The sequence below is a fragment of the Yoonia sp. SWMV100 genome (assembly GCF_056108365.1).
Map to the genome: position 1 here is coordinate 114,704 of NZ_JBWBAQ010000003.1, position 53,687 is coordinate 168,390.

The window sequence follows — 53,687 nt, forward strand, 5'->3', positions numbered from 1 at the left end:
CCATGTGGCACAGACTACGCGTGAATGCAGCGGATGTGCAGAGGCTTGTGCAAAATCTGCGCGCACGACGAACAGTAATTGATACTGTGCCAGCCGGATTTTGACGGTGACAGGGATCAATTGGCTTTTGACCGATGGATCGGCCGCGCCAAAACAGATGAAATTTTGCGATGGGTTAGCGTATTCAACCCGGTTTCAAACCAAAGGTGCTGCCGCCCCAAGGGCGGCAGCGGTTTTGTTTAATCGAACAGTGGAATATCGACTTCGGCTGTCTGGAACAGATAATCCCGCGACGCGATGATCTTGTCGCGCAACGCTGGGATGTCCTGCCCGATCAACGCGCCTTTCCACTTTTTGATTTGCCCCGCCACCAGGACCGATTCCACGTTGGAACGGTCCATCAGCGTCACCACGGCACCGGCCGCGTTGTTCAAAGGGGCCACGTTCAGCGCATTCGCATCCAGAAGGATGATGTCGGCTTCCTTGCCGGGTGTCAGCGATCCGACTTTGTGGTCCAGCTTCAGGCCTTTGGCGCCGTTGATGGTCGCGTATTTGATGACCTCGTGCGCATCAAGCAATGCCGGTGCTTCGGTCGGGCCCTGCTCCAATGCAATCTCGTTCGCCAGTGCCCGCTGCAGCGTGATCGCGCCGCGCATCTGGGTGAAAAAGTCTGCCGTCATCGTACATTCCACATCAACCGACAGGGATGGATCCATCCCCATATCGATCGCTTTCTGGATCGGCGGCATACCGTGACGCATTTGCATCTCGATCGGGACCGACAGTGAAACATGCGCCCCGACTTCTTTTGCACGGTCCCACGCCTGATCGGACATTCCGGTCATGTGGATGAACAGGTGTTTATCCGTGTAATGCGGGATCAGACGATCCATCGTTTCCTGCATCCCCAAAGAGCCGACAACGTGCAGACCAACCATCAGGTCCAACTCTTTTGCCAGATTCCACAGTTGCAACGGATCGACGTTCGGCAGGTAGACCTCGCCGCCCATCAACATGCTAAGCAGTTGGTCGTCAGTGCCAAAGTATTCGTCACGAATGCGACGTGCGTCTTGCGGATAGGCAAGATCAGGGCCGTAGCCTTCAAAATAACCGAAAACACCGCGCCGCCCGACGGCCTGCATCCCTTCGATCACGGCATCGGAATGCGCAGGCGAATGGTGGATCTGCGAAACGTCGAGCACTGTGGTCACACCCGCATCAAGCTGGCTCAGACCGCCAAACAACTGCGCAATATAGATATCCTCCGGACGATAAATTTTCGAGAACTTCCCTAGAATATCATCAAGGTAATTCGGTTCTCCGGGGCGGGTTGGATCGGGAAACATGATGCCGTTCGGCAAATATGACCGCAGCGCAGTTTCAAACTGGTGGTGGTGGGTGTCAACGAAACCGGGCATGACAACCCGGCCTGCGGCATCAATCTGGGCTGCGTCACCTGCGTCGATGGACGGCGCAACCTCTAGGATTTTCGTGCCTTCAATCAGCACGTCACCGGTAAAGTCGCCGATCGCCGGATCAAGGCTCAGGATATGGCCGCCCTTGATGAGGGTGCGGCGACCGGCGGCGCCAACACCGGCCGGAACAGCCTGTGCTGCGGCAGGCTGTGACATGAAACCCGGTAAAAAGGCCGCAGCAGCGGCACTGGCCATTGCCGTGCGCATGAAATTCCGACGTGTCGTGCGGGGCTGCCGGTGCGGCAAACCCATTGTACATAGCTCACACATTGTGTTTTCCTTTAAACGAACTATTAGTGTGTTACATACCTATCGGACGCGCAAAACTGCACAAGGAGGCACATTCTTGAAACTAGGGAACATGTCTGTACCCGGGGACTGCGAGCGGATCTCGCCCATCCTGTCACGGGTTGGCGACAAGTGGACCGTTTTAGTAATCCTCATCCTGTCGGAAGAGCCGAAGCGCTATAATCAGATCCGCCGAGAGGTCGAAAGCATTTCTCAGCGTATGCTGACTGTTACGCTGCGCGGTCTGGAACGTGACGGCTTGGTGACGCGTCGGGTCTTCGCGGAAAAAAACCCACCTTGGGTCGAATATAGCCTGACAGAATTGGGCCACACTCTGGTTGAACCTCTTCTTGCGCTATGCAAGTGGGCGTCCAGTAATTATTTAGTGATCGAAGAAAACGCACGAAATACGCAAACCGATTGCAAATAGCGCCATATGACGCAAAGCGATGGCCTGTTTTACAACACCCGGCCCGTTATCCGGTGAATGGAACGATTCACACAACACCAACGGCATGACGCCTTTCAATTCACCTACGCCGCTTCGCACCCGCATGGCCCCGCAAACCATTGATGCGCCAACGCGGCCCGCCTATAAGCGGTGCAAACCGTGATAAGGGGCCGAACATGACATTCCGCGCAAGACATCTTTTGGGGATCGAACATCTGCACCCGACCGAAATCACAACGCTACTGGATCTGGCGGACAGCTATGCCGATCATAACCGCCGTGGGGTCGCGCACCGCGATGTGTTGGCCGGGCTGACCCAGATCAACATGTTCTTTGAAAATTCGACACGCACACAGGCGAGCTTTGAACTGGCGGGCAAACGGCTGGGCGCAACTGTGATGAATATGGGGATGCAGGCGTCGTCGATCAAAAAGGGCGAGACCTTGATCGATACCGCGCTGACGCTGAACGCGATGCGCCCTGATCTGCTGGTGGTGCGGCACCCCAATTCCGGTGCTGTTGATTTGCTGGCGCAAAAGGTGAATTGCGCGGTATTGAACGCCGGTGATGGACGTCACGAGCATCCAACCCAAGCCCTGCTGGATGCGCTGACCATCCGCCGCGCCAAAGGACGTTTGCACCGGCTGTCCATCGCGATCTGTGGCGATATCGCCCATAGCCGCGTGGCCCGGTCCAACATCATGCTGCTGGGCAAAATGGAAAACCGGATCCGGCTCATCGCGCCGCCGACTTTGATGCCAACCGGCATGAACGAATTTGGCTGCGAAGTGTTCGAGGACATGGAAGCCGGTTTGAAAGACGTCGACGTCGTCATGATGCTTCGGCTACAAAAAGAGCGCATGGACGGCGGATTTATCCCGTCAGAACGCGAATATTTCCACCGCTACGGGCTGGATGCCGCCAAACTACAACACGCCAAACCCGACGCGATTGTGATGCACCCCGGCCCCATGAACCGCGGCGTCGAAATCGACGGGAATATTGCAGACGACATCAACCGGTCCGTCATTCAGGAACAGGTCGAAATGGGCGTCGCCGTGCGCATGGCGGCAATGGACCTGCTGGCGCAAAACCTGCGCGCCAGCCGCAAGGAACAGGTGATGGTATGACCCGAAAAATCCAGCGAGCCAAACAATGAACCTGACCATTCCTGCCAATGATTTCGGACAAATCCGCGTTTTTGCCACCGATCTGCCGTTGCCGCCCGAGGTCACTGAAAAAACCCCTGACGGGATCGCCGGACTTTTGGGTGCATCCGTTGATGTGATCTTTGTGGATGTTGTGAAAATCGACGATCTGGGTGATATGCGGCTAAGCGACTACATCAAGACGGGCTATGATATGTCGCCCGATGCGGTGGATAAGGTCGCCGTTGACGCGATCACGGGGACCGCGATTCTACTGCTGTCGCGGGCAACGACCGGACAGGATGTGACGCTGACACTGGCACCCGGCCTGCGTCATGTGACGACATATAGCCCGACATTGCGTATGGCCCCGCCCGAAGACCTGCCAAACGCCAGCGCCGCAGGTATTTTAGAACCAACCCCCGCCAAAGCCCCAAAGTCCGACGCCCGCATGAGCGGGATGGTCGCCACGGGCGCGCTTTTGGTGTTGTTCTTGATTGTCGGGTTGATGATTTGGATCGCCGGATGACATTGCCGATACGCCCGTCAAAATACGATATGAAACAGGACCAGCACCCATGACACAGACGCTTTTCACGAATGCCCGGTTGATTGATCCGGTCGCGTTGACAGACAGTCTGGGGGCGCTGTTGGTCAGGGATGGCAAAATTGTCGGTGTTTTCGACGAAACGCCAGACGTGACAGGCGCACAGGTGATCGACTGCCACGGGATGTGTCTTGCGCCGGGGATTATTGATGTCGGGGTCAAAGTCTCGGAACCGGGCGAGCGGCACAAGGAATCATTTCGCTCCGCGGGCCGTGCGGCGGCGGCAGGGGGTGTCACCACCATCGTAACGCGCCCGGATACGACGCCCGCGATCGATACGCCCGAAACATTAGAGTTCGTGGAACGCCGCGCCCAAGCCGACGCGCCGGTGCATGTGCTGCCGATGGCGGCGCTGACCAAAGGCCGGATGGGCCGCGAAATGACCGAGATCGGGTTTTTGCAAGACGGTGGCGCGGTTGCCTTTACGGATTGCGACCGGGTCGTCACCGACACCAAAGTATTCAGCCGCGCGATGACCTATGCCCGCAGCCTTGATGCATTGGTCATCGCCCACACCCAAGATCCGGGGTTGTCGCAGGGGGCGGCGGTCACGTCGGGAAAATTCGCATCGCTGCGTGGATTGCCGGGGGTGTCATCGATGGCCGAGCGCATGGCGCTTGACCGCGACATCAGCCTGCTGGAAATGACCGGCGCGCGCTATCACGCCAGCCAGATCACTACCGCCCGCGCCCTGCCCGCGCTGGAACGCGCCAAACGCAACGGGCTGCACATTACGGCGGGGGTCAGCGTGCATCACCTGACGCTGAACGAATTGGATGTTGCCGACTACCGTACGTTTTTTAAATTCACGCCGCCCCTGCGCAGCGAAGACGACCGGATCGCCATGGTGCAAGCCGTGGCGGATGGGCTGATCGACATCATTTGTTCGATGCACACGCCGCAAGACGAAGAAAGCAAACGCTTGCCATTTGAAGAAGCCGCGAGCGGGGCCGTCGGCCTTGAAACACTGCTGCCCGCGGCTTTGCGCCTGTATCACGCAGATATGATCGACCTGCCGCGGCTGTTTCGGGCACTCGCGCTGAACCCGGCCCGCCTGCTGGGACTGTCGGCGGGGCGGTTGATCGCGGACGCGCCCGCCGACCTGATCCTGTTTGATCCCGATGCGCCGTTTCAGCTGGACCGTGCAACACTGTTGTCGAAATCGAAAAATACCCCCTTTGACGGCGCACGCATGCAGGGCAAAGTGCTGGGAACATGGGTGGACGGCCACCGCGTTTGGGAGGCGGCGTAATGCCCATTATTGAAAGCAGCTTTGGCGTCTTGGCCCTATGGGCCGCGGTTGGATATCTGTTCGGGTCCGTGTCGGGCGGCATGATCATGGCGCGGGCCATGAACCTTGGCAATCTGCGTGACATCGGGTCCGGCAATATTGGCGCGACAAACGTGCTGCGTACGGGCAACAAAAAAGCCGCCGCGCTGACACTGCTGTTCGACGCCGCCAAAGGCGCGGTCGTGGTCCTGCTCGCGCGGGCATTTGCAGCCGAGGACGCAGCGCAGATCGGCGCGCTTGCGGCGTTTATCGGACATTGCTTTCCGGTTTGGCTGGGCTTCCGGGGCGGCAAAGGCGTCGCGACCTATCTGGGGATTATGCTTGCGCTCGCGTGGCCAATGGGTCTTGCGGCCTGCGGAATCTGGCTGATTGTTGCGGTCATCAGCCGCTATTCATCGCTTGCGGCGCTGGTCGCGGCAGGCTGGACACCCATCGTGATGGGTTTCACCGGATACGGCCATATGTTCTTTCTGGCAGCCACGCTGTGTTTGATGATGTACGCGCGGCACTGGGACAACATCAATCGCCTGCGCGCCGGAACAGAGACCAAAATCGGGGCAAAATCAAAGGCGGCCTAGTCGCGCCCGACGGCGCGATTAGGCCGCCTTTGATCAATAGCTGTATTCGCTGTAAATCCGTTTCAGATCACCGTTCCAATCCCCGTTGAAATGGTCGATCTGTTCGTCCGCGAGCGTCTTGCCGGTTTCGATACTTTCTTTCAGCGCATTCAGGAAATGGGTTTCATCGGGGACCAAACCACCGGCACCCGGGCGGGCGCGCGCCTGAAGCCCTGCATCAGAAATCGCCACCACTTCGCGCGCGAGATCATGCATGTTGATCCCATCCACCTGTGCTTGCAGCCCGTCAACGGATGCCGCCACACGCAGTGCCTCGCGCTGGTCTGCGGTCCAGTGTTTGCAAAGATCCCATGCCGCATCCAATGCCGTCTGGTCATACATCAACCCGGTCCACAGCGCAGGCAGCGCACAAAGCCGCCGCCACGGGCCACCATCTGCCCCGCGCATTTCGATGTAATTCTTCATCCGGGCTTCGGGAAAAACGGTGGTCAGGTGGTCTGCCCAATCCGACAAAAGCGGCTTTTCACCGGGCAGCGCTGGCAATTCGCCCTTTAGGAAATCGCGGAACGACATGCCCAGCGCATCGATGTATTTCCCATCGCGATAGACAAAGTACATCGGCACATCCAGAACCCATTGCACCCATGCTTCGAACCCGAATCCGTCCTCAAAGATAAACGGGATCATACCGGTGCGGGACGCATCCAGATCGCGCCAAATCCGCGAACGCCATGATTTATGGCCGTTTAATTTGCCTTCAAAGAAGGGGGAATTCGCAAAAAGCGCGGCGGCAACCGGCTGTAATGCGACCGCAACGCGCATCTTTTGCACCATGTCGGCCTCGGACCCGAAATCTAGGTTCACCTGCACGGTGCAGGTCCGACGCATCATCGCAGTGCCCATGGTGCCAACTTTTTCCATGTAGGCATCCATCAGCTTGTAACGGCCTTTGGGCATCAGCGGCATTTCGTCATGCGTCCATTCGGGCGCAGCGCCAAGGCCGATGAATTTCACGCCGATCTCGTCTGAAACAGATTTCACCTCGGCCAAGTGTGTGTTCACCTCGTCGCAGGTCTGGTGGATCGTCTCAAGCGGGGCGCCAGACAGTTCCAACGCACCACCCGGTTCCAGGCTGACGTTGGCGCCGTCTTTGGTCAGGCCGATAATGTTGCCTTCTTCCTCGACGCGGGTCCAGCCAAAGCGGCCTTCGAGACCCTCAAGAACCGCCTTGATCGAGCGTTCGCCATCATAGGGCAGTGGTTTCAGGGTGTCCTGACAATATCCGAATTTTTCATGCTCTGTGCCAATACGCCATGCATCTTTGGGCTTGCAGCCTTTGGACAGCATCTCGGCCAGTTGGTCGTGATGTTCAATGGGGCCACCACCGGACTGAGGAATGGACATGGCGCGCGCTCCGTTATTGCTGCGTTTTTGAATTTATATCGGTGACCTGCCTCAAGGCGGCTGTCAATGCAAGACCGGACGCATCCGGCCCCAGACAACAACCCGCGCATCAGGTGTGCGCGAAAGCACGGCCAGAATTTGTTCGGTTTTAATACCCGGTAACGCTGCAAACACGTCGAACAAATCTTCGGCACCCGCCGCATTCACCGGAATACACAATCTTTGCCCGCCGACGCCGGTCAGTATCCAGTTGGCGTCAGGATGCGCCGTCGGATCAAGTTCAAGCCGCATCAAATCGCTCACATCCATCACACCACCGTCAAGTGGCCCGAAATATGACAGCCGACGTTCATTGATTTGCACGACACCGGGGCCAAGCCCCGCCTGCCGGAACCGCGCGCGCTGCACGCCCGCAACGGCGATCGTGACACCCAGCAAAATCACCACATACCCGAGCCATTTCAATGCCCCGAAAAACCGCAAGCCCCACCACAAACCCAGCGCAATGAGCGCCAGCCCCACCAACGTATCACGCCAGCGCCACAGAAATGCGCGGGCTTCGGGGCGTAGAAAATCAGACATGGATCACCTGTGGGTCCTCGTAAATCAGCATTGCAAAGGCACCGGTTTTCACAAAACCAATCGCCTCATATGCGCGGGCTGCTGTGTCGCTCGCCGCGAACAGGATGGATTTGATCACGCCCAACCGCTGCGCCTGTTGTAGGTGGAGCCCGACGGCCCGCCTTGCAAGCCCCTGCCCGCGCAATTCGGGCGGCGTATACACCCCACCGATTTGGACCGCCTGCGGCAAACGGGCATTGAACCCTGTCATCGCGACATGCTTGCCATTCCGCAGCAAGACGCGGTGACTGTCGGCCTCTAGGTAGCTTGCGATGTCGCGCGCGGCGATCTCTGCCGGGTTTTCGCCGGGCATCGGCAGCACCTCGGCCAGGTATGCTGCCCGCCAATCGACGACGGTTTTGCGCGGCGCGTCAGACAGCGGGATCAGATCGAACCCTGTGCAATCGGGCAATTTCAACGCATCTAATGCCAGTTGATACAGCGGTTCGACTGCATCAATCCCGGCGAGCGAGTCCCAACCAAAAGCATCCCGTAAGGCGCTGACCTGATCCGCCGCGCCCAAGATGCCCCGATAGGCATGCCCTGCCAAAACCGTTTTGATATCCCCCCAAGGCGAAGTCGGGCATTGCGGAAACAAAAACCCTTCGTCGGTCACCGTCAAAACATCGGTGATCCGCCCTGCCCGCCACCGCAACCAAAACGACACCGCATGACGATGCCCACCGTTCATGCCGTAGCGGCGCAGGTTCGACAGCGGAAACATCGCCGTCGCGATATGGTCGGTCAGAAAATCTTCGATCGCGGCGCGGTCATCGGTGGTCGCACGGATCACCCCCAATCCCCCAGCGCCTGTTGCCATACGGTCAATGCGGCAACTGCGGCGGTGTCGGCGCGCAGGATGCGGGGGCCGAGGCTGACGGGATGGGCGATGGGCAGCGCGCGCAGCTTTTCACGTTCAGTGGCAGAAAACCCGCCTTCGGGGCCGATCAGAATCGCCCACGGGCCGGGCATATCGGGCAGGCCGACCGGATCACCGATCAGCAGTTCATCGCAGAACATCAACCGGCGATCTGTGGGCCAATCGGCCAGCAGCCGATCCAGTTTCACCAGATCATCCACGGGCGGCACAAACGTTCCACCGCATTGTTCGGCGGCCTCGACAGCATGTGCTTGCAGCTTGTCCTGCCGGATGCGGTTCGCCGATTGTGTATAGGCGGTCTGCACCGGCAGAATGCGCGCGGCCCCCATCTCGACGGCCTTTTCAACGATAAAGGCCGTGCGTTCCTTGCGGATCGGCGCAAAGATCAGCCACAGGTCGGGCGGTGCCTGTAGCGGGCGGGTTTGGGTCTGGCACTGCAAAATGCCACCCTTTTTTCCGGCCTGCGCGATTTGCGCGTCCCATTCGCCGTCACGGCTGTTGATCAACGACACCACTGCGCCCTCGTCCAGCCGCATCACCCCGAAAAGGTAATGCGCCTGTTCACGCGTCAGCGGAACTGTTTGCCCTTCACCCAGTGGGTGATCTACATAAAGTCGAACCTTGGATGCCATAGGCGGACCATATGACCGAGAACGCGCCAATACCAGAGCCCACAGGCATCGTTTCTGATGCTGTGAAAAACAATTGGGTTGATACAATCGCCCCGCCTTTTGCGCGCCCCTATCTGCGGCTTAGCCGTGCGGATCGCCCGATTGGGACGTGGCTGCTGTATGTGCCGTGTCTTTGGGGGCTTGGGTTGGCGATGTTGGCAACAAATAGCGCCAGCATCCATGATCTTTGGACCGCGATCGCCTGCGGGATCGGTGCGTTTCTGATGCGGGGCGCGGGCTGTACGTGGAACGACATCACGGACCGGGACATTGACGGAAAGGTTGCCCGCACGCGGTCACGCCCGATCCCATCTGGCCAAGTCACCGTGCGTGGCGCTGTGATATGGATGGTAGCCCAAGCGCTGATCGCTTTTGCGATTCTGCTGACGTTTAACTGGGCCGCCATTTTGCTAGGTGTTCTGGCCCTGCTTCCTGTGGCGATTTATCCTTTTGCCAAACGGTTCACGTGGTGGCCGCAGGTGTTTCTTGGCCTTGCTTTCAATTGGGGCGCGTTGCTGGCGTGGGCGGCCCACACGGGCAGTTTGGGGCCCGTGCCTGTTATCCTCTACTTTGCGGGGATCGCGTGGACGCTGTTCTATGACACGATCTACGCGCATCAAGACACCGAAGACGATGCGTTGATCGGGGTGAAATCCACCGCACGCCTGTTTGGCGACAACAGCAGCAAGTGGTTGCGTTTGTTTTTGACGGTGACTGTGCTGATCCTTGGCGGCGCCGTTGTGCTGGCCTGTTTGAACCGGTCGATCCTGTCGCTGGTTGTGGCGATTGGTGGTCCTTGGGCGCTGGGATGGCATCTGACGTGGCAACTTGCGCGTTTTGATCCCGACGACAATGACCGACTGCTTGCGCTTTTCAGATCAAACAGAAACGCCGGGCTGATCGTTCTGCCATTTTTCGCCGTGGCACTGATGCTATGATTGATCACCTGCCCCGCTAGCCCTATGCAGGTCCAGAAATAACAAAGCGGAACCGCATGCGCCTTTCAGCAATCTTCATTCGTCTGGCCGTTTTTGCCCTCGCGGGTTTGATGTCCTTTGTTGCCGCCCGCGCGACCGTCAACGTTGTCGAAGAGCGTTCGGTTGAGGCGGTACAGGAAACCCTTGCAGAGCAAGGGCATTCTTGGGCATCGGTGCTTGGGGATGGCCTGCAAGTCATCCTTGAAGGTCAGGCCCCAACAGAGGCGATGCGGTTCCGCGCCATTTCGGCATCGGGGGCCATGGTCGACGCCAGTCGGGTGATCGACAACATGTCCGTGACTGATTCGGAAAAAATCGCGCCGCCCGAATTTGCGATCGAAATTTTGCGCAATGACACGGGCGTGTCGTTGATCGGGCTGATTCCTGCATCAACAGATCGTGACGCGTTGGCAGTACAGATCCAAGATATTGCCGATGGCAAACCGGTCACTGACCTGTTGGATGTGGCTGATTACCCAACACCAGAAACATGGCGCCCCGCCCTGAACTATGCGCTGCGCGCCTTGGAAATGTTGCCACGGTCAAAAATTTCGGTGCATGCCGACCGTGTCGTCGTGAACGCCATTTCTGATAGCCCCGAAGAAAAGTTCCGCCTCGAGACATCGCTGTCGCGCCGTCCGCCAACCGGTGTCGCACTGTCGATCGACATCAGCGCGCCCAGACCTGTGATTGCACCATTTACGACGCGGTTCAGTATCGACGAAGACGGTGCCTATTTTGATGCCTGTGCCGCCGATACAAGCGAAGCCGTGAATAAAATTGCCGCGGCGGCGAATGCTGCCGGGTTCGCGGGCTTGCCGAACTGCACGCTCGCGCTTGGGGCGCCTTCGCGGCGCTGGGCCGACGCTGTCGCGCTCAGCATTCAAGCTGTCTCGGAATTGGGTGGCGGGACCGTGACCATTGCTGATACCGATGTCACCCTTGTCGCGCCAATGGGCACGGGCGCAGGCACCTTTGATCAGGTTGTGGGGACGCTGCAAAACGCGTTGCCCGATGCCTTTGCGTTGGCGGCTGAATTGCCTGTCGCGCCCGAGGTCAACCCCCAAGGCACGCCACAATTTACCGCAACCCGCAGCCCAGAGGGGCTGGTGCAGCTGCGCGGTCGCGTCCCTGATGAATTGACGAACACTGTGGCGCAGAATTTTGCGCTCGCGAAATTTGGTCAAGGGAACGTCACGATGGGCACACGCGTGGTCGATGATCTGCCCGCCGGGTGGTCGATCCGTGTGCTGGCCGGGATCGAGGCCTTGAGCGAACTTTCAAACGGTGCCGTCACCGTGTCACCCGACACGCTGGAGATTCGTGGGAATACCGGCAACGAAGTCGCGAGCGCGGATATTTCGCGACTGCTGATCGAAAAGCTGGGCGATGCCGCCGATTTTGATATCGACGTGACCTACGTTAAACAACTTGACCCGATCGCCAGCCTGCCCACACCAGAAGAGTGTATCGCCCAAATCAAATCGGTAACCGCTGATCGCAAGATCACATTTGACCCAAGTTCGGCAGACATTTCGCTGGCGGCTGTGCCGCTGGTCGATGACATCGCCGATATTTTGAAAAAATGTGGCGACCTGCGCATTCGCGTGTCCGGATTTACCGATAGCCAAGGCCGCGAAGAAATGAACCAGCAACTGTCTCAACGGCGCGCGGATGCGGTTTTGACCGCATTGCGGTCGCGCCGCGTCCCGGTTTCGACGTTCGAATCGGTGGGTTTTGGCGAAGAAAACCCCATTGCCGACAATGACACCGAAGAAGGGCGCGAGGCAAATCGCCGGATCGAATTCAGCTTGATCGTGCCCGAACCGATCCCGGAAGAAGTCACCACGCTGGAAGAAGTCGCCGAAGAAACGCCACTGGATGACACCGCAGCGGAAGAAGACCCCGCCACAGACGAAACCCCGCCCGAGGAAGCAACAGACGCACCCGCGGACGAAGCGGCAACCGAATAACGAAAAGGCCAGACCTTGAACAGAACCGAATTTATCATCGCCACCGCGATCATCTTGTTTGTGGCATTTTCGCTAGGCTGGTTTGCCAGCTGGTTGGTCAACCGATTTACACGCGTGACCAAAGCAGAAATTGGCGAGCTGGATAAGATGGCGCAGGCCCTGCACGAGGCAGAAGAAACCCGCGATCAGGCGATTACGTATTTGCAGCAACGCGAAGCTGAAATGACCAATCAGCTTTCCCAAACCGAAGCTGAACTGCGCGCCGCAATGGACGGTTTACGCGAAGCCCGCCGAGAAGCCGAAGAACTGCGTGGATATATCGAGCGGCAAAACAACGGCTCTTAACCGCGGGGTGCGGCCGCCCGCTTTAGCCGGTCATTGATCGCGCGACCCAGCCCATGATCTGGAATTGGCGACACCGCAATGCGGGTCGCCCCCATGGCATCCAGCTGATGCAGGCAGTCAAACAACCGCGCGGCCGCTTCGGTCAGGTCACCTGTCGGTGAAAGGTTCAGCGTCGCGTTGACGTCCCCAAACCCTAGCAATACCTCATCATCGGTGACGCTGGTGGCGTTCAGCCTTACGTGTCCAAGGGGTGCGTAATGTGACGCCAGCTGCCCCGGCGATTGCGGTGTGTCAGGGTCATCAGGCGTCAAAAGTGGTTTCCCAAGGCAGGCTGCAAGCGCCTCGGCGGGAATACCCCCTGCGCGCAGAATTGCAGGTTGCCCAACACAGCTAACAATCGTCGATTCCACGCCAACACCGCATGCGCCACCATCAATGACAGCGCCGATTTTACCGTCGAGACCTGCGATCACATGCGCCGCTGTGGTCGGGCTGATCCGGCCAGACGGGTTCGCCGATGGCGCGGCAACGGGGCCGCCAAAGCGACGGAGCAGACCTTGGGCCACGGGGTGGTCGGGCACGCGGACCGCAAGCGTATCAAGCCCCGCCGTCACCAGTTTTGAAACGCCAGCCCCTGCGCGCAAAGGCAGCACCAGCGTCAATGCACCCGGCCAGAACGCCGCCGCCAATGCCCGTGCGTCATCATTAAAGTCGCAATAGATTTCCGCCGTGGCGCGGTCGGGCACATGCACAATCAGCGGATTAAAACTGGGTCGTCCCTTGGCCGCGTAAATACCGGCGACCGCTGCATCGTTTCGCGCATCCGCGCCCAGCCCGTAAACAGTCTCGGTTCCGAACGAAACCAAGCCACCAGCGGCCAGAATATCGGCCGCCTGTGCATAGCCAACAGCGTCTGGTTTAAGTTTTAGCAATGGAGCTTTGGTCATGACGTGGCGTTTCGGTTGATGGGTCGGCTCGCTGCGGTAGGTTGAACCTGAATTTGAGATGCATAGCCTTGGCACGCACATTTGCCAAGAAGCCGCAAAAACGGGAGGATACCCAATGGCATACCGTGCGCCAGTCAACGATTTTCGCTTTTTGATGGATCATGTTGTCGGTTTTGGTGCCGTCGCACAGACCGACCGCTTTGCCGAAAGCACACCCGATATGGTGGATGCGATCCTGACCGAGGCGGCCAAGATGTGCAAGGACGTGATCGCGCCATTGAACCGTTCAGGGGATCTGCACCCTGCCAAGCTGGAAAATGGTGTCGTGCGGACATCGCCCGGGTTCGCAGGCGGGTATCGCGCGATTGCCGACGGCGGATGGATCGGCATGTCGGCGTCAGCGGACGTGGGCGGCATGGGCCTGCCGATGACCCTGACCACGGCTGTGAACGACATGATGTCCAGTGCGTGCCTGTCGCTGCAGCTGAACCCGCTGATGTCGCAGGGCCAGATCGAGGCATTGGAACACCACGCATCTGACGCGATCAAAGACGTATATATCCCAAAGCTGATTTCTGGCGAATGGTGCGGCACGATGAACCTGACCGAACCGCAAGCCGGATCGGATGTGGGGGCGCTGCGCAGCAAGGCGGAACCGAACGGTGACGGGTCGTATGCGATCAGCGGGCAGAAAATTTACATCACATGGGGTGATAATGATTTCACCGAAAACGTCTGTCATCTTGTGCTCGCCCGGCTTCCCGACGGGGTTCCGGGCACCAAGGGCATCAGCCTGTTTATGGTGCCCAAATTTATTCCCAATGCCGATGGCACCCTTGGCGAACGCAACAACCTGCGCGTCGTCAGCCTAGAGCATAAGTTGGGTCTGCATGGGTCACCGACCGCGGTGATGGAATATTCTGGCGCAACTGGGTGGCTGGTTGGGCCGGCGCATGGCGGCATGGCGGCGATGTTCACAATGATGAACAACGCCCGTCTAGGTGTCGGCGTGCAAGGGATCGGTATTGCCGAAGCCGCCTATCAACACGCGCTGACCTATGCCCAAGACCGCAAACAAGGCAAAGCCGACGGCACTGGTGCGATCGTTGAACACGCCGATGTGCGCCGGATGCTCGCAACCATGAAGGCCGATACCTATGCCGCCCGTGCAATTGCCCTGCTGAACGCTGTTGCGATCGATATGGCGACCGCAACCGACGATGCCACATGGAAGGCGCGTGCGGCCCTGCTGACCCCGATCACCAAAGCATTCGGAACCGATGTCGGCATCGAGGTGTCAAGCACAGGCGTACAGGTTCATGGCGGCATGGGCTTTATCGAAGAAACCGGTGCCGCACAGTTTTCGCGTGATGTCCGCGTGACCGCGATCTACGAAGGAACCAATGGTATTCAGGCGATGGACCTTGTCGCGCGCAAACTGATGGATGGCGGCGATGCTGCGTTTCGTTTGCTGGAAGAAATCGAACAGGGTGCCGAGGCCGCAAAGGGAACACATCCTGATCTGGCCGAGGCCGTTTGGGACGCCGCGGAAACCCTGCGCGAAACAACCGAATGGTTGGTAGCGCAGACCGATCTGAACCACCGTTTTGCAGGTGCGGTGCCTTATCTGCGTGCGTTTGCGCGGGTGCTTGGGGGGCATGTGCATCTGGCGTCCGCCGTTGCGGGCGATGCCCGCCGTTATCGACTGGCTGCCTTTTATATCAAACGTATGCTCCCTGAACATGCGAGCCTGCTTCGCCACGTGCGTGAAGGCGCCGACGATCTGCTGGCGATCAGCATCGACGATTTGGTTGCGTGATGGCACAGGGTCAAGGCGGCATAAATTACCCCTTTGAAACCCCTCCATCCGAAGGTGCCGCGATCGAAGTTGCGGCTGGCGTTTTATGGATGCGCCTGCCGATGCCGATGGCGCTTGATCATGTGAATATCTACGCGCTGGATGACGGCGATAGCTGGACGTTGATCGATACCGGTTTAGACAGCAAACGCACCCGCGCGATCTGGCGGCGGCTGCTTGACGGACCTTTGGCGGGCAAACCGGTGGGGCGGGTCGTCGTCACGCACCATCACCCCGATCATGTTGGTCTGGCGGGTTGGTTTGTGGAAAACGGGGCGGCGCTGTATATGCCCCGCACCGGATTTTTGATGGCCCGGATGCTGACGCTGGATGAACAAACGAAAGCAACCGCAGAAACCTTGGCGTTTTACCGGCGTGCGGGCATGGATGGCGCCGAATACGCCCGCCGCGCGGTTGATCGTCCGTTCAACTTTGTTGACTGTGTCGCCCCGATGCCGCTGGGGTACAATCGCTTGAAAGACGGCGGCAACATGACCATGGGGGGCCGCGTCTGGGATATTCGCATGGGCGATGGCCACGCCCCAGAGCATGCAACCTTCTGGAGCCGCGACGACAATCTGGTGATCGGTGGTGATCAACTATTGCCGTCGATCAGCGCCAACCTAGGGGTCTATGCCACCGAACCAGAGGCTGACCCGGTTGGCGATTGGTTAACATCTTGCGCGACCTTCATACCGCATGCCCGCGACGATCAATTGGTTCTTGGCGGGCATAAGTTGCCGTTTACCGGACTGCCACTGCGATTAAAGCAGATGATCGACAATCATCATGGGGCGTTGGCGCGGTTGACCGATTTTCTGGATACGCCCCGCAGTGCAGCGGACTGTTTTCCCGTGCTGTTCAAACGCAGTATTGGCCCCGCCGAATACGGTTTGGCGCTGGTCGAGGCGGTCGCCCACGTCAACCACTTGCACCAGACCGGCAAGGTGAACCGATGGCAACGCGAAGACGGTGTTTGGGCGTTTCAAGCCAAGTAAAGCGGGCAAAATCCGCCCTACGCGGCGGCCCGCACGTCGATTGCGCGGGTGGTCAACCCATCGGCGGTCACAGTACACAGCGTATCACACGGCAGCGCGGTCCAGCGATCGGCCACACCACACAGCGGTTCGGATGCAACCGCCCGCCCGCCATTGTCCAATACACCGGACACATACAGCGTGGGCGCGTCTTCGCTTGACGCGTACCGCAGCGCATAAAGCGCCTGACCATCAGAGAACACACAGGTCAGTTTGACGGCACCGCTTTCGTTGGTGGGCCCGATATCAGCAAGCGTCGCCCGAATGGCCGCCATCGGGTCAATTTCCAAACCATGCGCGAGCAGCGTCAAAAAGATCATCTCGCTGTCGGTTGTCCCGCGCCGCTGGTCGAACAGATGATCCGGCAGCGCCGCCGTCATCTGCCGTTTGATCCGTGCAAAGTGCGGGATCTGGCCGTTATGACAAAATGACCAGTTTTTATAGGTGAACGGATGACAGTTGGCACGGCTGGTTTCCCCAACGGTGGACGCGCGGATATGCGCAATAAACCGGTGCGACCGCACCATCCGGCATAGGTTGGTCAGATTGCCGTCAGCCCAAGCAGGCAACACATCGCGGTAAAGGCCCGGCGCGTGGTCTTCGCCATACCAACTGATCCCAAAGCCGTCACCATTCACGGCCAGCTTGGCCTCGGTCGCGTGCTGGCTTTGCGTCAGAAGCGAATGTTTCGGCCGCACAATGATGTTTTCAAGCGGAATCGCGGGGCCGGTATACGCAGCAATACGGCACATTCAGTGGCGGGCCGTGATCCGGGCGTGCAGCCGTTTCAGAATACGGCTTGCCGTTGTTTCACACATGACCGGAATAACTGCGTGGATCAACGCCGCACATGCGGCAACCCCGAGCCAAAAACTAAACCCGAAGGCGAACCGCATATGTTGGAAATAGGTTTCGTTGACCTTTGTGGGATGGTCCAAAAACACTGTCGACAGAAAGCTGGAGCGGGATGGGTTTTCGGACGCGTCTGACATGGGAAGCCTTTAACAGGTTGTGTTACGATACTTTAGCGCGGACGAAGTGCATTTTGGTCCCAAAATCGTTTGCGTTCTGATGTATTATTGAGATATTTTCCCAATCATGACGCATAATTTAGATGAAATAGACCGCAGCATACTCAGGCTTTTGCAATTTGACGCAGCCCAATCCATCGACGACATCAGCGCGCAGGTGAACCTGTCGCGCAATGCCTGCTGGCGGCGCGTCAAGGTGCTTGAGCAGTCAGGCGTGATCAAAGGGCGCGTTGCCTTGGTCGACGCCGCCAAAGTTGGCGTGCCGCTGACGGCGATGGTGCTTATCCGGACGAATATCCACGATGCCGCATGGATGGCACAGTTTCAGGCAACATTGCGCGCCCTACCCGAAGTCGTGGGCGCCTACCGGATGACGGGGGATCTGGATTACGTGTTGCGCGTGCGTGTTGCCGATGTCCCGGCATATGACCGGTTTTACAAACGTCTGACTTCACGGATTTCTGTCTCGGATATTTCGGCAAGTTTCGTTATGGAAGAGATTAAAGAGACAACAGCGGTGCCCTTATGACGACAACGATGACAATCGATACCTCTGCCGAATTGCTTGAAAACGATATCTTGCCGAAAATGAACGAGGTGCATACCGACCCCGACGTCCCCTGCCCGTCCAAAAGCAAAATGCCAAAGGCCCTTGCCGAATCAATCGCGAAAAAAAGCCCGGCGCAATGGGCCTATGAGCGGATCATCATGTATATCCAGAACTTTGAAAAACAGCTGGATAACAATCATGAGGTGGGTGTGGGTCTTGCCGGCGGGCATTCGGGCGTGATCCGGATTGAAGGGTTAGGGTACTATGACCCCGATATTGTGACCTACTACGGCACCAACGAAGCCGGGGTTAAAACCCAGTTGATCCAGCACGTGACACAGATGAATGTCACCTTGATCGCCAGTCCAAAACAGGTGGATCAACCGGAACCCAACCGGATCGGGTTTCAACTGGCTGCGGCGCTGGATCGCGACACGGATGTGACCACCTGACCGGGTGACAGCGTCTGAATTATCGGCTATTGGGTGGCAAAACTGTGCAAAAGGAATCTGACATGTCTGACTTTAAACCCGGCGAAATGGACATCACTGTTCAAGAAAAAACCTTTAACGGTTTCATCAGCATGGTTACCAAAGGGGCCATTCTATGCATCGTTATCCTGATTTTCATGGCTTTGGTTAACGGTTAAGCACCGGATGAACCGTCGTCAGTTTACGATCGGGCTGCCATTGGCCCTATCTGCCTGTGCGGCAGAACAGGTTTGGGCGCCTGATGACGTTGTTTCGCGTGCAATCTACCGCGACCCAAGCGCAAGCTATCTGACGCTTTACACCATGAAAAACAACGGTTCCGGCAACGGGGCGCACTCTGCGCTTTTGATCAATGCCAATCAGCGTGTTATGTTTGACCCGGCTGGCACGTTTGTCCAAGACCGGATGCCGGAACGCAACGATGTGCTGTTTGGCGTATCCCCGCAGCTTGAGGCGTTTTACATAAGTTATCATGCCCGCGTGACCTATTATGTATTGGGGCAAACGGTGCAAGTCGCCCCGGATGTGGCGAACCGCGCGCTGCAACTGGCGCTTGCGAACGGTCCCGAACCACAGGCGCATTGCGCCCGGTCGACATCGCGGCTGTTGCGGCAGTTGCCCGGGTTTTCTGACGTGCGGCAAACATGGGATCCGAACAAAATCGCCGAAGATTTTGCAGCATTGCCCGGAACGGAAACGCGCGAATATCACGAAAACGACGAAGACGACAAATCGTTTGCGGCGGCCCGTATCAATGCGGCGCTTACAACAGAGCAGTAATCCCCATCCCGCCATAAAGCGTGACAACCCCCGCGAAAATCGCCCAAAGCACATTGCGCGTCCAGAACCCAACCGCAACGGTCGCAACTGCGGCAAGCAACCGCACCGGATCAGGCTGACCGCCGGTCGCCGCGGGCCACAAAACCAGCGGCGCCACCATTCCCGGCAATACCGCCACAGGCGTAAACCGTAGCAGGCGCAGCACAAACGCTGGCATCTCGCGGTTGCCAATCAATCCCAGAAATGAAAACCTGATCAGGAACGTCCCCGCCCCCAAAATGGCGATGATGAACCATATTTCAGCACTGCTATAAGTCATTGTGCACGCCGCTCCATCCAAGTTTCAACGATCGCCCCGGTCAACATCGCCGCAGCAGCAGCGATCAAAAGCCCGGTTCCCGACGGCAAGCTGATCAGCGCCAGCGCCACAATGATCGATACCGCTGCCGCCGCGATATGCGCCAGTGACTTCATCATCGGCGCGACCATCGCAAGAAACATGATCGGCATGATAAAGTCCAATGCCCATGCATCGGGAATTGCGGCCCCCGCCAATATTCCGACCAAAGTCATCGCGATCCAAAGAGGTGTAATCGGCGTTGCGACCCCAAAAAAGTAAGAAATGCGGTCGGGCACCGACATCTCTGGGCGGGCCTCGTAGCGGGACACGGAGGTAATATAGGTCTGGTCAAAGTTAAGATAAGACACCAGCGCCCGCTGCCACAATGGTGCCGTACCCAGATACGGAACAAGCGAGGCGGAATACATCGCCATCCGCAAGTTCACGGCCAAGGCGGCAAGCAACACAAACGCGATGCCCGCGTTTTCCGTGATCATCTGCACCGCTGCAAACTGCGATGCGCCCGCGATCACCAGAACAGAAAACCCCATCGCCTGCCCGACGCTCAGGCCCGCATCGGTTGCGACGACCCCAAACAGCAGCGCAAAAGGTGCCGCCATCAAGATAAATGGCAGACCGTCGCGCACACCCGCCCAATAAGCGGATTTCGCTGGCTTTTTCGCGGTGGAAGTCGGCATCGGTTTCCCCTAGCTTTGGCATGTTGCAACAGGATTAGACCGGCACAGTGGGAATGACAATTGGCACAGCTTGATAACATCGCGGACTATCTGATCGCGCCGAACCCGCAGGCCACGGGGCTGACACGCGCGGTCACTGGTACCGATCAAAACGGCCAAGTCATTGATTTGAACGTGGTCGAAGAACGTCCATTAACGATTTACCTGAATTCACAAGAAATCGTGACGGCAATGACCATCGGGGATTATCCCGCCTATCTGGCACTTGGTTTCTTGCGTAATCAGGGCATGTTGCGCGACGGCGAAGTGATCAAAGGCGTTGATTATGACGAAGAGCTGTCGGTCGTCGTGGTCCGGACGGATGGTCAAACCACCTACGAAGACAAGCTCAAGAAAAAGACCCGCACCAGTGGCTGCGCAGTCGGCACCGTGTTTGGCGATATGATGGAGGGCCTCGAAGGCGTGACCCTCCCCGCAACCCCGATCAAGACATCCGACCTGTACACATTGGCCGCGACGATCAACAGAACACCCTCACTGTATCTGGACGCAGGCGCCATTCACGGCACCGTTTTGTGTCAGGGCGCGCGGCCTCTGGTCTATATGGAGGACGTGGGCCGTCACAACGCGGTCGATAAAATCGCAGGCTGGATGCTGTCCGAAGGGGTCGATGCGGCGGATAAGACGCTTTATACCACCGGGCGGCTCACATCAGAAATGGTGATCAAAACCGCGATGATGGGTATTCCTGTATTGGCCTCGCGGTCGGGTTTCACCGCGTGGGGCGTCGAGATCGCGAACCAGGTCGGGCTCACGTTAATCGGGCGGATGAAGGGCCAGCGGTTTGTTTGCCTCGCTGGCGAAGACCGTTTGATCCGCGACGCCGACCCATCCCAGATTGCCGATGAGCCGCGAAAAAGCGGCCGAAAGGGAAGCGCATGATCCTCCTATCATCTTGCCTAAAATACATCCGGCGGATGCGCCGCGCCGCAGGCGAGGTGCACCCATGATCCAACCTTATGGCGTGATCCTTGCCGGCGGGCAGGCAACCCGCATGGGCGGCGGCGACAAGGGATTGTTGCCGCTCGGCACGGGTACAATTCTATCGCATGTGATGGAACGATTTGAACCGCAGGTGGCGGGACTTGCAATCAATGCCAACGGCGATCCCGCGCGGCTTCGGTCGTTGGGCCTGCCGGTGATTGCTGACAGCATAAGCGGTTTCGCCGGCCCGCTTTCGGGGGTCTTGGCAGGCTTGGACTGGGCCGCGCGCCAAGGCGCAAGCCATATCGTGACCGCCGCCGCCGATACGCCGTTTTTTCCCTGTGATCTGGTGCCACGCTTGATTCTGGCCGCCGAAACTGCGGGCACGCACATTGCATTGGCCGCGACACCCGGCGGACGCCACCCGACCTTTGGGCTTTGGCCCGTTGCCTTGCGTGACGACCTGCGCGCAGCGTTGACGGATGGGTTGCGCAAGGTTGTCCTTTGGACAGATAAACACGGCGGCACCACGGCAGCGTTTCCCGATGACGCCGCCTTTTTCAACGTCAACACGCCGGATGATCTGGCGACAGCGCAGGCGATGCTATGAAAATTTACGGTGTTGTCGGCTATAAGAATGCCGGTAAAACGGGCCTTATGGAACGGCTGGTGACAGAGATCACCGGGCGCGGTTTCAGCGTGTCGACCATCAAACATGCCCATCACAGCTTTGACGTGGATCACGCGGGCAAAGACAGCTTTCGACACCGCCAAGCGGGCGCGCATCAGGTTCTGTTGGCCTCTCGGGCGCGCTGGGCGCTGATGACCGAATTGCGCGGCGCAGATGAACCGCCGCTGGCGGATTTGCTGGCCCGGTTGAACCCCGTCGATCTGGTTCTGGTTGAAGGTTATAAACGTGATGCGCATCCAAAGGTCGAAGCCTTTCGCGCGGAGCCCAACAACCCGCTCATCGCGCCGACTGACGCGACCGTGCGCGCTGTGGCCACGGATACACCGGTGCAAATCGACCGCCCGGTGTTCGACTTGAATGATACAAAAGCGATTGCAAATTTCATTCTCCAAGAGGTCGGGCTGTGAAGTTTGACCGTGTCCTTATGGTGGATTGGTCCGGCGGTAACGACCGCGGCGCCCAGCCCAAAAAGGACGCGATCTGGGGTTGCGTTGGTGCCGACGGCATCGCCGGCGACCCGGTATATTTGCGCAACCGGCAACTGGCCGAAGACTGGTTAACACAGACACTGACCGACATGCGCACGCAAGGTTACCGTGTGTTGGTCGCCTTTGACCTGTGCTTTGCTTACCCAACAGGGTTTGCGACGCAATTGATCGGATCAGAGGACACGCTGGCATTGTGGGATTGGTTTGCGGCCCGTGTCACGGACAGTGCGGCGTCAAATAATCGGTTTGACCTCGCGGCCCAGATCAACACCCAATTCCCGGGTGTTGGTCCGTTTTGGTTTAACGGGTTGCAACGCGACATTGCGCATCTGCCGCGCAAAGGGACTGATCGACAGGGCCACGGCCTGCCCGAAAAACGCGCCGCAGACCTTGCGATCACGGGCAGCTTTTCGCCGTGGCAATTGGCCGGGGCTGGTGCGGTTGGCGGTCAGGTCATCATGGGGCTGCCAACGCTGTCACGCTTACGCCGGACGTTTGGCACAGACCTGTGTGTCTGGCCGTTCGAGCCTGCCAAGGCGCCGATCGTCTTGGCCGAAACCTATTTTTCGCTGCTGCCTGATTTGGTGTCCGCGTCATCCGAACCGATCAAAGACGCGGCGCAAGTCGCGCTATATGCGCGCGCATTTTCGGCCCTGCCTGCGACGGAGATGGAGGCGATCATGGACGTCGCGCCGCATTCCGAGGGTTGGGTACTGGGTGCGGGCCACGCAGACACCTTGCGCAGGGCGCTTGACCCCACACCGCCGCCGTTGCGTAACGATTGTTTTGCGATGCCACAGGGCGCGCATTGGACGCCTGTTGATGTGGCGCTGGATCACCTTCGGACACAGTTGCGCGCTGTGACTGGCACAGAAACATTGCCGATTGGCGCCGCCGCCGGCCGTTTTCTCGCGACTGACGTGACCGCAGCGCGATCGCACCCGCCCGCGCCCAATGCCGCGGTCGATGGCTACGGTTTTGCGGGGCCCGCCCCAGAGGGGGTGCAAAAGATGCCCTTGGTTGCAGGCCGGTCCGCCGCTGGGCAACCCTACCCGCATCCGGTGCCATCGGGCCATGCCATTCGTATCCTGACCGGCGCGAACCTACCCGACGGGGTCGATACCGTTGTGTTGCAAGAAGACGTAGCCGTCACGACCAGCGCAGTCGCATTTCACGGTCCGCTCAAGCGCGGGGCGAATGCACGCAAAGCCGGCGAAGACATGCGAACGGGCGACGTGATCCTCGAACGGGGACGTAAACTGACGCCAGCTGATTTAGGCGTGATGGCCGCGGCGGGTGTTGGGCAGGTATCTGTCCGCCGACAGCTGCGGGTCGGCGTTTTATCGACGGGTGATGAACTGCGTGATCCTGGCACAGTCGCAGGCGATGGGCAAATTTTCGACGCCAACCGCCCCATGCTATGTGCCATAGCGGCCGCGTGGGGGCACACGGTGATCGACCTTGGCCGCGCGCCCGATGACCGACCAAAGCTGCGCAAAATACTGGGTGATGCCGCGACCCGCTGCGATGTGATCCTGACCTCTGGCGGGGCGTCGGCGGGCGACGAAGACCATATGGCAGCCCTGTTGCAAGGCACGGGGTCGCTTGCGCTTTGGCGTATTGCGATGAAACCGGGACGGCCATTGGCGCTGGGGGTTTGGGACGGGACGCCGGTTTTTGGCCTGCCGGGCAACCCGGTCGCGGCGATGGTTTGCGCGCTGGTTTTTGCACGGCCCGCGCTACAGGTGATGAGCGGCGGCACATGGGAAACCCCGCAGCATTATCTTGTGCCCGCCGCCTTTCGCAAATCCAAGAAACCGGGACGACGCGAATACTTGCGCGCGCGGGTTATCGATGGCGCGGTCGCGATTTTTGCGTCTGAAGGTTCGGGGCGGGTATCAGGCCTAAGCTGGGCCACCGGGCTTGTTGAACTGGACGACGCAGCGCAAGATATCGCGCCGGGCGATCTGGTTCGATACATCCCTTTCGGTAGCTTCGCGTTATGAAAATCACCGTCGGTATTCCAGACATCAACCGTGGCGAAGCCGCAGCCCTATACTGGGAGGCATTCGGCAAAAAACTTGGTTTTACGATGGGGCCAAAATACAGGGCGCTGGTGTATATCAATCGTGTGATGCGCAATGACCACGGTATCTGCGCCCATGACGAACATGGAAGATTGGTCGGCGTTGCGGGGTTCAAAACGGTGCATGGTGCCTTGGTTGGCGGTACGTTTACCGACCTGCGCAAGGTCTATGGCTGGGTGGGTGCGTTTATCCGCGTGGGGTTGATGGGCGCACTGGAACGCGACGTCGAAAACGAACGCTTTGTGATGGACGGGTTGTTTGTCGCGCGCGAGGCCCGTGGGCAGGGGGTCGGCACGGCATTGCTTGACGCGGTCTCGGCCGAAGCCAAGCGGCGCGGCTATCGCCAAGTCCGGCTTGACGTCGTTGACACAAACCCACGCGCCCGCGCCCTTTACCTGCAAGAGGGTTTTAAAGAACTGGACACCCATAAACTGGGACTGTTGCGCCACATCTTTGGGTTCAGTGCGGCAACAACAATGGTGCGCGACGTTTAGCCTGACCCGATCAGCGCACCAGCGGCAAACACCAACGCGCCCCCCAACACAACCTGAAACGCGGCCCGCCAGAACGGCGTTTGCATATAGCGGTTTTGGATCCATGCGATGGTCCACAACTCTAGAAACACGACGACAAATGCGATGATCGTGGCGGTCCAGAAATCTGTGATCAAATAGGGCAGCGCATGACCAAGCCCACCAACGGTCGTCATAACGCCAGCGGCGATCCCGCGCTTTAACGGTGATCCGCGCCCCGATATCTGACCGTCATCCGATGCGGCCTCGGTGAAGCCCATCGAAATGCCTGCACCCACGGACGCCGCAAGCCCGACAAGAAAAGTGGTCCAGGTATTTTGCGTTGCAAAAGCGACCGCAAAGATCGGAGCAAGCGTCGACACGGAGCCATCCATCAGCCCCGCCAAACCGGGTTGCACCCACGTCAGGATAAATTGCCGGTGTGCTGCGGATTCCTCGGATGATTTTGTCTCATCATCCAAATGTGTTTGCGCAAGCGCGTCTGCTTTGTCGGCATGGCCCGCCTCTGCTGCCGCAAGATCGCCCAACAACTTGCGCGTGGCAGCATCGGTCGTCTGGCTCGCCGCAAGGCGGTAAAACCGTTCGGCATCGCGTTCCATTTGCGCGGCTTCATCGCGGATGCGCTCTAAACCAAGGTTTTCGACCAGCCAAACCGGTCGACGCGCATAAAACCCCGACACGTGCTCGCGTCGAATCAGCGGAATCACATTGCCAAATCTGTGCTGGTGCAGGTCGATCAGGCGGCGACGGTGTTCATCTTCTTCGGCGGCCATTGCGTCAAATACTGCGGCAGACGCCGCAAAATCTGTGCGCAATGTTTCGGCGTAATTGCGATAAATCTGTGCGTCGTCTTCTTCTGATGAAACCGCAAGCGCCAGAATTTCCTGCTCTGACAGGTCTTTAAATCGGCGTCGACTGGCAAATCCCGGAATCATGGCATCCCTCATTTTAGAATAATTCTAAGATATCGCGCCCTGTATTTTAAGCAAGCACCAATAAGTGAACAGATCGGTTCAGTTATCCTTGCACTTAAAAACTAAACCGTTTAGTTTATATCAATCAACATCGCATGAAGGATAAGAAAATGTACCGCGCCGCTTTTGCAATCACGACAGCTGCCTTGATAACCGCCACCACACCTTTGTTGGCGCAATCGTTCGAAGTTTACATGCCGACGCTCACCTACCCTGACCCTGCTCCCGAACCCGTTGTGGATCAGGACTGTTCACATTTGAAATCTGTCTTTGGTTACGATTGCTCGACCCCCGCAGAGTGAAATCGGCACCCCAGGTCACTGCGATGCATTCCGCTTGCCCGAAATAAACTGTTCAGTTTATGATACACGTCCAATCGGGAGGCTAATTTCATGCCAGACGGCGCAAGCGACACCAAAAAAGGGCGTAAATTCGACCAAGTGCTCGACGGCGCAAAAGAGATATTCTTAAGCGACGGGTTCGACGGGGCGTCTGTTGACGACATTGCGCGTGCGGCTGGCGTATCAAAGGCGACGCTGTACAGCTACTTCCCGGACAAACGTATGCTGTTCATGCAAGTTGCCAAAAATGAATGCTGCAAACAGGCGGACAAGGCGATCGACACGATCGATATGTCCGCCCCCGTTGCCGAGGTACTGTATCACGTCGCCCGTGAAATCGCAGAATTTGTCACTTCGGACTTTGGGATGCGGATTTTTCGGGTCTGTGTCGGGGAAAGCGGCCGTTTTCCAGAATTGGGGCGCGAATTTTACGAAACCGGCCCGATGATGATACGCCAACAATTGATGGCCTATTTCGGTAAGGCCATTGCCAAAGGGGAACTACAGATCGACGATCTTGCGCTGGCTGCGGATCAATTCCACGAACTCTGCCGCGCCGATCTGTTTCCACGGATGATTTTCTGCGTCAGTAGTCATTTCACCGCCGCCGAAAAGGAACGGGTCGCCAAGGGCGCAGTCGATATGTTCATGGCGCGTTATGGCGCCACCTAATCCAAACGCCGCACTTCGGGTTGATTCCCTTGGCCTTTGCGCATCTCGAACCGGCCTGTTTTTAACAGCAGGTCACTCAGCTTGGCGCTGCCGTATGTGCGGCTATCAAAGTCGGGATTTGCGCGGGTGATATACTGCCCCAATTGTCCAAGCGGAAACCATTCGCCTTCGACATCAATGCTGTCCATCGCCTTGATCACAAGCGGCACAACATTTGCCGGACCCTGACGTGACGTACTGACCGGCTTGGTTTCTTTGTCTTCTTTCACAACCGGACCTGCGTCTTTTTCAGGCTCGATCAGGTTTTCGATCAGAATAAACCGGTTGCAGACATTGCGCAGGCTGACAGGGGCTTTGCCTTCGCCGACGCCGATCACCTCGACCCCGTTTTCGCGCAACCGGTTCGCGAGCGCCGTAAAGTCACTGTCAGAACTCACCAGCACAAAGCCGTCAAATCGACCGGTGTGCAAAATATCCATCGCGTCGATCACCAGACCGATGTCGCTGGCATTCTTACCCTTGGTATTGGCTGTCTCTTGGTTGGCAACAAGACCAAGTTCGACAACCTCTTTTTTCCAATTGCCCAGCGCGGGACTGGACCAGTCACCATACACCCGCCGCAAAGCGGGTTCGCCATACGTGGTGATTTCGCGTAAGATTGCCGCGGCATATTTCGCGGGAATATTATCGGCGTCGATCAACACTGCGAGCAGTTTGCGTTCTTTGGCCATAATGGCTGCCTTTCCCGTGAGGGTGCAGGCCCGGACAGACCGGGCCCACATGCATTAAAATTCGATGACGGCGCGAATGGATTTGCCTTCGTGCATCAATTCGAACCCGTGGTTGATATCTTCAAGCTTGAGCTTGTGCGTGATCATCGGGTCGATCTCGATCTTGCCGTCCATGTACCAATCAACAATTTTGGGCACATCGGTTCGGCCACGCGCACCGCCAAAGGCCGTGCCACGCCAACTGCGGCCCGTCACCAGCTGGAATGGCCGGGTGCTGATTTCGGCCCCGGCAGGGGCAACACCGATGATGATGCTTTCGCCCCAACCCTTGTGCGCCGCTTCAAGTGCGGTCCGCATAACGCCCACATTCCCCGTTGCATCAAATGTATAGTCTGCACCGCCGCCGGTCAGTTCTACCAGATGCGCGACCAGATCGCCTTGGACTTTCGACGGGTTCACGAAATCGGTCATGCCAAAATAGCGACCCATTTCTTCTTTGCCGTCGTTCATATCGACACCAACAATCTGCGTGGCACCCGCCAAACGCAGCCCTTGCAGGACGTTCAGCCCGATACCACCCAAGCCGAAGACAATCGCGCGACTGCCGATTTCGACTTTGGCAGTGTTGATCACAGCGCCGATACCCGTGGTGACACCGCAGCCGATATAGCAAATTTTGTCAAAGGGCGCGTCTTTGCGCACTTTTGCCAGCGCGATTTCAGGCACAACCGTGTGGTTCGCAAAGGTCGAACAGCCCATGTAATGGTGAATGGGCGTGCCATCCAGCATCGAAAACCGGGTCGACCCGTCAGGCAACAATCCCGCCCCTTGGGTACTGCGGATTTTTTGACACAGGTTGGTTTTTGGGTTCAGACAGTATTCGCATTCGCGACATTCAGGTGTGTAAAGCGGGATGACGTGGTCACCAACTTGCAGTGATGTGACCCCCTCGCCGACCTCGATGACGACGCCTGCGCCTTCGTGGCCCAAAATCGCGGGAAAAATGCCTTCTGGGTCGTCACCCGACCGGGTGAATTCGTCTGTATGACACAGGCCGGTCGCCTTAATCTCGACCAAGACTTCGCCTGCGCGCGGTCCCTCAAGGTTCACTTCCATAACCTGCAACGGCTGACCTGCGGCCACCGCGACTGCTGCACGTGTTCTCATTTTAAAGCCTCCAAATGCGTTGCGCAGACGATCTGCGAATTTGGCTGAAACTGCAACCAAACGTTTGGCACCCCTTGCAGAAAGCCGCATGTTTTGTGCAAGATAGTGAAATGAAAAAACTCGTTTCTCTTGTTCTGCTTTGCGCCTGCACGCAAGCCGCCCCGCCGCCACCCAGCCTGCCTTCTGCGCAGGAGGATACCTGCCAGGCGCATAAATACAGTATGGTCATTGGCCAGGACACAACCGCACTCGAACGTGTTTTGATCTTGGGAATGGTCCGTTTGATTCGGCCTGACACCATGGTGACGATGGATATGCGGCCCGAACGGATCAATTTTCACATCAACGCCGACGAAAAAATCGTGTCCATTACCTGCGGCTGAATTTTTCGGAAAACAGCGATAGTCCCCGGCATCACGTACTAGGTGGGGGCTATATGCCGCAACACCGGGGTAGCTCTTCGCTATGCGTTACCTTGGCAACCAGTTGTGTCGCCATTTGGTAAGAGCTGCGGCCTTTGGGTGGTCATTTTGAGGCGGAAGCGTGACCAGTCGCAAGAATGCTTGATTTTCCGGTCGTTTGGCGTGACGCTGGCTTATGACCATTCACGCACCCGATCCGTTCCAATCCACACCGCAAATCGCATTTCACCGCACAGAGCTTGCTGTGATCCTTGGGCTCTATGGCCGCATGGTCGCAGCGGGTGAATGGCGTGACTATGGGATATCGTGCCTGAAAGAGATTGCAGTGTTTTCGGTGTTCCGCAGGACGGCAGAGTTTCCAATATACCGGATCGAAAAGCGGCCAAAACTGCGCCTGCAGCAGGGGCAATATGCAGTGATCGGAATGGACGGGCGAATTCTAAAGCGGGGTCATGACCTTAAGCAGGTTTTGTATGTCTTGGAGCGCAAGCTTATCCGGTCTGTCGACTAAAATTATACCTGACTAAAAAAGTCGGATTGACTCCACCCTTTGTTTTCCGGTATCAAATCTTAAATCCAGCCACCTCTACGTCAGAGCCAGCCCGATCATGAAGATGAAAGGACGAAGGCGATGCCGTTGCCTGCAAAATATGACGGTCATCTGCGCTTTATCATAGATCACACGCGCAAGGAGCGCCCATAATGTCATTCCACAGTGTCCCCCGCCCGCAATCAGCTGCACAATCCACACTGCCAACCTACGATGCGACTGTGCTGACGCAAGATGGCGATCAAGCCCATATTGTATTGCGTGACCAGACTTATACGCTACGGATCACCCGTGCAGGCAAATTGATCCTGACAAAATGAACGCGCACATCCCATTTTCAGGCGGCACAGCTGTGGGTAATTTGGCAGACCTGCCCCGGCTTGATGCCTGCATCGTGCTGTACTTTCGCATGTGGTGCGACGGGGCCGAAGGCCAAATGTCGGTTTGGAACGATTTGGCCACAGGGCTGGGCCCGACACACGGTCGCACCACACTCAAAACCTTTGAACAGCTTTTCGCGATTTGCACCGAACACCGGCGCAGGCCACTGTTGCGGCATGCAGTTGGATGCAGCTGTCTGGGTGCAGACGAGGCCTGTTTTGCCAATTTTGTTGCCACCGCTACGGAAGGCGACCGCGAAGATGCCATGTTTATAGCAACTTTGATCGTGCGCCCAGATATGGCCCCGCTGATCACGGCGCTGGCAGCAGACCTCGGCCTTGCGCTGAAGGTCATGTTATCGCGGTTTCCTGCGACTGTTCAGGCGGTCACACCCCGCCATCAAACGCTGCACTAAAGCCGGCGGCGGGCAACGGGTGGACCGTTGCCTTGGACCTCGACCCGCGCGATCACCCGGGCAAGGGGTTCATAAACCGTGGCCATCGGCGTGGCGCTGGCGTGCAGCAAGGTTTCCGCGTCAACCATCATGCCAACATGACCATCCCAAAATATGATATCTCCCCGCTGCAAATCCCCCTGCACATCGCTGCCGATCACGTTGCATTGCAGGTCCGCGTCACCAGGACAGGGAATGTTGCAGGCTGTCAGGCTCGCCGAAATCAGACCGGAACAATCATGTCCCCGCGTCGAATTCCCACCCCACAGATAAGGGACGCCAAAATGGATCTGGGCCACTGTCGTGGGATCGGTGAACGGGCGATCTAGCGGGCGCATGTGCTTTTTCGGAACGAAGCCGATCGTCGTTTCCATAAAATCGCGGCGTTCATCGACAACCTGCAATCGTATTCCAAACGGCAGGTGGTGCAGGGGTTCTGACCGAAAGTTATCCGACGTATATGCGTGCGTCGCCATCGTCCCCACAAAGTGCGTCACCTGCATGGGCTGTCCCAGATGTGCGGACAACACATACCCCACATAGCCATTCGCCGCCTGAACAAAGGACCAGCCATCGACGTCTTCGAAAACTGTCACCTCGGCGCCCAGCAACAGCTGCCGTTCGCGCGCACCATCAGGGGCACGTCGCAAATCGACAACGGGGCGGGTTACCGCCATCGGCCATCCCATGACATAGCTGTCTGCCGCAACTTTACCGGCCAGGGCCATTGCGGCCACCCGCCCGTTTGCGGGCGTTACACGCCGGTCCATTACAGGTTCAACAGTTTTGGCAGCGCTGCCAAAATAGCGCGGGCGCCCATACCAACGCCCCCTTTGGGGCGCGATGGCGCGGCAGTCGGTTGCCAGCCGTAAATGTCGAAATGGATGTATGGGCTTTGCACAAAGCGGCGCAGGAACAATGCGGCCGTGATGCTGCCCGCCATGCCGCCGCTGGGCGCATTGTCCAAATCGGCAATGCCCGGTTCGATCATCGCCTCGTAGGGTTCATGAAATGGCATCCGCCACACCGGGTCGGCAATGGCGCGTGCTGCATCGGCCAACGCCGCCGCATGTGCGTCGCTATCAGTATAAAACGGCGACAGATCAGGGCCAACTGCTGTGCGCGCGGCCCCCGTTAATGTCGCCATCGAGATCACCAGATCCGGTGTATCCTCGTCTGACAAGGTCAAAGCATCAGCCAAAACCAATCGCCCTTCGGCATCGGTGTTGTTGATTTCAACGGTCAGCCCCTTGCGCGACATTAAAATATCCTGCGGCCGGAACGCATCGCCATCGATGCTGTTTTCAACCGCCGGAATTAACACCCGAAGCTGCAAGGGCAGCCCAAGACCCATGATCATTTGCGCAAGACCCAGCACAGTTGCCGCGCCTCCCATATCCTTTTTCATCAGCCCCATGGATGACCCGGGTTTGATGTTCAGACCACCAGTATCAAAACACACGCCCTTGCCGACCAGCGTCAGCTGTGGCCCCGCAGTGCCCCACCGCAAGTCAAGCAGACGTGGCGCACGCGACGATGCCCGCCCAACGGTGTGGATCAACGGAAAGCCCGCCGACAGCAGCGCGTCACCTGTCGTCACGGACAGTTTGGCGGCATATGTATTGGCCAACGTCCGTGTCGCATCCTCTAGGTCTTGCGGACCCATGTCAGACGCAGGTGTGTTGATCAGGTCGCGCGTCATTGCCTCTGCCTGCGCGATCAGGGCGATACGGGTGGCGTCAATGCCAGCGGGTGCAACCAGGCGTGCCGTTGCAGCGGTGGCCGTATGGTAGCGGTCGAACTTGTACCCGGCTAACAGCCACGCAAGGGCCGCTTCTTCCAATGCCTCACCCGAAAGCCCATCTGCGATTTTGTAAACGCCCGACGGTAGCTTTGTCGCGATAGCCCCCATATGGAACCGGCCGCGCGCGCGATTAGCAGCGGTACCGTACCCCACAAGCCCGCGTGCTATTGCACCATTATCGTCAGGGAAAGTGACAACCTGACCAAGCTTTGCTTCGAATCCTTGCGCGACGGCCCATGCCCTGTCCCGCGGGGAAAGCGCATCCAAAGCAGTGTCTAACCCTTCAACCTCGACCACCGAAAGCGGGATTGCAGATTCGGTTTGCGCAGCAAAGTCGAGTATCATTGGGGTTTGTCCTGTCAGGTTTTTGTTTCTGTCAGACTAACCTTCACGCACCCAGCCGCAAGTGGCAGAATCAGGCAGACCGGAAATTCCACACCTCGCCTACCGCCACGTCAAATGCACGTTCCAGTCGCGAAACCGTGGCATGGAGCGCCACCTGATCACATTGCCGCAAGCAATTGATGACATGACCCACAGACACCGCAACCTCGGTCACGCCAAGCTGTTCGGCAATGATCAAAATTTTACGCGCGGACCGAAGCATAACCGCATGGTCTGCTTTGGTAAGTCCCTGCTGCACACCATCAAGACGCGCTGCCAATTCTTGCAAGACGCGGCACACAATCGCCTCGGCTTCGGACTGGGGTTTGGTTGCGAATAGACGGACCAGCGGCGCCGGATCAAAATGAAGCGTGTCGGTGCATCGCAGCGGAATGACGTGAAATGTCTGCCCGGGCGACGTCAAAAAGGTGATGTTATTTTCCATGACCAACATCTACCGCAACTATGGTTCCCGGAAGGTTCACACAAACATGAAAAAACGCTCGAATTTCGTGAAAATAAGAAATAGATTCAAACAAATCTAATGGGAGCTTGCTATGAAATTTGCCCGCCCTTTGCCATCTTATATGGTCACACGGTATCACGGCTGGAAGGCCACAACCTATGCTGAAAACAAAGGATGGTATCGCCGCCTTGCCGACGAAGGCCAGCGCCCGCGCGCGATGATCATTTCGTGCTGTGACAGTCGCGTCCATGTGACGTCGATTTTCGGGGCCGATCAGGGCGAATTTTTCATTCACCGCAATATTGCCAATTTGGTCCCGCCCTATAACCCGGATGGCGAATACCACGGGACATCAGCAGCCGTCGAATATGCCGTCAATAATCTAAAGGTCGCGCATCTGGTTGTATTGGGCCATTCCAGCTGCGGCGGCGTCGAAGGATGTTACGACATGTGTTCTGGCAATGCGCCGGACCTAGAGAAATCATCCAGCTTCATTGGCAGGTGGATGGATATTCTGCGCCCGGGATTTGACAGCCTTCCGGAAGGTGACGACGAGACCCGCAAGCGCGCGCTGGAAAAAGCGTCCGTGCTGGTATCGCTGGAAAACCTGATGACATTCCCCTTTGTCAAACAGGCCGTCGAAGACGACAAACTATCGATACACGGTCTTTGGAACGACATCGGCGAAGGCACGCTGGAAGGGTTTGACCCATCCACCGACACATTTGTTGCGGTCTAATCCACCAATATGACAGAGATTTTGTCACTGGCTGGCGCGAACCTGATATCGCCCATCATTCTATCATTTGCATTGGGCCTTATCGCGGCGCTTGCCCGTTCCGATCTGACCATCCCCGAAGCTGTGGCGAAGGGCATGTCGATTTATCTGCTTTTCGCAATCGGTTTCAAAGGTGGCGTCGCGGTCAGCGCGCACGGCATCGACATCACGCTCATTTTGTCATTGTGCGCCGGATTGGTCTTGTCGTTCGCCTTGCCGATCATTGCGTATGCTTTTTTGCGATTTTTAACCGGCCTGTCGGTGGTTGATGCCGCAGCTGTCGCCGCACATTACGGATCGATCAGCATTGTGACCTTTGTTGCAGGCACATCCGTCTTGGAAGGGCGCATGATTGATGCCGAAGGGTATATGGTCGCCGTTGCAGCGGTCATGGAAGCTCCGGCGATTCTTTCCGTGCTTTGGCTCGTGGCGCGCAGCGGTGGAAATGGCCGGATGGAACCGGGATTGATGCGCGAAATCCTGTTGAACGGATCAATCGTGCTTTTGGTCGGGGCGTTCTTTATCGGGGCTATTACCGGCGAAAAAGGGCTTGCGGAAATCAGTGCGTTTATTGTGTCTCCGTTCAAAGGTGTGCTGTGCCTGTTCCTGCTGGATATGGGGCTGATCGCGGGACGCGGGCTGCGGCAATCACGCGGCGTTTTGGGGCGCGGCGCGATTTTCTTTGCCATCGCGATGCCGCTGGTTGGCGCCGCAATCGGCCTTGGTCTGGGGGCCGCAATCGGGCTGTCGCTGGGCGGCGTCGTATTGCTGATGATACTGGCGGCCTCGGCGAGCTATATCGCTGTGCCAGCTGCAATGCGTGTTGCCCTGCCCGAAGCCAACCCGTCCGTCTATCTCACGCTATCGTTGGGTGTGACATTCCCGTTTAACCTGACGCTGGGAATTCCGCTGTACCTTGCCACCGCCCAAATGATGATCGGAGCCTGAGATGCAAACCCATATCGCCAAACGCGTTGAAATTGTCATCGAAGCCCCGCTTGAACGGCGGCTCACCTCGGCATTGACCGACGCAGGCGTCACGGGTTTCACCATCCTACCTGTTCTTGGTGGGTCGGGCCGGTCCGGCAAATGGTCCCGCGACGGCCAAGTCGGCAAGGCCGGCATGGTTGCTGTCGTATGCCTGATCCGCCCCGAACGTTTGGATGGATTGCTGGACGCTGCTTTTGCTGTCGTGGAAAAACATATTGGCGTCGTCAGCATAACCGATGCGCAGGTGCTGCGGGCCGAACGGTTTTAGGCAGTCCAATCCGCTGATTGCATTTCGCGCAGGCGGCTGGCGGTGCGTTCAAATTCGAATGTCCCCTCGCCTTCCAGATACAGCATTTCAGGAGAGGCCGCAGCCGAGCAGATCAATTGCACTTTTGCCTCGTAGAGGGCATCGATTAAGGTGACAAAACGCTTGGCTTCGTTAAAGTTGCTGCGTGACAGCGCGGGAATGTCTTCAACGATCAGCACCCGCACCGCGTCGGCCAGCGCAAGGTAATCCGCAGCCCCCAAGGGACGCCCGCACAGGTCATAAAATTTCGCGCGCGCGGTGCCGTTATGATAGTGTGGCAGCGTGACCTCGCGGCTGTTCACATGCAGCACCAGCGGTTCCGCCTGCCCGTTGCTAAGGTGATCCCAAATTTCAGCAATCGCGGTGCGGGCCGCGGCGTTATTCGGGGTGAAATAGGTTTGCTTTCCGGCCAGACGGTCCTGACGATAGTCTGTCTCGCTTGCCAATTCATGAACCACCATCCGGTCTTTGATCAGCGCGATAAAAGGTGTGAATAACTGGCGGTTCAGACCGTTTTTATACAGGTCGTCCGGCGGACGGTTCGACGTTGTCACAATCACGACGCCCGCCGCAAACAACGCCTCGAACAGCCGTCCGACGATCATGGCGTCGGTGATGTCGGTTATCTGCATTTCATCAAACGCTAAAAACCGGACCTCATCCGCCAGCTTTGCGGCCACGGGTGCAATCGCGTCATCAACCCCGCGCTTGCGCGCAGCCGTCATTTCCGCATGCACCCATTGCATAAAGGCGTGAAAGTGGCTGCGGCGTTTGGGGGCATCAATTTGATCGTACAGCAGATCCATCAACATGGACTTTCCGCGCCCTACCCCGCCCCACATATACAGCCCCGGTGCTGGTGGCGGCGCCTTGCGAAACAATCCGCGTTTTACCGGGTTTGCCAACGCAATACGTACCCGTTCAAGTTCGGGCAGCACGGCCAGTTGTGCCGCGTCAGATGTCAATTTATCCGCATCAATCGCGGCTTGATAAGCGTCTTGTACTGTCATGTCCGGTGGATAGCGCGGCGGCTGCGCGATGGAAAGTGTATCCATACATTTGTCGAATTGACAAACGGGTTCAGAAGACGCGAACTGCGACAATGGAACAAAAATCGCCCCTGATCACGCCGGTTTTGATTGCCGGCTGTATTATTATCATGACCGGGTTCGCCATCCGGGCATCGTTCGGGGTCTTTCAAATTCCCATCGCCAGCGAATTCGGGTGGGCGCGCGCCGAATTCAGCCTTGCGATTGCGATCCAGAACCTTGCATGGGGGTTTGGTCAGCCGATCTTTGGTGCGATTGCGGAAAAGATCGGCGACCGCAAAGCAATCGTAATGGGGGCGCTGTTTTACGCTGGCGGGTTGCTGCTGTCATCTGGCGCAACGACACCTGCGGCGCATCAGATGTATGAAATCCTTGTCGGGTTTGGGATCGCAGGCACCGGGTTCGGGGTCATCCTTGCGGTCGTCGGGCGCGCGGCATCAGACAAAAACCGATCAATGGCGATGGCAATTGCAACCGCCGCCGGTTCCGCAGGCCAAGTGTTCGGGGCGCCGCTGGCGGTTTACCTGCTAGGTTTTATGACGTGGCAGATGACTTTTGTCACCTTTGCTGGCCTGATCCTAAGCACGCTGCTGGTACTGCCTATGATGCGCAGCCCGTCCCGTGCAAGCCGTGCAGAAATCGAAGAATCGATGGGCACCGTCCTGCTGCGCACGTTCAAAGACCCGTCTTATGCGCTGATCTTTTTAGGGTTCTTTTCGTGCGGCTATCAATTGGCGTTCATCACCGCGCATTTTCCGGCCCTTGTCACTGAAATGTGCGGCGCAATTTCACCTGACGGGATGCTGGCAGGCATGGGGATTACCACGACCAGCGCCCTAGGCGCCGTCGCAATTTCGCTGATCGGTTTGGCCAATATCGGCGGCACACTGATCGCTGGCTGGGCGGGCAACCGATATTCGAAAAAATATCTGCTGGCTGGTATCTATGCCGGGCGGACGATCATTTCGGCGGCATTCATTATGATGCCAATAACGCCCACCACGGTACTGCTGTTTTCAGTCGGCATGGGAAGCCTGTGGTTGGCGACTGTGCCGCTCACGTCTGGCTTGGTCGCGCATCTGTATGGGTTGCGGTATATGGGTACGCTTTACGGCGTTGTATTTTTTTCGCATCAACTTGGGTCGTTTATGGGCGTTTGGTTGGGTGGCCGCATGTACGATGCGTTTGGCACCTATTCCTATGTCTGGTGGGTCGGGGTCGCGATTGGCGCATTCAGCGCGGTGGTTCACCTGCCGATCAAGGAAAACCGCCCTGTGCCGATCCCCGCCTAGGGTTTCATTGCGCGGACCACTGCGGCCAAAACCTGCGTGCAATGGGTATAAGGCGCGTCATGGCCCGCGTCTGCCACCATTTCCTGGCGAATGTCACGGCGCCACTGCGCCAAGACACCCAAGCCCTGGATCGGGATCGGCACATCGTTCTCCGCCCAGATAGCGACTGTTGGCACATCAAGGCGCCCGAGCTTGCGGTGGTCGTGTTCTTGGATCTCGGACAGCATACCACGGCGGCTAGACAAAAGCGCAGGCACGAACCCGCGTTGCCGCAACTGTTGGCGTTGCAGGTCATACACGGCATTCAGCGCAGGATCATCGACATGTCGCGGAATAGACTTGCGCATACGCCGGGCGGCAAAAACACCATGCACCCAGTCGCCGATCACGACGTTCTTGCGGCAAAACTGCGAAAACTTGCTTTCGGTCATCACGACGCCGGCCGGTGCGACCAGAATGACCCGCTTTACGTAATGGGGATTTTCAGCAGCAAAAGCAGTCGCAATCGCGCCCCCCATCGAATACCCCACAAAGGTGATATCTTCCGTGAGCCGCAGCGCAGCAAGCAGATCGGTCAACTGTCGCAGAAAATATGTGCGGTCTTGCCGACCTGCCACGCTGTCAGAAAGCCCGCGCCCGTAAAGATCATAGATCAGAACGCGGTAGCCCATATCGCCCAACCCTTTGGCGAACGCTTCGAACCCCTGTGCGGGCGTCGACAGCCCGTGGATAAAGACCGCGACAGGGCCACGCACCGGGCCAACCCAGCGATAATGGGTGTGGCCTTGGCTTAGCTTTACCAGTTCACCGCTTGTCTGGGCGCGATCATTTGCGCCGACGGGCTTGCGCAGCAGTTCAAGCAAAATCGGCAATGCAGCCACAATAAGAACGATCGTTACACTTAAAAAAAGCCACATATCAACTGCCTCGCATTTAGGCTGGGGAACGAACCCGCTTTTGCCATACCGCCAGAATGTAGCGGCTTGTCATCAAATCAAGATGCGCCCCGCCGCCGTTTTTAAACAGGGTAATTTCTTCAGGGCGGGTGCGCACAAATTTGTCTAACGTATAATAGTCAGCCACGATATCACTTTGGGCAATGGCCCCTGACATCAGCGGGATTTTAAGCTCTCCGATGTGGCCGATCGTGGTTTCGAAGCTATCCACAAATATCCGCGACCGTTGCAATGCCATATCATCGACTTCGCGCATATCAGGGCGATAAGCCCCTATCAGATCAATATGTTGACCGGGCCGCAGCCATTCGCCTTTGATCAAAGGCTCCGTGGACATCGTTGCTGATGTCACGATATCAGCGCGCTGCACAGCCTCGGCAAGATGTTGCGCAATACGCACATCGGGATAGATCGCTTGTAACGCCTTCGCGCCCTCTGGCGACCGGTTCCAAACCGTAAATTGCGCATCAGGAAAGGCCGCGCCGTAGGCCGCACGCAAATTTTGCGCCACGGTTCCTGCGCCGACGATCAGGATTTCCTTGCTATCCGGGCGCGCCAGACGCCGCGCCGCAAGCAGGCTGTCGCCCGCGGTTTTCCATTTCGTCACAAGGTGAAAATCGACAATCGCCTCAAGCGATCCATCGTCCCCCGAGAACAGATTGACCGCGCCCCCAACTGCGGGTTTCCCCAACGCGCGGTTCCCCGGAAAGATGGTCGCACATTTCACCGCCAACCCCATGCCCGCGATCCACGCAGACCGGTTCAGCAGCGTGTTGTCGCCTGCGTATAGAAACACATCCGCCACATCCGCCTTTGACAGGTCGTGCCCCGCGGCCATTGCATCCGTCAGGTCCAGCCAATCCAGCAGCCCATCACATGCGGCAAAGGGGATCATTGCGGTCATCGTGCTGCGTCCTGTGTCAACAGCCCCTCGGACACCAGCCTGTCGGCCCAGCCTTGCGGGTGTTCAAACAGATGCGTCTGCCACCCCCGCTTGGCCGCGGTCGCAATGTTATCGACGCGGTCATCAGCAAATAGTAATGTTTCCGGAGCAAGGCCGCAGTCCTGTTCAACCATTTCATAGATGCGATCGCCGGGTTTGACCTCGCCCATGTGACCAGAAATATAGCGCCGGTCGAATTCGGTCAGGAATGGATAGACAGGTTCCGCAATCTCGAATGTTTGAATGCCGAAATTAGACAGCGCAAACACCGGCACCCGCGCCGCACGCAAGGCGCGCAACAGGCGGACCGAATGGTCGATGGTCGGTGTCGCCATGTCGGCCCAGTTGTCATGCCACATACGCACCTCTGCCGCCCAGTCCGCGTTCGCGTCAGCGGCTGCGTAAATCGTGTCGCGAAAATTGTGCCCGCGATCGACAAGATCGTTGATGCCGTGCAGGTCAATTTCGGCAAACATGGCCTTGCGCCGCTCAGCGCCGATCACCCTGTCGTAAAATCGCTCTGGCTGCCATTCAATCAGGACATTTCCGATGTCAAAAATTACCGCCTCGATGCGCGCCATTTTGCGTCCTTTGTTTTGCTGTGTCATACCTTATCAGCCGGCTAGGGTCTGTAAACGCCCAGTTGCGCCGCTTGCCGCACCATTCGTTCAAGCGCATCAAGAAATCGGGCGCGGTCGGCCTTGCCAAAAGGTTTTCCGCCGCCTTGCCGAAATGGATCCGCGGCGCGCATGTCGGCCATCAAATCGCGCGTGGCCAGCACATTACCGATGTTGGCCGTCGTTAAGGGTTCACCATTGTGTTTCAGCACCAGCGCGCCACCTTCAATGCAGCGTGCGGCCAACGGGATATCGCCGGTTATGACGACGTCGCCCTTGGTCGCGCGGTCCGCAATCCACATATCCGCCACGTCCGGGCCATCGGGGACCACAACGGTTTCGACCAGCGGGTTTTGCGAGGGACGGATGCCACCGTTGGATACAATGAACATCTTGAGCTTGTGCCGCGTCCCGACCCGTTCGACCTCGGCTTTGACCGGGCACGCGTCGGCATCAACATAGATCATGCGTATAGCGCCTGCGCATGGAAATTGATGTGATCTTCCATGAAGGTCGAGATGAAGAAATAGGAATGGTCGTATCCCTTTTGCAGCCGGATCGTGCCTTCTTGTCGCTTGGCGGTCATGGCCTGCGCAAACGCGTCGGTGCCAAGCAGGTTACCAAACTGATCATCGGTTCCGGTGTCGATCAAAATAGGCCCGTCGAAACCTTTGGTTTGCATAAGAACCGTTGCGTCATGCAGCCCCCATTTGGATTCGTCCGCACCCCAATAGGCGGTAAATTGTTTGCGGCCCCAATCACTGTTCAACGGGTTGCAGATCGGCGCAAATGCAGAAACGGACCGGAACCGGCCGGGCAGTGCCATCGCAAATGTCAGCGCGCCATGCCCACCCATCGAATGACCGCAAATCGACTGACGGTCCATATCGATCGCAAAGGTCTTACCAACCAGCGCCGGTAGCTCCTGCGCGATATAGGTCCACATCTTGTAATGCTTGCTCCAAGGTTCCTCGGATGCGTCGACATAGAACCCCGCCCCTTTTCCAAGGTCATAGGCGTCATCGTCAGCAACATCATCGCCACGCGGTGACGTATCAGGAAAGATCAGCGCGATCCCTTGCTGCGCAGCCCAAGCCTGCGCGCCTGCTTTGGTCATGGCATTTTCGTGGGTACATGTCAGCCCAGACAGAAACCACAACACAGGAACCGGTCCGTGGGCGGCTTCTTCGGGTAGAAACACTGCAAAAGTCATATCACATTTGCATGCATCAGACGCGTGGGAATACACGCCTTGGGTGCCGCCATAGCAGCGATTTTCGGAAATAGTTTTCATGGGCATCCCTTTCATTTGCAAAAGGGCTAGCGCAGTCAGTCGCCAATGTCACCCATCGGCAGGTCGCATCAATCGAAGGTTCCAGCCGCCCGCGCCAAAAGCATGAACGCGCGCGCCGTGCGTGTTTCCGCCAGCGCCAGCAACGCGTCGTCCTGTGCATGTGGCGCAAAGGCTGCAATCAGCTTGTCAAACCGGCGCAGGAAATGCAGCGCAGAGTCGTGGAAAATGGTGTCATCGCGCATCCGCTTGCCGATGCCGCCTAACGCCACAGGGTCAGTGACACCACCCAAGGCTTCGACGCGGGCACCACGGCTGCCGTTTGCAAATTGGCGCCACAGGTCCGGGGATGCGGGGTCCACATGTAAATCGTCCATGTAAATGCCATCCTGCGACAGCAGGGTCAGTACATCTTGGCTTGCCTGAACCAATTGCCGCATTTCAGGATCGCGCAGGGCCAGCCGCAACGCCGCAAAACCTTCGGTGTCATCTTCGTTATCAGGAAAATTCAGCGCACGGATCAATTCGAATTGTCCCAGCGCCTTGGGAAGTGCAGGAGCGCCAGCCGCCGCTGAAACTGGCGGTGGAATATCGCGCGCAGGTTCGGCAACGGGCGCAGGTTCGGCCGGCTCCGGGCGCTGGGGCGCGGGTTGCGCTGGACGGGTTTGACGCAAAGCATCCAACGATGCTTGCATCCGAAATGATTCGTTGCGCATGTCGCGCTGCGCCTGCGCAAGAGCGGCGACCAGCAAAATCATCGCGGCCGGCAGCAGAACTGACACCAAAAGCATCACGAACCGCAGACTGTCAAAGCCCGCGTCGGTCATTATATGTGGCGGCAAAATCAGAAAAAAGAGTGCCGACAGCGCAACCCAACCGCCCGCCATGATGAACGCGCTGCGTTCCACGCCAGTGGTTTTTTGTTCGGACCGCTTATGCAACGACTGCGACATTTGGTGCAGGCTTTCTATTTGTAGGTGATCGACAGAATTTCATAGCTGCGGACGCCACCCGGTGTGCGCACTTCGATGCTGTCGCCTTCGTCTTTGCCAATCAGCGCGCGCGCCAAAGGGGACTTCATGTTCAGTTTGCCCGCTTCGATGTCAGCCTCGTATTCGCCAACAACCTGATAGGTTTTTTCTTCGTCTGTGTCTTCGTCGACCAGTTTTACACTCGCCCCAAATTTCACGGTCCCGGACAGTTTGGCAACGTCAATTACATCCGCAAGCGAAATTACGCCTTCCAACTCTTTCACCCGGCCTTCGATAAAGGACTGCTTTTCTTTGGCAGAGTGATATTCCGCATTTTCAGACAGATCACCGTGTTCGCGCGCGTCAGAGATGGCGCGGATAATCGCAGGCCGTTCAACCGACTTCAGGTGCTTCAGTTCCGCATCCAGCTTGATAAAGCCAGCGCGTGTGAGTGGGATTTTGTCCATCGTACTTCCCTCTTCGGGTATTGGTGTCAATCGAACGTTCATAGCCTATGCAGGGTGATCAAAGTCAAGACCTTGCCGCGCTTACATGTCACAGCACCGGATTTTGACGTTGTGTCTTGATTGCCCCATAATCCCCCTTCAGGTAACCCTTGCTGCAACCGATTAAAAGGGGGCGAGGCCCCACCCGAAAAAAGGATGTGCCAATGGCCGATATTGAACGCGAAACGATGGAATATGACGTTGTAATTGTGGGCGCCGGACCTGCCGGCCTGTCGGCAGCGATCCGCCTGAAGCAGCTTGATGCCGATTTGAACGTCGTCGTGCTGGAAAAAGGGTCCGAAGTGGGCGCACATATTCTATCGGGCGCTGTTCTTGACCCGATCGGCTTGAACAAACTGATCCCGGATTGGAAAGAAAAAGGCGCGCCCCTGAACGTGCCTGTCAAAAAAGACAATTTCTATATGTTGGGCGAAGCCGGTCAGATCCGCGTCCCGAATTTTGCAATGCCGCCGCTGATGAACAATCACGGCAACTACATCGTTTCGATGGGCAATGTGTGCCGCTGGATGGCCGAACAGGCCGAAAACCTAGGCGTCGAGATTTTTCCCGGCATGTCCTGTTCTGAACTGGTCTATGGCGCAGATGGCGCGGTCAAAGGCGTCGTTGCGGGTGAATTTGGTAAAAACGCCGATGGCAGCCAAGGTCCGTCATATGAACCGGGCATGGAACTGCACGGCAAATACGTATTCTTGTCCGAAGGTGTGCGCGGATCACTGTCCAAGCAGGTGATCGACAAATTCGCACTGGGCGCGAGCCACGATGTCCAGAAATACGGGCTGGGCATGAAGGAAATCTGGGAAATCGACCCTGCCAAGCACAAAGAAGGCACTGTGACGCATACGATGGGCTGGCCTTTGGGTGGCAATGCCGGTGGCGGTTCCTTCATCTACCATCTTGAAAACAATCAAGTGTATGTCGGCTTTGTCGTTCACTTAAATTACAAGAACCCACATCTGTTTCCATACATGGAATTTCAGCGGTTCAAACATCACCCTATGGTCGCGGATCTGCTAAAGGGCGGCAAACGGGTCGCCTATGGTGCCCGTGCTATTACCGAAGGCGGTTATCAGTCGATGCCAAAGCTTACGTTCCCGGGTGGTGCGCTGCTGGGATGTTCCGCCGGCATGGTCAACGTACCGCGCATCAAGGGCAACCATAACGCCATGCTGTCTGGCATCGCCGCAGCAGAGGCAGCTTTTGCAGCATTGCAATCAGGCCGTTCCAGTGACGAACTCGGCGATTACGAAGCCGCTGTGCGCGAAGGCGAAATTGGCGCTGATTTGAAAAAGGTGCGTAACGTCAAACCCTTGTGGTCCAAGCACGGTCTGCTCGCATCGCTCGCTGTTGGCGGCATGGACATGTGGACCAACACATTCGGGTTCTCCCTGCTCGGGACGTTAAAGCACGGCAAGTCCGATGCCGAAGCCACCGAAGAAGCCAGCAAGCACAAACCAATCACCTATCCCAAACCAGATGGCACACTATCGTTTGACCGCCTGACCAACGTGTCGTTCAGCTTTACCAACCACGAGGAAAGCCAGCCCGCGCATTTGCATCTCAAAGACCCGTCTGTGCCGGTAAACATCAACCTGCCGAAATATGCAGGCCCATCCGCACGGTACTGCCCGGCAGGTGTGTATGAATTTGTACAAGAGGAAGGCAAAGACACCCGGTTTGTCATCAACTTCCAGAACTGCGTCCACTGCAAAACTTGCGACATCAAAGACCCGAGCCAGAACATCACATGGACGGTGCCACAAGGTGGCGATGGACCGAACTATCCCAATATGTAACGTAAAGGGCCCCGGTTGGGGCCCTTTTTTTTCGCTACGGTCTGGGAATGGAAAACCTTGTGCGGGGTTTACTCCAGCACGTATCCAGACGGCCAAGTCAGCGTATAGTTCAATGTGACCTCTTGCTTTTCGCCTGCGGGCACTGACAGGTCCCACTCTAGAATACCGCGTTGGTTTTCGGGGGCTGAGCGGGTGACAGAGGGTGTCGCCGTGATGTCGACCTTAAGGTCGTCCTGTTCGGAATAAGGCACCGCGTCCCGCAACAATACATCCCAATCTTGCCCGGTCAGGTTTTCAACAGTCATCACTGCCTGTTCGGTTAACTGGTTGCTGCTAGAGAACACACCACGGTCGCCTTCGGTCCGGTTTGGTGTGGTGCGTGTCAGCACGATCCCGTCAAGCGGACCAAAGCCCATGTCGGTCTCGACACCCGCGGCGAGCAGCGGCAATGACCCAAAGCCGACCATTGTGCCATCTGCAAAAATCATCGCCTCACCGGGTAGCAGCACCTCGGGGCTGGTATTGGTGAATTTTGCGACGCGGTAGGCAATCGCGTCACGGCTTGGCGCGGCTTCGGCCCAGACATCCGCGTCAAACGAAAGCGTATCCAGTGGCATCCGCAGATCATCGACCCCGTTGCGGATTGTGACGCGACCGGGATAGGTATAGGTCACTGCGGCACCGCTAAAGTCTGTGGTTGCCTGTACGCTTTGCGCACCAGCGCGCGACAGTTCGGCGTCTTCCATTATGACCATCGGGGACGGCGCGGCGGCAGGCGCGTCATACAGGGTCTTGCGGCGCTCCAGCTCTTCTTCGGATACGATTCGGCGCGGGTAGGCCCAAACATCGCTAGGGGATACCTGTTCGCCGGGGCGCGCGGTGGACAGCACCAGCTTTACGTCCACCCAGTCCTGACCTGTTTGCTGGCTAACCACGACCGATCGGTCAATATCAACGCTGGGTGCATCACCTGTTGTCAGGCGCACATCATAGACGGGCGTCCAGTTGGCGTACCCTTCCATGGTGTTGACGTCGATAGTGACTTCGCCGGCCGTCGCGACATCAAGCGTAAACGTCAGCACCGATCCGTCCTGTTCAGGGGCCATCAGCGCATCAAGGGCACGTTGCGCATCGCGCAACGCCTCAACATCGTCCTCGCGGGCGCGCTCGGCGGCTTGGGCCTCTTGCTCGGCAGTAAATGCCGCCTGACGCAGCGCCAGTGTTTCGGCCCCCACCATCTGCGCCAACGCCTGAATATCGGTGATCGTGCTGGCAGTCAGACTGTCACCAGCGCTCGCCTGCGACATGCTTTGCAGAAATGCTATTTGTCCTTCGGCGGCCTGCACACGCAGGCGAATTTGTGCGATGGCAGCGTCACGCTGGCGCAGCGCGTCTTCCATCTGTTCGACAGCGTCTTTTGCGGCTTGAATTTCGGGCGACGTCAAATCCGGCGTGACAGGCAAACGATCATAAGCCAAATTGACCGCGCCAATTTGGGCGCCATCTGTCGCGGCAAGGCGTAGGCCTGCGCTGGCCAGCCCCTGCGGCAGTCCGGGCACGATAACTTCGTGTTGGCCAGCGGGCACATTGATTGTCAGCAGACGGCTGACTTTGGCTAGACCGGGGTAAAGCGTTACCGTGTCCACGCGGGCCTCTGCGGTAAAGGTATCGGCAAAAGCGGGCGCGGAAAGCGCGATCAGGCTCGTGGTCAGTAAAAGGCGAAACATGGGAATCTCCTGCAAATGTCGCTTGTGGTTGTATAGCGTATGACGCGGGTGATGTGTTGATCCTTGGCGGGTTGTTAAAATAATTTCAAAGCGCGGCAAGCACGCGCAATTGACCCTGCGCGCAAAGCCGCCCACACAGGCCGCATCGGTTTAAAAAGGCCCCGCGATGCAAAACAATATGACGCGCACTAACCGTGCCAATGTGGTGGGCAGCCTTTGGATGGTGGCCGCAATGGCCTGCTTTGCGATCGAGGACGTTTTCGTCAAGGCGGCGGCGGAAACGCTGCCTGTTGGACAGCTGCTGATCCTGTTCGGGTTGGGCGGCACATGCGTGTGCGCCGTCGCCGCACGCGCCAGCGGGGCCGTTTTATTCAGCCCAGCGGTCCTGTCGAAACCGATGCGGATACGTGCAGGCTTCGAGGTTGCAGGCCGTTTGTTTTACGCACTGGCGGTGGCGCTGACCCCGCTGTCGGCGGCGACCGTGATCTTGCAGGCCACCCCGATTGTGGTGGTCGCCGGGGCCGCGCTGTTTTTTGGGGAAACGGTTGGTTGGCGCAGATGGTTTGCGATTGTCCTTGGATTGACGGGCGTGTTGATCATCATCCAACCAGGCACCGAGAGTTTTTCGGCAATGTCGATGCTGGCGGTTTTGGGGATGTTCGGTTTTGCCGGGCGCGATCTGGCCAGCCGCGCCGCGCCGCGGTCACTGGGGATTAGCGTTTTGGGGTTTTACGGATTTCTGGCGATCGTGGTTGCCGGGATCATCTATGCGCTTTACGAGCGGGCTGCCTTTGTGCTGCCAAGCCCGGCGGCGGGGCTGTACCTGCTGGGTGCGATCCTTGTCAGTGTTCCGGCCTACACTGGCCTGATGATTGCCATGCGGACAGGGGAAATATCGGCCGTTGCGCCATTCCGGTATTCACGACTGCCATTTGGGGTGTTGTGCGGGGTGATCTTGTTTGGAGAAACGCTCAGCCCGTGGATTTTGCTGGGTGGTGCATTGATCGTGCTGTCGGGCATGATCATCTTATGGCGCAGCAAATCAGTGGCGCGATAGAAAAAGGGCGCATTGCTGCGCCCCCTTTTTTATGTGTGCAGGCTCAGCCTTTTTTCAGGCATTCGCGGCCCAGCAGTTCGGCGATTTGCACCGCGTTCAGCGCGGCCCCTTTGCGCAGGTTGTCAGCGACACACCACAGGTTAATCCCGTTATCGATGGTGCTGTCCTGGCGGATGCGGCTGATGAAGGTCGCGAAATCACCGACACATTCGATCGGGGTGACGTAACCGCCGTCTTCGCGTTTGTCGATCACCATGACGCCGGGTGCTTCGCGCAGGATGTCGCGGGCTTCGGCCTCGTCCAGGTGGTCTTCGAATTCGATGTTGATCGCTTCGGAGTGACCAACAAAGACCGGCACGCGGACGCATGTTGCGGTCACTTTGATCTTGGGGTCCATGATCTTTTTGGTTTCCGCGACCATCTTCCATTCTTCCTTGGTCGTGCCGTCTTCCATGAAGACGTCGATGTGCGGAATCACGTTAAAGGCGATTTGTTTCGTAAACTTGCGGGGCGGCTTGCTGTCGGTCGGGTTGTAGATCGACTTTGTCTGATCCCACAGCTCGTCCATGCCTTCTTTGCCTGCGCCCGACACCGACTGATAGGTGCTGACGACAACCCGTTTGATCGTCGCGCGGTCATGCAGCGGTTTCAGCGCGACAACCATTTGGGCGGTCGAACAGTTTGGGTTGGCGATGATGTTTTTCTTGGAATACCCATGAATCGCGTGTGCGTTTACTTCGGGCACGATCAGCGGCACATCAGGGTCGTAACGGTACAGCGACGAGTTATCGATGACCACACACCCTGCCGCCGCGGCCTTGGGGGCGTAAATCTTTGTCGCATCAGAGCCAACAGCGAACAGCGCCATATCCCAACCGGCAAAGTCAAACGTGTCGAGGTCTTTGGTCTTCAGGGTCCGTTCGCCAAAGCTGACTTCGCTGCCCATCGACTTGCGGCTGGCAAGCGCGACGATCTCGTCCACTGGGAATTCCCGTTCGGCGAGAATATTCAACATTTCGCGGCCCACGTTACCCGTAGCGCCGACAACGACGATCTTATAGCCCATGAATATGGCTCCTGTTTTGCGACTGACGCCTGTTACACCCTCGCGCATCCAAGGGAAAGCGAAACAGGTGAAATTTCGGCGTGCTGCACCCGCAAGCCACAGCCAAGATCGCCGTATTGAAAGGCTGCGCGCGCCAGACCGTCGTGCGACCGCATCAACGATGGCGACCTGCGCCGCCTAAACCGGCAAAGCGGTTGTATTCCGCACGGTGCGCAGTGCAAATGAAGATTGCATCTGCGCGACCCCCGGCAAACGCGCCAGATAGCGGCGGTGTATGCGGGCAAAGTCTTCGGTGTCGTTGGCGACAACCTTAAGCAGGTAATCCGCCGACCCCGCCATGAGGTGGCATTCCAAAACATCCGGCACCAAGGCCACAGCGCGCTCGAACGCATCCAACACCTCATCCGCTTGGGCGCTGAGCGTGATTTCCACGAAGACCGTTGTCGGAAGCCCGACTTTGCGGGCGTTCAAAAGCGCGACATAGTCACGAATAAAACCTTCCTTTTCCAGTCGCTGCACCCGTCGGTGGCAGGCCGATGGCGACAGGTTCGCCACCTCGGACAGGTCAGCGTTCGACATGCGCCCGGTCTTTTGCAAAACCTGCAAGATTCGACGATCGATACTGTCTAACTCCATTTAACGCACGTTCCTTTGAATACACCGCCTCTTTGCACACAAACTTACCGCAGTTACCGCAAACAGCCAAGGTAATTGCCCAAGACATTGCGTGCCATCAGGTAGACGCTGAAGCGACAACAAGCGGAGGAGACCTGCAATGCACATCGGTTGCCCAAAAGAGATCAAGCCACAAGAGTTTCGCGTAGGGATCACGCCCAACGCCGCCCATGAGGCGGTCAGAAACGGCCATAGCGTGATGATTGAAACCGGCGCGGGGGTCGGCGCTGGTTTTTCAGACGAAGATTATCATGCAGCAGGCGCCACGATCGTCGGCACCGCAGCCGAAATTTTCGCAAAAGCCGATATGATTGTAAAAGTGAAAGAACCACAGGCAATTGAACGGCAGATGCTACGCGAAGGTCAGATATTGTTCACTTATCTGCACCTCGCTGCCGACCGAGAACAAACCCAAGACCTGATGACGTCCGGTGCGACATGCATCGCCTATGAGACGGTGACAGACGACCGCGGCGGTCTTCCGCTGCTTGCGCCGATGTCCGAAGTTGCAGGACGTCTTGCACCGCAAGTTGGCGCGTGGACCTTGCAAAAGGCCAATGGCGGACGCGGTGTGCTGCTGGGTGGTGTGCCCGGCGTTGGTCCCGCAAATGTTGTTGTGATCGGTGGCGGCGTGGTTGGCACCCAAGCGGCCAAGGTGGCGGCGGGCATGGGCGCGGATGTTACCGTTCTTGATCGGTCATTGGCGCGGTTACGCTATCTGGATGATGTTTTCGGTGGTCAGTTCAAAACCAGCTATGCCAGCGCAGGTAATACCATCGACCTCGCACGACAGGCTGATCTGATCATTGGTGCGGTATTAGTCCCCGGCGCAGCCGCCCCTAAGCTGCTAAGCCGGGCGCAACTGGCTGAACTCAAACCAGGCGCGGCACTGGTGGATGTGGCGATTGACCAAGGTGGGTGTTTTGAAACGTCGCACGCGACGACGCATCAGGACCCGATCTATGACGTTGATGGAATCATGCATTATTGCGTTGCGAATATGCCCGGCGCTGTCGCCCGAACATCGACCATCGCATTAGGCAATGCCACGATGCCATTCATGATCGCGCTTGCAAACAAAGGCTGGAAACAGGCCTGCGAGGACGATGCCCACCTGCTAAAGGGATTAAACGTCCATGCAGGCAAACTGACCTACGTCGCCGTCGGGAAAGCATTAGGGATCGACGTTCTTTCGCCGTCGTTGGCGCTGAAGCTATAGCTGCCGCAAAAGAAAAAGGGCCCACACACCGGTGGGCCCTTTCGGATGTAGGATGTGATTAGGCTCTTTTCGCCAGCGAATCGCGGATTTCGATCAAGATATCGAGCTCTGACGGGCCTGATGCGACTTCTGGCGCGACGTCTTGTGGCTTTTCAGCAGCCGCTTTGACGCGGTTAACCATTTTGACCAGCATGAAGACAACAAATGCGATGATCGTGAAGTTGATCACTGCCATCAGGAAATTCCCGATCGCGAAGACCGACGCGCCAGCTTCTTGGGCAGCCGCAACAGAGGCGTATTCACCGTCACCCAATACATAGAACCAACCCGAGAAATCGATCCCGCCGGTGAACAGCGCAATAATCGGATTGATCAGGTCACCCACCAGCGATGTTACAATCGCCGTGAACGCCGCACCGATGATGATACCAACGGCCATGTCCATGACGTTGCCTTTGGCGATAAAGTCTTTGAATTCGTTTAGCATTGTGGTCCCACTTCCTTTTGAACGCGCTGATCCTGCGCCAGCTACGCGTGTGGACGCATCATAAACCCAAAATGTGGCGCTGCGAACGGTTTTTTTTAACGTGGTTTTCCCCGTCGCAACGGCCCCTGTTTTTTGTGACTAGCCCCGCAAGGTGCCGCCTGTGGCGTTGGTGACCTTTTCAACGATACGTGCGCTTACCGCTTCGATGTCTGTGTCCTTGAGCGTCTTGTCCGTCGGCTGCAAGCGCACTGTTACCGCCAAGGATTTCTTGCCTTCGCCCAGCGCCCCGCCGATAAATTCATCAAAAACACGCACATCTGCAATCAACGCCTTGTCGGCCCCCGCAGCGGCGTTCACCAGCGTCAGCGCCTCGACGTCAGCATCCACAACAAAGGCAAAGTCGCGTTCCACAGCCTGCAGATCTGTCGCAACAAGCGCTGGACGGGTCGCGGACTTGTTCTTGGGCGTCGGAATTTCATCAAGCCAGATGGTAAAGCCGACAGCGGCACCTTTGATATCCATCGTCCGCAGCACCTTTGGGTGCAGTTCCCCGAAAACGGCCAATACCTTTTTCGGACCCAGACAAATCTTGCCGTGACGCCCGGGGTGCCACCAATCCGCCGCGCCGCGCAGGATCTGCACCTTTGCAGGGGCGCCGATCGCGGCAAGAACGGCCTCGACATCAGCTTTGGCGTCATAGACATCGACAGGACGGGATGTGCCATGCACATCTTTCGGACCCGTGCGGCCGATCAAAACCCCGCAGATCATTGTGTGTTGTTCGCCCGGCTCGCCACCGTGAAAAGCCGCACCCACCTCAAACAAGGCCATATCCATGAATCCACGCGCCTGATTACGTGCGGCAGCGCGCAACAGACCCGGCAACAAATCCGGCCGCATGTGCGACATTTCCGAGCTGATCGGATTTTCCAACATCGTGGCATCATCACCGCCACCGAACAATGTCGCCGCCTCGCGATCGACAAAGCTGTAGGTCACGCATTCGTTGTATCCCAGCATTGCAGCCGTCCGCCGGGCGGAACGCTGACGCAGCTGCGCATCGGTTAGGATCGGTGCGGGAACGCCCGTGGTCATACGCGGCATCGGCTTGCCCTGCAGTTTGGTCAGCGACGCGATGCGTGCCACCTCTTCGACCAGATCCGCCTCTCCTTGCACGTCAGGGCGCCAAGAAGGGACCGCCGCCATATTGCCATCCAGCTTGAACCCAAGCGCGGTCAGCGTTTGGCGCTGGGTGCTTTCGGGGATATCCATGCCGACCAGACTGATTACCCGTTTGGCATCCAGTTTATAGGCACGCGCCGTATCGGGCACAGCCCCTGCCGACACCAGCTCTGACGCTTCGCCGCCAGCATGATCCACGATCATCCGCACCGCATGCTCCAGACCTTCGCGCGTGAATTGCGGATCAATGCCGCGTTCAAACCGATAGCGGGCGTCGGAATTGATTTTAAGAGCGCGGCCCGTATAGGCGATCTGCACCGGGTCCCAATAGGCGCTTTCGACAAAGACGTTGACCGTGTCTTCGGAACAACCTGTGGCAGCCCCGCCCATCACACCCGCAATGCTTTCGGGGCCGGCGTCATCAGAAATGACCATCTGGCCAGCTTGCAGCGTGTAGGTTTTGTCATCAAGTGCTACGATTTCTTCGCCGCCTGCCGCGCGGTGAACCCGCAGGTCGCCCGCAACCTTATCTGCATCAAAAACATGCAGGGGGCGGTTCAGATCGTAGGTGAACCAGTTTGTGACATCGACCAAAAAGCTGATCGGGCGCAGACCAATCGCGCGCAACTGCTGTTGCAGCCATGCCGGGCTGGGGCCGTTTTTGACACCCTTAATCAAACGACCATAGAAAACAGGGCAGCCATCCAGTGTATCATCTGCAATCGACACATTGAGGTCAGCCGTAAAGGACGCATGAACCGGATCGACGGTCAGCGGCTTGAGCTTGCCCAACCCACGTGCGGCCAGATCGCGGGCAATGCCGCGCACACCCAAAGCATCGGGGCGGTTCGGCGTAATCGCGATTTCGATCACCGGGTCGACCTTGGCCGGATCATGATCCGCCAGCCAATCCGCAAATGTCTGCCCGACGTCGCCAGATGGCAGTTCGATGATCCCGTCGTGTTCCTCGGACAACTCCAATTCGCGTTCGGAACACATCATGCCATAGCTTTCGACGCCACGGATTTTGCCGACGCCAATGGTGATATCAAGACCCGGAACATAACTGCCCGGCGACGCCACAACAACGGTGATGCCTGCGCGCGCATTCGGCGCGCCGCAGATGATCTGGGTCAGCCCGTCCTTGGTTTCGACCTGACAGATGTTCAGCTTATCGGCATCAGGATGTT

At 57.7% G+C, this 53,687-nt stretch carries 62 protein-coding genes (2 of these 62 running past the window's edge); 32 read left to right on the plus strand and 30 right to left on the minus strand.

What is annotated here, in order from left to right; translation table 11 throughout:
* Together ACXJGX_RS05335 and ACXJGX_RS05340 are read right to left on the minus strand one after the other, a co-directional pair.
* Positions 1 to 4, minus strand: the start of a protein-coding gene (locus tag ACXJGX_RS05335; RefSeq protein WP_474779397.1) for a uracil-DNA glycosylase. 776 nt of this gene lie to the left of the window's left edge; the window shows 4 of its 780 coding nt (coding positions 1-4); it begins with the start codon at positions 2 to 4; the stop codon falls past the left edge of the window.
* A gap of 235 nt (positions 5 to 239) precedes the next feature.
* Positions 240 to 1,745, minus strand: coding sequence for an amidohydrolase family protein (locus tag ACXJGX_RS05340; protein WP_474779399.1), 1,506 nt, complete (start codon positions 1,743 to 1,745; stop codon positions 240 to 242).
* 91 nt (positions 1,746 to 1,836) lie between these two features.
* Between ACXJGX_RS05340 and ACXJGX_RS05345 the strand changes: the two genes are divergently transcribed.
* From ACXJGX_RS05345 to plsY, 5 genes are all read left to right on the plus strand, one after another.
* Positions 1,837 to 2,193: a winged helix-turn-helix transcriptional regulator gene (locus ACXJGX_RS05345; protein ID WP_474779401.1), complete on the plus strand. Its 357-nt coding sequence runs from the start codon at positions 1,837 to 1,839 to the stop codon at positions 2,191 to 2,193.
* A 197-nt stretch (positions 2,194 to 2,390) separates the two neighbouring features.
* A complete protein-coding gene (locus tag ACXJGX_RS05350; protein WP_474779403.1) occupies positions 2,391 to 3,344 on the plus strand; it encodes an aspartate carbamoyltransferase catalytic subunit in 954 nt (317 codons plus the stop codon).
* A 25-nt stretch (positions 3,345 to 3,369) separates the two neighbouring features.
* The gene (locus ACXJGX_RS05355; RefSeq protein ID WP_474779405.1) at positions 3,370 to 3,891 is read left to right on the plus strand and encodes a hypothetical protein; all 522 of its coding nucleotides are present in this window, start codon (positions 3,370 to 3,372) and stop codon (positions 3,889 to 3,891) included.
* Between the two features lie 49 nt (positions 3,892 to 3,940).
* Positions 3,941 to 5,221 carry a dihydroorotase gene (gene pyrC / locus ACXJGX_RS05360; protein WP_474779407.1) on the plus strand — a complete coding sequence of 427 codons (1,281 nt, stop codon included), beginning with the start codon at positions 3,941 to 3,943 and terminating at the stop codon, positions 5,219 to 5,221.
* Positions 5,221 to 5,838 carry a glycerol-3-phosphate 1-O-acyltransferase PlsY gene (gene plsY, locus ACXJGX_RS05365; protein WP_474779409.1) on the plus strand — a complete coding sequence of 206 codons (618 nt, stop codon included), beginning with the start codon at positions 5,221 to 5,223 and terminating at the stop codon, positions 5,836 to 5,838. Before pyrC ends, plsY begins: the two co-directional genes overlap by 1 nt.
* 33 nt (positions 5,839 to 5,871) lie before the next feature.
* On the opposite strand, the gene ACXJGX_RS05370 is transcribed toward plsY, so the two are convergent.
* The 4 genes from ACXJGX_RS05370 to ACXJGX_RS05385 form a co-directional block, all read right to left on the minus strand.
* Positions 5,872 to 7,242 carry a glutamate--cysteine ligase gene (locus tag ACXJGX_RS05370; protein WP_474779411.1) on the minus strand — a complete coding sequence of 457 codons (1,371 nt, stop codon included), beginning with the start codon at positions 7,240 to 7,242 and terminating at the stop codon, positions 5,872 to 5,874.
* A gap of 63 nt (positions 7,243 to 7,305) precedes the next feature.
* Positions 7,306 to 7,824 (minus strand): hypothetical protein, encoded by a 519-nt coding sequence (locus ACXJGX_RS05375; protein WP_474779413.1) that lies wholly within the window; start codon positions 7,822 to 7,824, stop codon positions 7,306 to 7,308.
* Positions 7,817 to 8,683 carry a GNAT family N-acetyltransferase gene (locus ACXJGX_RS05380; RefSeq protein WP_474779415.1) on the minus strand — a complete coding sequence of 289 codons (867 nt, stop codon included), beginning with the start codon at positions 8,681 to 8,683 and terminating at the stop codon, positions 7,817 to 7,819. The genes ACXJGX_RS05375 and ACXJGX_RS05380 overlap by 8 nt, the downstream gene beginning before the upstream one ends.
* Complete coding sequence (locus ACXJGX_RS05385; RefSeq protein ID WP_474779417.1) at positions 8,653 to 9,375, minus strand: 16S rRNA (uracil(1498)-N(3))-methyltransferase; 723 nt, start codon at positions 9,373 to 9,375, stop codon at positions 8,653 to 8,655. The genes ACXJGX_RS05380 and ACXJGX_RS05385 overlap by 31 nt, the downstream gene beginning before the upstream one ends.
* 11 nt (positions 9,376 to 9,386) lie before the next feature.
* Here ACXJGX_RS05385 and ubiA point away from each other — a divergent pair, with 11 nt between their 5' ends.
* From ubiA to ACXJGX_RS05400, 3 genes are read left to right on the plus strand one after another with little or no spacing between them, the layout of a single operon-like run.
* The gene (gene ubiA, locus ACXJGX_RS05390) at positions 9,387 to 10,352 is read left to right on the plus strand and encodes a 4-hydroxybenzoate octaprenyltransferase (protein WP_474779419.1); all 966 of its coding nucleotides are present in this window, start codon (positions 9,387 to 9,389) and stop codon (positions 10,350 to 10,352) included.
* Positions 10,353 to 10,408: 56 nt separating this feature from the next.
* Positions 10,409 to 12,364 carry an OmpA family protein gene (locus ACXJGX_RS05395; protein WP_474779421.1) on the plus strand — a complete coding sequence of 652 codons (1,956 nt, stop codon included), beginning with the start codon at positions 10,409 to 10,411 and terminating at the stop codon, positions 12,362 to 12,364.
* A 15-nt stretch (positions 12,365 to 12,379) separates the two neighbouring features.
* A complete protein-coding gene (locus ACXJGX_RS05400; protein WP_474779423.1) occupies positions 12,380 to 12,709 on the plus strand; it encodes a hypothetical protein in 330 nt (109 codons plus the stop codon).
* Here ACXJGX_RS05400 and ACXJGX_RS05405 read toward each other — a convergent pair.
* Positions 12,706 to 13,656, minus strand: coding sequence for an L-threonylcarbamoyladenylate synthase (locus tag ACXJGX_RS05405; RefSeq protein ID WP_474779425.1), 951 nt, complete (start codon positions 13,654 to 13,656; stop codon positions 12,706 to 12,708). The two genes, ACXJGX_RS05400 and ACXJGX_RS05405, sit on opposite strands and share 4 nt — an antisense overlap.
* A gap of 115 nt (positions 13,657 to 13,771) precedes the next feature.
* Between ACXJGX_RS05405 and ACXJGX_RS05410 the strand changes: the two genes are divergently transcribed.
* Complete coding sequence (locus ACXJGX_RS05410; protein ID WP_474779427.1) at positions 13,772 to 15,475, plus strand: acyl-CoA dehydrogenase; 1,704 nt, start codon at positions 13,772 to 13,774, stop codon at positions 15,473 to 15,475.
* Positions 15,475 to 16,512, plus strand: coding sequence for an MBL fold metallo-hydrolase (locus ACXJGX_RS05415; RefSeq protein ID WP_474779429.1), 1,038 nt, complete (start codon positions 15,475 to 15,477; stop codon positions 16,510 to 16,512). The genes ACXJGX_RS05410 and ACXJGX_RS05415 overlap by 1 nt, the downstream gene beginning before the upstream one ends.
* Before the next feature lie 17 nt (positions 16,513 to 16,529).
* Here the strand turns inward: ACXJGX_RS05415 and ACXJGX_RS05420 are convergent, their stop codons facing one another.
* Positions 16,530 to 17,303 carry a class II glutamine amidotransferase gene (locus ACXJGX_RS05420; RefSeq protein WP_474779431.1) on the minus strand — a complete coding sequence of 258 codons (774 nt, stop codon included), beginning with the start codon at positions 17,301 to 17,303 and terminating at the stop codon, positions 16,530 to 16,532.
* Positions 17,304 to 17,543, minus strand: coding sequence for a DUF6356 family protein (locus ACXJGX_RS05425; RefSeq protein WP_474779433.1), 240 nt, complete (start codon positions 17,541 to 17,543; stop codon positions 17,304 to 17,306).
* Positions 17,544 to 17,649: 106 nt separating this feature from the next.
* Between ACXJGX_RS05425 and ACXJGX_RS05430 the strand changes: the two genes are divergently transcribed.
* The 4 genes from ACXJGX_RS05430 (at position 17,650) to ACXJGX_RS05445 (ending at position 19,403) form a co-directional block, all read left to right on the plus strand.
* The gene (locus tag ACXJGX_RS05430; RefSeq protein WP_474779435.1) at positions 17,650 to 18,111 is read left to right on the plus strand and encodes an Lrp/AsnC family transcriptional regulator; all 462 of its coding nucleotides are present in this window, start codon (positions 17,650 to 17,652) and stop codon (positions 18,109 to 18,111) included.
* Positions 18,108 to 18,584 (plus strand): DUF6173 family protein, encoded by a 477-nt coding sequence (locus tag ACXJGX_RS05435; protein ID WP_474779437.1) that lies wholly within the window; start codon positions 18,108 to 18,110, stop codon positions 18,582 to 18,584. Before ACXJGX_RS05430 ends, ACXJGX_RS05435 begins: the two co-directional genes overlap by 4 nt.
* A 62-nt stretch (positions 18,585 to 18,646) precedes the next feature.
* Complete coding sequence (locus tag ACXJGX_RS05440) at positions 18,647 to 18,781, plus strand: aa3-type cytochrome c oxidase subunit IV (protein WP_474779439.1); 135 nt, start codon at positions 18,647 to 18,649, stop codon at positions 18,779 to 18,781.
* Positions 18,782 to 18,788: 7 nt separating this feature from the next.
* Complete coding sequence (locus ACXJGX_RS05445) at positions 18,789 to 19,403, plus strand: hypothetical protein (RefSeq protein WP_474779441.1); 615 nt, start codon at positions 18,789 to 18,791, stop codon at positions 19,401 to 19,403.
* Here the strand turns inward: ACXJGX_RS05445 and ACXJGX_RS05450 are convergent.
* Positions 19,387 to 19,722, minus strand: coding sequence for an AzlD domain-containing protein (locus ACXJGX_RS05450; RefSeq protein ID WP_474779443.1), 336 nt, complete (start codon positions 19,720 to 19,722; stop codon positions 19,387 to 19,389). The genes ACXJGX_RS05445 and ACXJGX_RS05450 overlap by 17 nt on opposite strands.
* Positions 19,719 to 20,441 (minus strand): AzlC family ABC transporter permease, encoded by a 723-nt coding sequence (locus ACXJGX_RS05455; RefSeq protein WP_474779445.1) that lies wholly within the window; start codon positions 20,439 to 20,441, stop codon positions 19,719 to 19,721. Before ACXJGX_RS05455 ends, ACXJGX_RS05450 begins: the two co-directional genes overlap by 4 nt.
* Before the next feature lie 60 nt (positions 20,442 to 20,501).
* Here ACXJGX_RS05455 and ACXJGX_RS05460 point away from each other — a divergent pair, with 60 nt between their 5' ends.
* The 5 genes from ACXJGX_RS05460 (at position 20,502) to ACXJGX_RS05480 (ending at position 25,185) form a co-directional block, all read left to right on the plus strand.
* Positions 20,502 to 21,383 (plus strand): formate dehydrogenase accessory sulfurtransferase FdhD, encoded by an 882-nt coding sequence (locus ACXJGX_RS05460; protein ID WP_474779447.1) that lies wholly within the window; start codon positions 20,502 to 20,504, stop codon positions 21,381 to 21,383.
* A gap of 64 nt (positions 21,384 to 21,447) precedes the next feature.
* A complete protein-coding gene (gene mobA, locus ACXJGX_RS05465) occupies positions 21,448 to 22,035 on the plus strand; it encodes a molybdenum cofactor guanylyltransferase MobA (RefSeq protein WP_474779449.1) in 588 nt (195 codons plus the stop codon).
* A complete protein-coding gene (mobB, locus tag ACXJGX_RS05470) occupies positions 22,032 to 22,523 on the plus strand; it encodes a molybdopterin-guanine dinucleotide biosynthesis protein B (protein WP_474779451.1) in 492 nt (163 codons plus the stop codon). The genes mobA and mobB overlap by 4 nt, the downstream gene beginning before the upstream one ends.
* Positions 22,520 to 24,610, plus strand: a complete 2,091-nt coding sequence (locus ACXJGX_RS05475) for a molybdenum cofactor synthesis domain-containing protein (RefSeq protein WP_474779453.1) — start codon at positions 22,520 to 22,522, stop codon at positions 24,608 to 24,610. Before mobB ends, ACXJGX_RS05475 begins: the two co-directional genes overlap by 4 nt.
* On the plus strand, positions 24,607 to 25,185 hold the full coding sequence (locus ACXJGX_RS05480; protein ID WP_474779455.1) for a GNAT family N-acetyltransferase: 579 nt from the start codon (positions 24,607 to 24,609) through the stop codon (positions 25,183 to 25,185). The genes ACXJGX_RS05475 and ACXJGX_RS05480 overlap by 4 nt, the downstream gene beginning before the upstream one ends.
* Here ACXJGX_RS05480 and mbfA read toward each other — a convergent pair.
* Positions 25,182 to 26,159 (minus strand): iron exporter MbfA, encoded by a 978-nt coding sequence (gene mbfA, locus ACXJGX_RS05485; protein WP_474779457.1) that lies wholly within the window; start codon positions 26,157 to 26,159, stop codon positions 25,182 to 25,184. The genes ACXJGX_RS05480 and mbfA overlap by 4 nt on opposite strands.
* A gap of 134 nt (positions 26,160 to 26,293) precedes the next feature.
* Between mbfA and ACXJGX_RS05490 the strand changes: the two genes are divergently transcribed.
* Together ACXJGX_RS05490 and ACXJGX_RS05495 are read left to right on the plus strand one after the other, a co-directional pair.
* Positions 26,294 to 26,500 (plus strand): hypothetical protein, encoded by a 207-nt coding sequence (locus tag ACXJGX_RS05490; protein WP_474779459.1) that lies wholly within the window; start codon positions 26,294 to 26,296, stop codon positions 26,498 to 26,500.
* 90 nt (positions 26,501 to 26,590) lie between these two features.
* Entirely contained in the window at positions 26,591 to 27,211 is a 621-nt protein-coding gene (locus ACXJGX_RS05495; RefSeq protein ID WP_474779461.1) for a TetR/AcrR family transcriptional regulator, read from the plus strand.
* Here ACXJGX_RS05495 and ACXJGX_RS05500 read toward each other — a convergent pair.
* On the minus strand, positions 27,208 to 27,942 hold the full coding sequence (locus ACXJGX_RS05500) for an NYN domain-containing protein (RefSeq protein WP_474779463.1): 735 nt from the start codon (positions 27,940 to 27,942) through the stop codon (positions 27,208 to 27,210). The two genes, ACXJGX_RS05495 and ACXJGX_RS05500, sit on opposite strands and share 4 nt — an antisense overlap.
* Before the next feature lie 54 nt (positions 27,943 to 27,996).
* Positions 27,997 to 29,109 (minus strand): S-(hydroxymethyl)glutathione dehydrogenase/class III alcohol dehydrogenase, encoded by a 1,113-nt coding sequence (locus tag ACXJGX_RS05505; RefSeq protein ID WP_474779465.1) that lies wholly within the window; start codon positions 29,107 to 29,109, stop codon positions 27,997 to 27,999.
* A gap of 110 nt (positions 29,110 to 29,219) precedes the next feature.
* Here ACXJGX_RS05505 and ACXJGX_RS05510 point away from each other — a divergent pair, with 110 nt between their 5' ends.
* The 4 genes from ACXJGX_RS05510 (at position 29,220) to ACXJGX_RS05525 (ending at position 30,877) form a co-directional block, all read left to right on the plus strand.
* Positions 29,220 to 29,492, plus strand: a complete 273-nt coding sequence (locus ACXJGX_RS05510) for an I78 family peptidase inhibitor (RefSeq protein WP_474779467.1) — start codon at positions 29,220 to 29,222, stop codon at positions 29,490 to 29,492.
* 214 nt (positions 29,493 to 29,706) lie between these two features.
* Positions 29,707 to 30,042: a DUF2794 domain-containing protein gene (locus ACXJGX_RS05515; protein ID WP_474779469.1), complete on the plus strand. Its 336-nt coding sequence runs from the start codon at positions 29,707 to 29,709 to the stop codon at positions 30,040 to 30,042.
* Between the two features lie 191 nt (positions 30,043 to 30,233).
* Complete coding sequence (hemP, locus tag ACXJGX_RS05520) at positions 30,234 to 30,401, plus strand: hemin uptake protein HemP (RefSeq protein WP_474779471.1); 168 nt, start codon at positions 30,234 to 30,236, stop codon at positions 30,399 to 30,401.
* Positions 30,398 to 30,877, plus strand: a complete 480-nt coding sequence (locus tag ACXJGX_RS05525) for a hypothetical protein (protein WP_474779473.1) — start codon at positions 30,398 to 30,400, stop codon at positions 30,875 to 30,877. Before hemP ends, ACXJGX_RS05525 begins: the two co-directional genes overlap by 4 nt.
* On the opposite strand, the gene ACXJGX_RS05530 is transcribed toward ACXJGX_RS05525, so the two are convergent.
* From ACXJGX_RS05530 to ACXJGX_RS05540, 3 genes are all read right to left on the minus strand, one after another.
* Positions 30,874 to 31,686: a C40 family peptidase gene (locus ACXJGX_RS05530; protein ID WP_474779475.1), complete on the minus strand. Its 813-nt coding sequence runs from the start codon at positions 31,684 to 31,686 to the stop codon at positions 30,874 to 30,876. The genes ACXJGX_RS05525 and ACXJGX_RS05530 overlap by 4 nt on opposite strands.
* Positions 31,686 to 33,065, minus strand: a complete 1,380-nt coding sequence (locus ACXJGX_RS05535) for a leucyl aminopeptidase family protein (RefSeq protein WP_474779477.1) — start codon at positions 33,063 to 33,065, stop codon at positions 31,686 to 31,688. Before ACXJGX_RS05535 ends, ACXJGX_RS05530 begins: the two co-directional genes overlap by 1 nt.
* 70 nt (positions 33,066 to 33,135) lie before the next feature.
* Positions 33,136 to 33,549: a hypothetical protein gene (locus ACXJGX_RS05540; RefSeq protein ID WP_474779479.1), complete on the minus strand. Its 414-nt coding sequence runs from the start codon at positions 33,547 to 33,549 to the stop codon at positions 33,136 to 33,138.
* Positions 33,550 to 33,661: 112 nt separating this feature from the next.
* On the opposite strand from ACXJGX_RS05540, the gene ACXJGX_RS05545 reads away from it, so the two are divergent.
* The 3 genes from ACXJGX_RS05545 to ACXJGX_RS05555 are packed head-to-tail and all read left to right on the plus strand — an operon-like array spanning position 33,662 to position 35,606.
* Entirely contained in the window at positions 33,662 to 34,309 is a 648-nt protein-coding gene (locus ACXJGX_RS05545) for a carbonic anhydrase (RefSeq protein WP_474779481.1), read from the plus strand.
* Positions 34,310 to 34,318: 9 nt separating this feature from the next.
* Positions 34,319 to 35,296 (plus strand): sodium-dependent bicarbonate transport family permease, encoded by a 978-nt coding sequence (locus tag ACXJGX_RS05550; protein WP_474779483.1) that lies wholly within the window; start codon positions 34,319 to 34,321, stop codon positions 35,294 to 35,296.
* A gap of 1 nt (position 35,297) precedes the next feature.
* A complete protein-coding gene (locus ACXJGX_RS05555) occupies positions 35,298 to 35,606 on the plus strand; it encodes a P-II family nitrogen regulator (RefSeq protein WP_474779485.1) in 309 nt (102 codons plus the stop codon).
* Here ACXJGX_RS05555 and zapE read toward each other — a convergent pair.
* Positions 35,603 to 36,655 (minus strand): cell division protein ZapE, encoded by a 1,053-nt coding sequence (zapE, locus tag ACXJGX_RS05560; RefSeq protein WP_474780747.1) that lies wholly within the window; start codon positions 36,653 to 36,655, stop codon positions 35,603 to 35,605. The genes ACXJGX_RS05555 and zapE overlap by 4 nt on opposite strands.
* Before the next feature lie 92 nt (positions 36,656 to 36,747).
* On the opposite strand from zapE, the gene ACXJGX_RS05565 reads away from it, so the two are divergent.
* Positions 36,748 to 37,986, plus strand: coding sequence for an MFS transporter (locus tag ACXJGX_RS05565; protein WP_474779487.1), 1,239 nt, complete (start codon positions 36,748 to 36,750; stop codon positions 37,984 to 37,986).
* Here the strand turns inward: ACXJGX_RS05565 and ACXJGX_RS05570 are convergent.
* From ACXJGX_RS05570 to greA, 7 genes are all read right to left on the minus strand, one after another.
* The gene (locus tag ACXJGX_RS05570) at positions 37,983 to 38,903 is read right to left on the minus strand and encodes an alpha/beta fold hydrolase (RefSeq protein WP_474779489.1); all 921 of its coding nucleotides are present in this window, start codon (positions 38,901 to 38,903) and stop codon (positions 37,983 to 37,985) included. The two genes, ACXJGX_RS05565 and ACXJGX_RS05570, sit on opposite strands and share 4 nt — an antisense overlap.
* 16 nt (positions 38,904 to 38,919) lie before the next feature.
* Positions 38,920 to 39,846, minus strand: coding sequence for an ornithine cyclodeaminase family protein (locus ACXJGX_RS05575; protein WP_474779491.1), 927 nt, complete (start codon positions 39,844 to 39,846; stop codon positions 38,920 to 38,922).
* Positions 39,843 to 40,493: an HAD-IA family hydrolase gene (locus ACXJGX_RS05580; protein ID WP_474779493.1), complete on the minus strand. Its 651-nt coding sequence runs from the start codon at positions 40,491 to 40,493 to the stop codon at positions 39,843 to 39,845. Before ACXJGX_RS05580 ends, ACXJGX_RS05575 begins: the two co-directional genes overlap by 4 nt.
* A 14-nt stretch (positions 40,494 to 40,507) precedes the next feature.
* Entirely contained in the window at positions 40,508 to 40,969 is a 462-nt protein-coding gene (locus tag ACXJGX_RS05585; RefSeq protein WP_474779495.1) for a YaiI/YqxD family protein, read from the minus strand.
* Positions 40,966 to 41,796, minus strand: coding sequence for an S-formylglutathione hydrolase (fghA, locus tag ACXJGX_RS05590; protein ID WP_474779497.1), 831 nt, complete (start codon positions 41,794 to 41,796; stop codon positions 40,966 to 40,968). The genes ACXJGX_RS05585 and fghA overlap by 4 nt, the downstream gene beginning before the upstream one ends.
* A 68-nt stretch (positions 41,797 to 41,864) precedes the next feature.
* Positions 41,865 to 42,746 (minus strand): hypothetical protein, encoded by an 882-nt coding sequence (locus ACXJGX_RS05595; RefSeq protein ID WP_474779499.1) that lies wholly within the window; start codon positions 42,744 to 42,746, stop codon positions 41,865 to 41,867.
* 14 nt (positions 42,747 to 42,760) lie between these two features.
* Positions 42,761 to 43,231 carry a transcription elongation factor GreA gene (gene greA / locus ACXJGX_RS05600; RefSeq protein ID WP_474779501.1) on the minus strand — a complete coding sequence of 157 codons (471 nt, stop codon included), beginning with the start codon at positions 43,229 to 43,231 and terminating at the stop codon, positions 42,761 to 42,763.
* Positions 43,232 to 43,434: 203 nt separating this feature from the next.
* Here greA and ACXJGX_RS05605 point away from each other — a divergent pair, with 203 nt between their 5' ends.
* On the plus strand, positions 43,435 to 45,084 hold the full coding sequence (locus tag ACXJGX_RS05605) for an electron transfer flavoprotein-ubiquinone oxidoreductase (RefSeq protein WP_474779503.1): 1,650 nt from the start codon (positions 43,435 to 43,437) through the stop codon (positions 45,082 to 45,084).
* 68 nt (positions 45,085 to 45,152) lie between these two features.
* On the opposite strand, the gene ACXJGX_RS05610 is transcribed toward ACXJGX_RS05605, so the two are convergent.
* Positions 45,153 to 46,811 (minus strand): DUF4139 domain-containing protein, encoded by a 1,659-nt coding sequence (locus ACXJGX_RS05610; protein ID WP_474779505.1) that lies wholly within the window; start codon positions 46,809 to 46,811, stop codon positions 45,153 to 45,155.
* A gap of 178 nt (positions 46,812 to 46,989) precedes the next feature.
* Here ACXJGX_RS05610 and ACXJGX_RS05615 point away from each other — a divergent pair, with 178 nt between their 5' ends.
* Positions 46,990 to 47,868, plus strand: a complete 879-nt coding sequence (locus ACXJGX_RS05615) for a DMT family transporter (RefSeq protein ID WP_474779507.1) — start codon at positions 46,990 to 46,992, stop codon at positions 47,866 to 47,868.
* A gap of 43 nt (positions 47,869 to 47,911) precedes the next feature.
* On the opposite strand, the gene ACXJGX_RS05620 is transcribed toward ACXJGX_RS05615, so the two are convergent.
* Together ACXJGX_RS05620 and ACXJGX_RS05625 are read right to left on the minus strand one after the other, a co-directional pair.
* Positions 47,912 to 48,934: an aspartate-semialdehyde dehydrogenase gene (locus ACXJGX_RS05620; RefSeq protein ID WP_474779509.1), complete on the minus strand. Its 1,023-nt coding sequence runs from the start codon at positions 48,932 to 48,934 to the stop codon at positions 47,912 to 47,914.
* Between the two features lie 177 nt (positions 48,935 to 49,111).
* Positions 49,112 to 49,570, minus strand: a complete 459-nt coding sequence (locus tag ACXJGX_RS05625; protein WP_474779511.1) for an Lrp/AsnC family transcriptional regulator — start codon at positions 49,568 to 49,570, stop codon at positions 49,112 to 49,114.
* 139 nt (positions 49,571 to 49,709) lie between these two features.
* Between ACXJGX_RS05625 and ald the strand changes: the two genes are divergently transcribed.
* On the plus strand, positions 49,710 to 50,828 hold the full coding sequence (gene ald, locus ACXJGX_RS05630) for an alanine dehydrogenase (protein ID WP_474779513.1): 1,119 nt from the start codon (positions 49,710 to 49,712) through the stop codon (positions 50,826 to 50,828).
* A gap of 58 nt (positions 50,829 to 50,886) precedes the next feature.
* Here the strand turns inward: ald and mscL are convergent, their stop codons facing one another.
* Entirely contained in the window at positions 50,887 to 51,315 is a 429-nt protein-coding gene (gene mscL, locus ACXJGX_RS05635; RefSeq protein ID WP_474779515.1) for a large conductance mechanosensitive channel protein MscL, read from the minus strand.
* A gap of 138 nt (positions 51,316 to 51,453) precedes the next feature.
* Positions 51,454 to 53,687 carry the 3' portion of a phenylalanine--tRNA ligase subunit beta gene (gene pheT / locus ACXJGX_RS05640; protein WP_474779517.1) on the minus strand. Its footprint extends 163 nt past the window's final position, so only the last 2,234 of its 2,397 coding nucleotides appear in the window; the start codon falls outside the window, past its right edge; it ends in the stop codon at positions 51,454 to 51,456.

What these genes read in the sequence shown, in the direction of transcription:
- ACXJGX_RS05530 (WP_474779475.1), bottom strand. Translation starts at nt 31,686, where the DNA reads ATGGACCGGCGTGTAACGCCCGCAAACGGGCGGGTGGCCGCAATGGCC.
- fghA (WP_474779497.1), bottom strand. Translation starts at nt 41,796, where the DNA reads ATGAAAACTATTTCCGAAAATCGCTGCTATGGCGGCACCCAAGGCGTG.
- ACXJGX_RS05535 (WP_474779477.1), bottom strand. Translation starts at nt 33,065, where the DNA reads ATGATACTCGACTTTGCTGCGCAAACCGAATCTGCAATCCCGCTTTCG.
- ubiA (WP_474779419.1), top strand. Translation starts at nt 9,387, where the DNA reads ATGACCGAGAACGCGCCAATACCAGAGCCCACAGGCATCGTTTCTGAT.
- ACXJGX_RS05370 (WP_474779411.1), bottom strand. Translation starts at nt 7,242, where the DNA reads ATGTCCATTCCTCAGTCCGGTGGTGGCCCCATTGAACATCACGACCAA.
- ACXJGX_RS05550 (WP_474779483.1), top strand. Translation starts at nt 34,319, where the DNA reads ATGACAGAGATTTTGTCACTGGCTGGCGCGAACCTGATATCGCCCATC.
- ACXJGX_RS05610 (WP_474779505.1), bottom strand. Translation starts at nt 46,811, where the DNA reads ATGTTTCGCCTTTTACTGACCACGAGCCTGATCGCGCTTTCCGCGCCC.
- ACXJGX_RS05615 (WP_474779507.1), top strand. Translation starts at nt 46,990, where the DNA reads ATGACGCGCACTAACCGTGCCAATGTGGTGGGCAGCCTTTGGATGGTG.
- ACXJGX_RS05575 (WP_474779491.1), bottom strand. Translation starts at nt 39,846, where the DNA reads ATGACCGCAATGATCCCCTTTGCCGCATGTGATGGGCTGCTGGATTGG.
- ACXJGX_RS05540 (WP_474779479.1), bottom strand. Translation starts at nt 33,549, where the DNA reads ATGGAAAATAACATCACCTTTTTGACGTCGCCCGGGCAGACATTTCAC.
- ACXJGX_RS05605 (WP_474779503.1), top strand. Translation starts at nt 43,435, where the DNA reads ATGGCCGATATTGAACGCGAAACGATGGAATATGACGTTGTAATTGTG.
- ACXJGX_RS05445 (WP_474779441.1), top strand. Translation starts at nt 18,789, where the DNA reads ATGAACCGTCGTCAGTTTACGATCGGGCTGCCATTGGCCCTATCTGCC.
- ACXJGX_RS05340 (WP_474779399.1), bottom strand. Translation starts at nt 1,745, where the DNA reads ATGTGTGAGCTATGTACAATGGGTTTGCCGCACCGGCAGCCCCGCACG.
- ACXJGX_RS05385 (WP_474779417.1), bottom strand. Translation starts at nt 9,375, where the DNA reads ATGGCATCCAAGGTTCGACTTTATGTAGATCACCCACTGGGTGAAGGG.
- ACXJGX_RS05495 (WP_474779461.1), top strand. Translation starts at nt 26,591, where the DNA reads ATGCCAGACGGCGCAAGCGACACCAAAAAAGGGCGTAAATTCGACCAA.
- plsY (WP_474779409.1), top strand. Translation starts at nt 5,221, where the DNA reads ATGCCCATTATTGAAAGCAGCTTTGGCGTCTTGGCCCTATGGGCCGCG.
- ACXJGX_RS05425 (WP_474779433.1), bottom strand. Translation starts at nt 17,543, where the DNA reads ATGTCAGACGCGTCCGAAAACCCATCCCGCTCCAGCTTTCTGTCGACA.
- ACXJGX_RS05345 (WP_474779401.1), top strand. Translation starts at nt 1,837, where the DNA reads ATGTCTGTACCCGGGGACTGCGAGCGGATCTCGCCCATCCTGTCACGG.
- ACXJGX_RS05440 (WP_474779439.1), top strand. Translation starts at nt 18,647, where the DNA reads ATGTCTGACTTTAAACCCGGCGAAATGGACATCACTGTTCAAGAAAAA.
- ACXJGX_RS05375 (WP_474779413.1), bottom strand. Translation starts at nt 7,824, where the DNA reads ATGTCTGATTTTCTACGCCCCGAAGCCCGCGCATTTCTGTGGCGCTGG.
- ACXJGX_RS05350 (WP_474779403.1), top strand. Translation starts at nt 2,391, where the DNA reads ATGACATTCCGCGCAAGACATCTTTTGGGGATCGAACATCTGCACCCG.
- ACXJGX_RS05355 (WP_474779405.1), top strand. Translation starts at nt 3,370, where the DNA reads ATGAACCTGACCATTCCTGCCAATGATTTCGGACAAATCCGCGTTTTT.
- ACXJGX_RS05455 (WP_474779445.1), bottom strand. Translation starts at nt 20,441, where the DNA reads ATGCCGACTTCCACCGCGAAAAAGCCAGCGAAATCCGCTTATTGGGCG.
- zapE (WP_474780747.1), bottom strand. Translation starts at nt 36,655, where the DNA reads ATGACAGTACAAGACGCTTATCAAGCCGCGATTGATGCGGATAAATTG.
- ACXJGX_RS05565 (WP_474779487.1), top strand. Translation starts at nt 36,748, where the DNA reads ATGGAACAAAAATCGCCCCTGATCACGCCGGTTTTGATTGCCGGCTGT.
- hemP (WP_474779471.1), top strand. Translation starts at nt 30,234, where the DNA reads ATGTCATTCCACAGTGTCCCCCGCCCGCAATCAGCTGCACAATCCACA.
- ACXJGX_RS05405 (WP_474779425.1), bottom strand. Translation starts at nt 13,656, where the DNA reads ATGACCAAAGCTCCATTGCTAAAACTTAAACCAGACGCTGTTGGCTAT.
- ACXJGX_RS05545 (WP_474779481.1), top strand. Translation starts at nt 33,662, where the DNA reads ATGAAATTTGCCCGCCCTTTGCCATCTTATATGGTCACACGGTATCAC.
- ACXJGX_RS05580 (WP_474779493.1), bottom strand. Translation starts at nt 40,493, where the DNA reads ATGACACAGCAAAACAAAGGACGCAAAATGGCGCGCATCGAGGCGGTA.
- mobB (WP_474779451.1), top strand. Translation starts at nt 22,032, where the DNA reads ATGAAAATTTACGGTGTTGTCGGCTATAAGAATGCCGGTAAAACGGGC.
- ACXJGX_RS05620 (WP_474779509.1), bottom strand. Translation starts at nt 48,934, where the DNA reads ATGGGCTATAAGATCGTCGTTGTCGGCGCTACGGGTAACGTGGGCCGC.
- greA (WP_474779501.1), bottom strand. Translation starts at nt 43,231, where the DNA reads ATGGACAAAATCCCACTCACACGCGCTGGCTTTATCAAGCTGGATGCG.
- ACXJGX_RS05395 (WP_474779421.1), top strand. Translation starts at nt 10,409, where the DNA reads ATGCGCCTTTCAGCAATCTTCATTCGTCTGGCCGTTTTTGCCCTCGCG.
- mbfA (WP_474779457.1), bottom strand. Translation starts at nt 26,159, where the DNA reads ATGATTCCGGGATTTGCCAGTCGACGCCGATTTAAAGACCTGTCAGAG.
- ACXJGX_RS05525 (WP_474779473.1), top strand. Translation starts at nt 30,398, where the DNA reads ATGAACGCGCACATCCCATTTTCAGGCGGCACAGCTGTGGGTAATTTG.
- mobA (WP_474779449.1), top strand. Translation starts at nt 21,448, where the DNA reads ATGATCCAACCTTATGGCGTGATCCTTGCCGGCGGGCAGGCAACCCGC.
- ACXJGX_RS05585 (WP_474779495.1), bottom strand. Translation starts at nt 40,969, where the DNA reads ATGATCTATGTTGATGCCGACGCGTGCCCGGTCAAAGCCGAGGTCGAA.
- ACXJGX_RS05435 (WP_474779437.1), top strand. Translation starts at nt 18,108, where the DNA reads ATGACGACAACGATGACAATCGATACCTCTGCCGAATTGCTTGAAAAC.
- ACXJGX_RS05490 (WP_474779459.1), top strand. Translation starts at nt 26,294, where the DNA reads ATGAAGGATAAGAAAATGTACCGCGCCGCTTTTGCAATCACGACAGCT.
- ACXJGX_RS05380 (WP_474779415.1), bottom strand. Translation starts at nt 8,683, where the DNA reads ATGGCAACAGGCGCTGGGGGATTGGGGGTGATCCGTGCGACCACCGAT.
- ACXJGX_RS05570 (WP_474779489.1), bottom strand. Translation starts at nt 38,903, where the DNA reads ATGTGGCTTTTTTTAAGTGTAACGATCGTTCTTATTGTGGCTGCATTG.
- ACXJGX_RS05555 (WP_474779485.1), top strand. Translation starts at nt 35,298, where the DNA reads ATGCAAACCCATATCGCCAAACGCGTTGAAATTGTCATCGAAGCCCCG.
- ACXJGX_RS05480 (WP_474779455.1), top strand. Translation starts at nt 24,607, where the DNA reads ATGAAAATCACCGTCGGTATTCCAGACATCAACCGTGGCGAAGCCGCA.
- ACXJGX_RS05430 (WP_474779435.1), top strand. Translation starts at nt 17,650, where the DNA reads ATGACGCATAATTTAGATGAAATAGACCGCAGCATACTCAGGCTTTTG.
- ACXJGX_RS05505 (WP_474779465.1), bottom strand. Translation starts at nt 29,109, where the DNA reads ATGAGAACACGTGCAGCAGTCGCGGTGGCCGCAGGTCAGCCGTTGCAG.
- ald (WP_474779513.1), top strand. Translation starts at nt 49,710, where the DNA reads ATGCACATCGGTTGCCCAAAAGAGATCAAGCCACAAGAGTTTCGCGTA.
- mscL (WP_474779515.1), bottom strand. Translation starts at nt 51,315, where the DNA reads ATGCTAAACGAATTCAAAGACTTTATCGCCAAAGGCAACGTCATGGAC.
- ACXJGX_RS05415 (WP_474779429.1), top strand. Translation starts at nt 15,475, where the DNA reads ATGGCACAGGGTCAAGGCGGCATAAATTACCCCTTTGAAACCCCTCCA.
- pyrC (WP_474779407.1), top strand. Translation starts at nt 3,941, where the DNA reads ATGACACAGACGCTTTTCACGAATGCCCGGTTGATTGATCCGGTCGCG.
- ACXJGX_RS05510 (WP_474779467.1), top strand. Translation starts at nt 29,220, where the DNA reads ATGAAAAAACTCGTTTCTCTTGTTCTGCTTTGCGCCTGCACGCAAGCC.
- ACXJGX_RS05595 (WP_474779499.1), bottom strand. Translation starts at nt 42,746, where the DNA reads ATGTCGCAGTCGTTGCATAAGCGGTCCGAACAAAAAACCACTGGCGTG.
- ACXJGX_RS05500 (WP_474779463.1), bottom strand. Translation starts at nt 27,942, where the DNA reads ATGGCCAAAGAACGCAAACTGCTCGCAGTGTTGATCGACGCCGATAAT.
- ACXJGX_RS05515 (WP_474779469.1), top strand. Translation starts at nt 29,707, where the DNA reads ATGACCATTCACGCACCCGATCCGTTCCAATCCACACCGCAAATCGCA.
- ACXJGX_RS05420 (WP_474779431.1), bottom strand. Translation starts at nt 17,303, where the DNA reads ATGTGCCGTATTGCTGCGTATACCGGCCCCGCGATTCCGCTTGAAAAC.
- ACXJGX_RS05410 (WP_474779427.1), top strand. Translation starts at nt 13,772, where the DNA reads ATGGCATACCGTGCGCCAGTCAACGATTTTCGCTTTTTGATGGATCAT.
- ACXJGX_RS05450 (WP_474779443.1), bottom strand. Translation starts at nt 19,722, where the DNA reads ATGACTTATAGCAGTGCTGAAATATGGTTCATCATCGCCATTTTGGGG.
- ACXJGX_RS05625 (WP_474779511.1), bottom strand. Translation starts at nt 49,570, where the DNA reads ATGGAGTTAGACAGTATCGATCGTCGAATCTTGCAGGTTTTGCAAAAG.